This window comes from Delftia sp. PX-1 (genome assembly GCF_055797465.1).
Window position 1 is genome coordinate 2,174,101 of record NZ_CP184763.1, and the last position, 54,823, is coordinate 2,228,923.

Here is a 54,823-nt window from a genome sequence, read left to right on the forward strand (position 1 = left end):
GAGGAAACTTCGATGACTGATCTTCACAAACGCTCCCTGATCAAGGTGGCAGCGCTGTCGGCCGTGGCCGCCGCCGCGCTGGCCGGCTGTGGCAAGAAGGAGGAGGCCGCGCCTGCGCCCGCTCCCGTTGCCGAGGCCCCTGCTGCCGCTGCAACCGAGCCTTTGAAGATCGCCTTCGCCTACGTGGGCCCCGTCGGTGACGGCGGCTACACCTTTGCCCACGACCAGGGCCGCCTGGCGCTGGAGAAGGAATTCGGCGACAAGATCAAGACCTCCTATGTGGAGAGCGTGCCCGAGGGCGCCGACGCCGAGCGCGTGCTGCGCGACATGGCCGCCAACGGCAACAAGCTGGTCTTCGGCACCACCTTCGGCTACATGGAGCCCATCCAGAAGATCGCTCCCGACTTCCCCGATGTGAAGTTCGAGCACGCCACCGGCTACAAGACCGCCGCCAACGTCAGCACCTACGACAGCCGCACCTACGAAGGCGCTTATCTGGCCGGCATCATCGCGGGCTCCATGACCAAGTCCAACGTGCTGGGCGTGGTCGGCTCCGTGCCGATTCCCGAAGTGCTGCGCAACATCAACAGCTTCACGCTGGGCGCGCAGTCCATGAACCCCAAGATCAAGACCAAGGTGGTCTGGGTCAACGAGTGGTTCGCCCCCCCGAAGGAAACCGAGGCTGCGACTTCGCTGATCAACGGCGGCGCCGACATCCTGTTCCAGAACACCGACTCCGCCGCCGTGCTCAAGACGGCCGAGGAAAAGGGCAAGCGCGCCTTCGGCTGGGACTCCGACATGACGGCCTACGGCCCCAAGGCCCACCTGGGCTCGGCCATCATCAACTGGACTCCCTACTACACCAAGACCGTGCGCGAGATGCTGGACGGCAAGTGGAGCAGCCAGCAGACCTGGTGGGGCGTGAAGGAAGGCGCGATCGACATCGTCTCGCTGGCCGACGACGTGCCCGCCGAGGCCAAGGCCAGGATCGAAGAGGTCAAGAAGGGTCTGAAGGACGGCACCTTCCACATCTGGAAGGGGCCGATCACAGGCCAGGACGGCAAGGAACTGCTGGCCGCCGACGCCGTGGCCGAAGACAAGTTCCTCACGGGCATCAACTTCTACGTCAAGGGCGTGGAAGGCAAGGTGCCGGGCCAGGACAGCAAGTAAGACAGACGCCATGCCACCCGGCGCAGGCCGGGTTGCCTGTTGCCGCCAGGGCCGCCTTCGGGCGGCCTTGGCGTTCATGCGCAGCACAGGTGTACCTGTACCGTACCTGTGCTGCGCATCGAGCGGGTTTATGCTCGCTCCCAGCCGCGGCCTGCCCGCCGCCGCGGCACAGACAGACAGCAAGAGATTCCCCCATGATCGAAAACTCCCTCTGGCATCCCGTGGCCCAGGCCCACGAAGTTGTCGATGCGCCGCTGGGCGTGCAACTGCTGGACCAGCCCCTGGTGCTGTGGCGCGATCCGCAAGGCCAGGTCCGCGTCTTCGTGGACCGCTGCCCGCACCGTGGCGCACGCCTGTCCATGGGCCGTGTCGAGAACGGCCACCTTGAATGCCCCTACCACGGCTGGCAGTTCGCCGACAGCGGCCAGTGCGTCAAGGTGCCGGCCCTGCCCAGCTTCACGCCCCCGCCCTCGCAGTGCGTGAAGGCCTTCGAGGCACAGGAAGCCTACGGCCTGGTCTGGGTGCGGCTGGCCACGGGCGAGGAGCTCTCGGCTGTTCCGGCCCTGGCGGCCCTGGCGGCACTGCCAGCCTTTGAAGCCGAGGCGGACGCGCACCTGCGCAAGCTCAACTGCGGCCCCTACGACGTGGCCGCCAGCGCGCCGCGCATCATCGAGAACTTCCTGGACATGTCGCACTTCGGCTTTGTCCACGAAGGCTGGCTGGGCAGCCGCGACGCCACGGCCATCGAAGCCTATGCCGTGGAGACCACGGCCACGGGCGTGCTGGCCACGGGCTGCAAGGCCGTGCAGCCGCAGTCCAACCTGCACTCCACCAGCGCGGCCGAGGTCGAGTACACCTACGAAGTCACGGCGCCCTATGCCGCCGTGCTGACCAAGCTGCCCGAATCCGGCACCACCCGGGCCGGATGGCGCGAGTCCATCGCCCTGTTCATCTGCCCCGTCACGCCCGAGACCAGCCGCGTCTGGTTCCGGCTGGCCGTGGCAGACTTCGACTCGCCCGACGCACAGCTGCAGGAATTCCAGCACACCATCTTCTGCCAGGACCAGCCCGTGCTGGAGTCGCAGCAGCCCAAGTGCCTGCCGCTGGACCCGCGCGCCGAAATGCACTCTGCGGCCGACCGCATGTCGTCCGCCTACCGCCGCTACCTCCGGGCCAGCGGCATCACCTTCGGAGTCTGCTGATGCACACCGTACCCGCCGTGGATGCCGCGCATCTGCCCCAGTTGCTCAAGGCCATGCCCAAGGCCGAGCTGCACATGCACATCGAAGGCTCGCTGGAGCCCGAGCTGATCTTCGCGCTGGCCCAGCGCAACGGCGTGAAGCTGCCCTATGCCAGCGTGGAAGACCTGCGCCGCGCCTATGCCTTCACCGATCTGCAAAGCTTTCTGGACATCTACTACGCCGGCGCCAGCGTGCTGCTGTACGAGCAGGATTTCTACGACATGGGCCGCGCCTACCTGGCGCGCGCCGCGCAAGACAACGTGGTCCATGCCGAGATCTTCTTCGACCCCCAGACCCACACCCAGCGCGGCGTGGGCATGGAGACCGTGATCAACGGCCTGTACCGCGCCTGCCGCGATGCGGAGATAGAGCAGGGCATCTCGTCGGCGCTGATCCTGAGCTTTCTGCGCCACCTCAGCGAGGAGGACGCCTTCGCCACGCTGGAGGCCGCGCTGCCGCTGCGCGACCGCTTCATCGGCGTGGGGCTGGACAGCAGCGAGGTCGGCAACCCGCCCGAGAAGTTCGCCCGCGTGTTCGCGCGCTGCCGCGAGCTGGGCCTGCACCTGGTCGCGCATGCGGGCGAGGAGGGGCCTCCCGCCTATATCTGGGGCGCGCTGGACGTGCTGCATTCCGAGCGCATAGACCACGGCGTGCAGGCCGCGCGAGACGAGGCCCTGATGCAGCGCCTTGTGCGCGACGGCGTGCCGCTGACCGTGTGCCCGCTGTCCAACCTCAAGCTGTGCGTGGTGCCCGACCTGGCGCAGCACAACCTGCCGCAGCTGCTGGAGGCGGGTCTCAAGGTCACGGTCAATTCCGATGATCCGGCCTACTTCGGCGGCTACGTGAACGAGAACTACCTGCAGCTGTTCGCCGCCACGGGCATGAACTCGCAGCAGGCCTGGCAGCTGGCGGTCAACAGCTTTGACGCCAGCTTCGTCACGCCCCAGCAGCGCGCCCACTGGATGCGCCAGCTGGAGGCCGTGTTCGCCAAGTACGCAGCCCTGGCCTGAGTCCGCTCAGGCCAGCGCCTTCCTGAGGCGCTCGGCATGCTCTTGCAGCGCCTGCATGCCGGGCTCCTTGCGCGGCCAGCCCAGGCCCACGCCGTCGCCCTCGTGGCGCGGCAGCACATGCAGGTGGAAGTGGAAGACGGTCTGCCCGCCCGCTGCGCCGTTGGCCTGGAACAGGCTGATGCCTTCGGGGTCGAACGCTGACTGCACGGCCTGCGCCACGCGCTGGGCCGTGCGCATCACGGCGCCGGCCTCGTCGGGCGTGAGGTCCAGCAGGGTCACGGCATGGCGCTTGCTGGCCACCAGCACATGGCCGGGATTGACCTGGCCGATGTCCATGAAGGCGATGGTCTGCTCGTCCTCGAACACCTTGGCGGACGGGATCTCGCCCGCCACGAGGCGGCAGAAGATGCACTGGCCCGGGGGCGAGGTATCGACGAACATCGGCATGGTCTTGTACTCCTTGGTGGTTGCTGGGGGTTGGAATTTGCCGACGATCTTAGTGGACGGTATCTGCCGCCCCTTATGGCGGCCATAAGCGCAGGCCCAGGCAGCCCCCGGGGCCGCTGCCTATAATCGCGCCCCGCACCGGCCGCTGCCCACGGCAGGTGCGTTTTCATTTCCGGGCCATGTAGAGGAACACCATGTACAAAAACCTCGCAGCCGCAGTCGCGGCCGCAAGTCTTGTATCCACGGCCTTGTCCCAAGGCCATCCCGCCCCTTCATCCCCCGCAGGTTCCACGCCCCTCAAGGCCGCCTTCGTCTATCTGACGCCCGTGCTCGACGCCGGCTGGACGCGCCAGCACGACGAGGGCCGGCGCGCATTGCAGGCGGCCCTGGGCCCGCGCGTGCAGACCCGCGCCGTGGACAGCGTGCCCGAGGGCCCCGACGCCGAGCGCGTGCTGCGCGACCTGGCCGCCAGCGGCAATCAGCTGATCTTCACCACCAGCTTCGGCTACACCGAGTCCGTGATGCGCGTGGCGCGCGACTTCCCGCAGGTGAAGTTCGAGTCGGTCACGGGCTTCAAGCGCGCCGACAACGTGGCCACCTCGAATGCGCGCTACTACGAGGGCCGCTATCTGTCGGGCATTGCCGCAGGCCGTGCCAGCAAGACGGGCGTTGCCGGCTTCGTGGTCGGCTTTCCGATTCCCGAGGTGCTGCAGGGCATCAACGCCTTCACGCTGGGCATGCGCTCGGTCAATCCCAAGGCCACGGTCAAGGTGGTCTGGCTGGATACCTGGTTCGACCCGCCGCGCGAGCGCGATGCGGCCATGGCGCTGTTCAACGGCGGCGTGGACGTGGTGTCCTTCCAGGTCGCATCCACCGCCGTGATGCAGGCCGCCCAGGAGCGCGGCCGCATGGCGATTGCCTACCACTCCGACATGCGCAAGGACGGGCCCGACGCCCAGTTGCTGGCCGTCACCCACCAGTGGGGCGACTACTACACGGCGCGCGCCAAAGCGGTGCTGGACGGCAGCTGGAAGAGCCAGGACACCTGGGGCGGCGTGCGCGAGGGCATGATCCGCGTGGAGGGCTTCGGCCCCAAGCTGCCGACCGCCGTGCGCGAGGAAGTGCTGCAGCGCCAAAAGGACATGGCCCAGGGCCGCCTGCAGCCCTTCAAGGCCGGCGACCAGCCGGTGCGCGACAACCAGGGCCAGGTGCGCATTCCTGCCGGCAAGCAGCTGGACGATGCACAGATCCTGCAGATGAACTGGCTGGTGGAAGGCGTGCAGGCCACCCTGCCCAAGTGATGCGGCCTGCGGGGCGTCCGGTCCTGGCGTAAACCCTAGGATGGCGCCTGCCGATGGCGCCTATAGCGCTGCGGATATGGCATCTGCCTGTCCGCCCGCTAAGCTTGGCGGCATGCAAATCTACCGTTCCTCATTGCTGCGTTTTGCCGACGATGGCCAGGCGCTCTACGACGAAGACGGCCTGCTGGCCGTCGCCCCGGATGACAGGGGGCAGCAGCGCGTCGTCGCCGCCGGCAGCTGGCAGGCGCTGCAGGCGCAGTTCACCGGACAGCCGGGCGCCGAAGTCACCCATCTGCCGGGCCGCATCCTGGCGCCAGGCTTCATCGACCTGCACATCCACTATCCGCAGACCGATGTGATCGGCGCGCCCGCCGCCGGCCTGCTGCCCTGGCTGGAGAAATACACCTTTCCGCACGAGTCTGCCTTTTGCGAACGCGCCCATGCCGACAGCGTGGCCGAGTTCTTCCTGGACGAGCTGCAGCGCAACGGCGTGACCACGGCGCTGGCCTTTGCCACCTCGCACCCGGGTTCGGTCGATGCGCTCATGGGCGCGTCGCAGGCGCGCGGCATGCGCATGATCACGGGCAAGGTCCTGCAGGACCGCCACAGCCCCGACGGCGTGCGCGACCAGACCGAGCAAAGCCTGATCGACACCGAAACCCTGATCCAGCGCTGGCATGGCGTGGACCGCCTGGGCTACGCGATCACGCCGCGCTTTGCGCCCACCAGCACGCATGAGCAGCTGCGCGGCGCGGGCGAGCTGGCCGCACGCTACGCCGATGTCTGGATCCAGTCGCACGTGGCCGAGAACCTGGACGAAGTGCGCTGGGTGGCCGAGCTCTTTCCGAAGGCCCGCAGCTACCTGTCGGTCTACGACGACTTCGGCCTGATGCGCGAGCGCGCCGTCTACGCGCACTGCATCCACCTGGACGATGAAGACCGCGCACTGATGCGTGAACGCAGCACCGCCGCCGCCGTCAGCCCCACCAGCAACCTGTTCCTGGGCAGCGGCTTCTTCGACTTTGCGCGGGCCGATGCCGCGCAGTTCCTCTACGGCCTGGCCAGCGACGTGGGCGGCGGCATGAGCTTCAGCCCCTTCCGCACCATGCAGGCCGCCTATGTGGCGGGCCGCGAGGGCCAGACCAAGCAGGGCCTGAGCCTGTCGCCCGGCAACCTGTGGTGGCAGCACACGGCGGGCGCGGCGCGCGCCCTGGGCCTGGCGGGGCAGGTGGGCAACCTGCAGCCGGGCTGCGAGGCCGACTTCGTGGTCATCAACCCGGCCTGCACGCCGCTGCTCGAGCGCAAGACCCGCCAGGCCGAGAGCCTGGACGAGCTGCTGTTCGCCATGATCATCCTGGGTGATGACCGCCTGATCGAGCGCACCGTCGTTTCTCAAGCAAAATAGCGCCTTTGCGCCAGTGCCCGGCCGGGTGCTGGCGCTTGACAAGTGCAGCTAGGGAACGAGGAATTGCCATGAGCATCAAGAGCGACAAGTGGATCCGTCGCATGGCCGAGGATCACGGCATGATCGAGCCTTTCGAGCCGGCCCAGGTTCGCAACGTCGATGGCCGCAAGATCATCAGCTACGGCACCAGCAGCTATGGCTACGACATCCGCTGCGCACCCGAATTCAAGGTGTTCACCAACATCCACAGCACCGTGGTGGACCCCAAGAACTTCGATGAGAAAAGCTTCGTCGACTTCGAGGGTGACAGCTGCATCATCCCGCCCAACAGCTTCGCGCTGGCGCGCACGGTCGAGTACTTCCGCATCCCGCGCAACGTGCTGACCATCTGCCTGGGCAAGAGCACCTACGCGCGCTGCGGCATCATCGTCAACGTCACGCCCTTCGAGCCCGAATGGGAAGGCTATGTGACGCTGGAGTTCTCCAACACCACGCCGCTGCCCGCCCGCATCTACGCCGGTGAAGGCTGCGCCCAGGTGCTGTTCTTCGAGAGCGATCCCGACGATGTCTGCGAGGTCAGCTACCGCGACCGTGGCGGCAAGTACCAGGGCCAGGTGGGCGTGACGCTTCCCAAGGCCTGACGGCTTTGGCCCGGAAGACAAGGCCCGCAGCGAAAGCTGCGGGCCTTTTTCATCGCCGGGCCGCCCCAAGATGAAAAGCGGCCCCCTTGGGGAGCGTGGGGGTCATTCTTCATTCCACCAGCGCCGGTGTGGCGTCGATGCGCGAATGCGCGCCGCAGCTCTCGCGCCGTGCGGCGGCAGCCGTGGCCATGAGCCAGCAGACATCGAGCTGGTTGCGCAGCGCATGGCCTGCGGCAGGTGCCAGCCTTTCCCGCCATGCCGCAATGCGCTGCACGGCCTGCGCCAAGCCCTGGTCGCTGCGCTGTATGCCCACGCAGTCCTGCATGAGCTGGCGCAACTCCTGTGCGATGGCGGCCGTGTCCTGCTCCTGTGCGCCGGCCTGCAGGGTTTCGGTCGGCCGGGCCAGCGCCGGGGCGGCTGCTGGCTGCTGCGCGATGGCCCGGGCGGCCGCGCGGCCCATCACCACGCATTCGAGCAGCGAATTGCTGGCCAGCCGGTTGGCGCCGTGCAGTCCGGTGCGCGCCACCTCGCCGATGGCGCGCAGGCCATCGACATCCGTGCGCCCGTCGATATCGGCCAGCACGCCGCCGCAGGCGTAGTGGGCGCAGGGGGCCACGGCAATCGGCTGCGTCGCAATGTCGATGCCATGGCTGGCGCACAGGGCCATCACACCGGGGAAATGCGACTGCAGCCAGGCGCGGGGCCTGTGGCTGATGTCCAGGTGCACGAAGGCCAGGCCATGGCGGTCCATCTCGTGCCGGATGGCCCGGGCCACGATGTCGCGCGGCGCCAGTTCGGCCCGCTCGTCATGGGCAGGCATGAAGCGCGTGCCGTCCGGCAGGCGCAGCAGGGCGCCTTCTCCGCGCAATGCCTCGGAGACCAGGCCGGCCGCACGGCCGCCCACCTGCAGGGCCGTGGGATGGAACTGCATGAACTCCAGGTCGCCCACGCGGCAGCCCGCGCGCCAGGCCATGGCCACGCCGTCGCCCGTGGCGGTGGCCGGGTTGGTGGTGGCGGGATAGACCTGCCCCAGCCCGCCCGTGGCCAGCACGGTATGCGCGGCATGCCAGCGCTGCAGGCGGCCATCGGGCAGGCGCACCAGCGCACCTGTGCAGTGCGCAGGCTGTCCTTCGGTCAGCAGGTCCAGCGCGCTGGTGTGCTCATGCAAATCGATGTTCGCGCGCTCCCGGCAGGCGCGCAGCAGGGCGGCGTGCACGGCCTGGCCGGTGCAGTCTGCGGCATGCACGATGCGGCGGCGGCCGTGGCCGCCCTCGCGCGTGAGGTGCAAGCCACCGCTGTCGTCACGCGTGAAAGGCACGCCGTGGGCCACCAGCCAATCGATGGCGTCGGGCGCCTGCTCAAGGATGGCGCGCACGGCCTGTGCATCGCACTGGCCTGCGCCCGCGACCAGGGTGTCTGCCACGTGGTCGTCGATGCTGTCCTGTGCATCCAGCACGGCGGCAATGCCGCCCTGGGCCCAGGCGCTGGCGCATTCCTCGGCCGCGCCCTTGCTGAGCAGGGCCACGCGCAGATGCGGCGGCAGCGACAGGGCGGCGGCCATGCCGGCCAGGCCGGCGCCGATGATGAGTACGTCTGTGCAAGGCTGTGTCATGGCGCTGTCCTCAGGCGGGACCGAAGTGCTGGAAGAGCGCCGCATCGCGCGCAAGGTCGCCGCTGGCGCGCACGGGCTGGCGGTGGCCGGCCGCGAAAGCCAGCATGCGTTCGATGGGCCGGCGCGCGGCCTGGGCGATGGCGGGGTCCACCTCGATGGCGCACAGGCCCTGCTCCAGGGCCAGCTCCACGCCCTGCAGGCTGTTCATCGCCATCCACGGGCACATGGCGCAGCTCTTGCAGGTGGCGCCCTGGCCGGCCGTGGGCGCGGGCAGGAAGGTCTTGCCCGGGTGGCGCATGCGCATGTCGTGCAGGATGCCCTGGTCGGTGGCGACGATGAAGGTGTCGGTGGGCAGCCGGCCAGCCGCGTTGATGAGCTGGGTGGTGGAGCCCACCACGTCCGCCTGGGCGGCCACGGCGGCCGGCGACTCGGGGTGCACGAGGATGGCGGCCTGCGGGTGCTCCAGCGCCATGGCGGCCAGTTCGTCGGCCTTGAACTCGTCATGGACCAGGCAGGAGCCATGCCACAGCAGCATGTCGGCGCCGGTCTGGCGCTGGATGTGGGCGCCCAGGTGGCGGTCGGGCGCCCAGAGGATTTTCTCGCCGCAGGCGTGCAGGTGGGCCACGATGTCCTGTCCCACCGACGATGTGACCACCCAGTCGGCGCGCGCCTTCACCGCCGCGCTGGTATTGGCGTAGACCACGACCGTGCGGTCCGGGTGGGCGTCGCAAAAGGCGCTGAACTCGTCTGCCGGGCAGCCCAGGTCCAGCGAGCAGCTCGCGTCGTCGTCTGGCATGAGCACGCGCTTTTCCGGGCTGAGGATCTTGGCGGTCTCTCCCATGAAGCGCACGCCGGCCACGACCAGGGTGCTGGCCTGGTGCTGGGCGCCGAAGCGCGCCATCTCCAGCGAATCGCCCACGCAGCCGCCGGTCTCGCGCGCCAGATCCTGCAGTTCGCCATCCACGTAGTAGTGGGCCACGAGCACGGCATCGCGCTCGTGCAGCAGGGCGCGTATGCGCTCGGTGGTCCGAAGGCGCTGGGCGCGGTCCAGTTCAGGGGGAATGCGGGCCCAGGCCTCGCCGATGCCGCACTGGCCGGAGTGGGAGAAATGGGGCTTGTCGTACTGCACGGATTTGAGCTGCATGGTGGCCGTCCGGGACTGTGGAAAAGGTCTGGTGATGGCTGCGAATAATATGCTCAATTTGAGTATTAGTGTGATGTTTTTTCCCGCACAGGTGTTTTGCGGCAGGCGGCAAGCCGAGGGGGCAGAAAGCGGCGCGGGGCCGTCTCAGCGCTGAAGCTGCACGTTGTTGCGGCCTGCGCCCTTGGCCTCGTACAGTGCTTCGTCGCCACGGCGCAGCATGGCGGCGGCCGTGTCCGTGGTGCCGCGCAGTGTGGCCACGCCCACGCTGGCGGTGACGGGCTCGCCGTGGGCCATGGGCGTGGAGGCCAGCAGTTCGCGCAGTTGCTCTGCAATGGCCACGGCCGCGTCGGCCGTGGTGTCGGGCAGCAGGGCCAGGAATTCCTCGCCCCCCATGCGGGCCAGCACGTCGGACTCGCGCAGCCGCATGCGGAAGGCGCGCGCCAGGGTGCGCAGCACGGCGTCGCCCATGTCATGGCCATGCTGGTCGTTGATGCGCTTGAAGTGGTCCACGTCGATGACGAGCACGCTCAAGGGGCGGCCGCTGCGGCGCGCCAGCGCCATGGCGAAGTCCAGCTGGAAATCGAAGCCCCGGCGGTTGAGCAGGCCCGTGAGCGGATCGCTGCGCGCCTGGTGCTCCAGCTCGGCATTGGCCTGCTGCAGCTGCAGGGTGCGCTCGCGCACCTGGCGCTCCATGGCCTCGTTGGCCGAGCGCAGCTGGGCAATGCTGCCGCGCAGCGCCTGCGAGAGGCGGTGCACTTCGCGGCTGCTGTGCAGCTGCGGAATGTCCGGCGCCGCGCCGCTGCCATCGATGCCGTTGGCCGCACGGGCCAGGCGCTTGAGGTCCTGGCTGAGCCTTCGTGCCACCAGCCAGGCGATGACGGCGGCCACCAGCGCCGCCGCCAGGCCGCCGGCCAGCACCTGGTGCATGGCCTGGCGCGCGGGTGCATAGGCGCTGTCGTGCGGCTGGCGGGCCACGATGTGCCAGCCCATGGCCGTCACCCGGTTGTGGGCCTGCAGCGGCACGGTGGCCGTCAGAAAGCTCTGCGGGCTGTCCTGCCAGCGCGCCACCTGCACGGGCAGCAGCGTGGCATCGGACGTATCGGCAGACACGGTATGGGCCACCGGCAGGCGCTGGTCCAGCGCCTGCAGCGGCTCCAGGCTGTCGCCCGGGGCGTGGATGATCTTGCCGTGGCGGTCAAAGATGAAGAGGCCGATCTGGCGATCCCCGCTGTCGGCCTGCTGCAAGGTCTGCATGGTCTCTCGCACCCATTCCCAGCTGCTGTGCATGCACAGCACGCCCTGCGTGAGTCCGCCCACGCGGATGGGCGCTGCAAAGTCCATGAACCGGCGCGGCGCGCCGTCGGCCGGGGGCGCAAGCAGCGCGGCCATGCGCGGCGAGGAGGCACGCACGTCGCCCACATGCACGCGCTGCAGCCCCGGCTCGAACCAGGGCCGGTCGCTGACATCGTGGCCCACCAGCAACTGGTCGGTGGCGCTGCGCACCGTGCCCTCGGCGTCGGCCACGCCTATCCAGAGGTTGGACGGCGTCAGCGAACGGGCGCGGTTGAGCAGCGCTCCCACGCCCGGGGAATCCAGCCCTTGCACCCACAGCTCCGGCGAAGCGGCCAGCACCTCCACGGTATGGGCACGGCTGAACAGCCCTTCAGACAACTGCCGCGCCGCGTTGGAGGCCATAGCATGCAGCGAGGCGCTGACCTCGCGCTCCATGCGCCAGCGCAGCAGTTCGCCGAAGGCCAGTGACATCAGCACCGTCACGCCCACCAGCAGCGAGCCGAAGACCAGGGCCAGTTGCGTGCGCAGGCCCAGGCGCTGCCAGCGGCCGGGCTCGGTGCTTGGGGGCGGGGCGGGGGAATCCGGGGGGGAAAGCTCGTTCAACGCAGAAATCCGTCGTCAACTGTTCTGAAGCGCAGCCCGGTGCATTGCCAGGCGGGTGGCCGCAAGGTCCCAGCCCCCCCATCCGCAGGATTTGAACAGCACCGGCACCTGCGGGCGCAGCCATTGCTCGCGCACCACCTGCTCCAGCGTGGGCAGGGCGGCCACGTCTATGCCCGCCTGCAGCAGATCACCCGCTTCGTGCAGCGCATCTGCGGTATCGACGACGACGCGACCCGCCTGCGCAAGGCCCAGGCACAGGCTGGGCGCCAGCTCCACCATCTGCGGCGTGAAGGCGCCCACGGCCGATACAAAGGCATCGGCGCGCGGGGCTGCATGCAGCACCACGGCGCGGGCCGGCGTGCAGGTCACGATCAGCGGGCAATGGCGCGCGGCGGCCTCCAGATCCTGCACGGCACTGGCCTGCAGGCCCATGGCATGCGCCTGGCTGACCAGTGACTGGGCGCTCTCGGCGCTGCGCGATGCCACCTGGACCTCGCGCACGCCCAGGCCTGCTGCAAAGGCCTGCATATGGGCCAGGCCCTGCACGCCGGCGCCCACGATCAGCAGCGGGCCCTGCGGATTGGGAGCCAGCCTTTGCGCGGCCAGCAGCGATACGGCGGCCGTGCGCCGCGCCGTGACCGTGGGGCCGTCCAGGATCAGGCGGCGCTCGCCCGTGGCCACATCGAAGACCACCACATCGCCCTGGATGGTGGCGCGCGGCGTGCCGGCATTGCCGGGCGTGAGGCTGATCAGCTTGGTCATGGCCACCTGCCCATCGGTGGCGGGCATGCAAAACAGGCTGCCTCCTGCGGGCAGTGGCATCACGATGCGCGGCGGCACCTGCACTGCCCGGGGCTGCAGCAGTACAGCCGCGATCTCTTCGGCCAGCTCCTTCCAGGGCAGCAGGGCGGCCGTGGCCTGCGCGTCTAGGGCGGCGGAGGAGTGCGTGCTGGAATGGCTCATGGCCGCGACTGTACACAGTAGGCGCGCGCAGGCCAATGCGCGATGTGTCCGGTGGTGCACCCAGGCCCGCGCGGGCCTGCGCAGGCACTACGATGTCGCCTATGTCACAAAAGCCTTCTTATCCGCGCGAGGAGCCCAGCTGGGACGGTTCGGCGCGGCCCGAAGCTCCCCGCAAGGAATCGACCCCGCGCTACGAGCAGCAGCGGCGCGGGCCCGCGCCCGAACCGTGGCAGCGCGAGGAGCCTCCCAGCGAACAGGCACCTGCGCCCCGCAGGCCCGGCGAGCCTGCACGCGAGCGGCGCAGGCGCGGCGGATGGGGGCTGGGCCTGGCGGTCGTCGTCGGCCTGTGCATCGTCGCCGCGCTGCTGGCCGGCATGGTGCTGGTGGCGCGCGAGCAGGTACTGCGCAGCCAGGCGCCGCCCGTCACTGCCCCCATGGCGGTGCAGCCTGTGCGCTGATACACGCCGTATCATTGCCGGGACTGCGGACGCTGCGGCCCCGCAGGTTCCGACGTAATATCGCCGCCCGATGCTGCAGGCCGCAGCACAGATCCAGGAGCGAACACCATGAGATGGGAAGGCAACCGCGAGTCGGACAATGTGGAGGACCGCCGTGATGACGGTGGTGGTGGCGGTGGTGGTCCCGTCTTTGGCGGGCGCAGCATCGGCATCGGCACCATCGTCATCGCCCTGGTCGGTGGCTGGGTGCTGGGCATCAATCCGCTGACCATCCTGGGGGCGCTCAGCGGCGGCGCGCCGGTGCAGGTGCAGCAGCCCCAGGGGCCGGCCCACAAGCCGCCGGCCGACGACCAGCTCGCCCGCTTCGTCTCCACCGTGCTGGCCGATACCGAGGATGTGTGGCGCGAGGTGTTCCGCCAGGGCGACGCTCAATATGCCGATCCCAAGCTCGTGCTGTTCCGCGGCGCCACGCCCACGGCCTGCGGCACGGGGCAGTCCGCCATGGGGCCGTTCTACTGCCCTGCCGACCAGAAGGTCTATATCGACCTGGGCTTCTACGAGACGCTCAAGAACCAGCTGGGCGCGCCCGGCGATTTCGCCCAGGCCTATGTGATTGCCCACGAGGTGGGCCACCACGTGCAGAACCTGCTGGGCATCAGCGCCCAGGTGGACCGTGCGCGGGGCCGCGTCAGCAAGGTCGAATACAACCATCTGTCGGTCAAGCTGGAGCTGCAGGCCGATTGCCTGGCCGGCGTCTGGGCGAACCGCGCGCAAAGCGCACGCCAGATCCTGGAGCAGGGCGATGTGGAGTCGGCCATGAATGCCGCTTCCAAGATCGGCGACGACGCCCTGCAGCGCGCCGGTGGCGGCGCCGTCGTGCCCGACAGTTTCACGCATGGCACCAGTGCCCAGCGCCAGCGCTGGTTCAGCACCGGTCTGCGCACCGGCAGCGTCAAGTCCTGCGACACTTTCTCGGCCGCTTCGCTTTGAAAAATGCCCCCCGAGGGGCGCTTTCCCATCTCGAGGCGGCGGCCCGGCGATGAAAAAATGCCCGCATAGCGGGCCCTCGTACCGGGTTTTTGCGGGTTGCGCTCACGCAACGCCATGCTTGTCCAGGTGCCAATTGGCGTTATTGCAACGCACAAATCGCGCTAGGTGCGACAATAGCGTCCTCAATGACAAGCTCTTTCTCCAATCTCCAACTGGCCGAGTCCCTGGCGCGCGCCGTGGCCGACATGGGCTACGAGTCCATGACGCCCATCCAGGCGCAGGCCATTCCGGTTGTTCTGACCGGCAAGGATGTCATGGGCGCAGCCCAGACCGGCACGGGCAAGACGGCAGCGTTCTCGCTGCCGTTGCTGCAGCGGCTGATGCGCCACGAAAATGCCTCCGCTTCGCCTGCACGGCACCCCGTGCGGGCGTTGGTGCTTTTGCCCACGCGCGAACTGGCGGACCAGGTGGCTCAGCAGATCGCCCAGTACGCCAAGTACACCAAGCTGCGCAGCACCGTGGTGTTCGGTGGCATGGACATGAAACCGCAGACGCTGGAACTGAAAAAGGGCGTCGAGGTGCTGGTGGCCACGCCGGGCCGGCTGCTTGACCATATCGAAGCCAAGAACGTGGTGCTCAACCAGGTCGAGTACGTGGTGCTCGACGAGGCGGACCGCATGCTGGACATCGGCTTCCTGCCCGACCTGCAGCGCATCCTGTCCCATCTGCCCAAGACACGCACCACCTTGCTGTTCAGCGCCACCTTCTCGCCCGAGATCAAGCGCCTGGCCGGCAGCTACCTGCAAGACCCCGTCACCATCGAAGTGGCCCGTCCCAACGAGACGGCGTCCACGGTGGAGCAGCGCTTCTACAGCGTCAGCGACGACGACAAGCGCTATGCGCTGCGTTCGCTGCTCAAGCAGCGCGAGATCCGCCAGGCCTTCGTCTTTTCCAACAGCAAGCTGGGCTGCGCCCGCCTGACGCGTGCCCTGGAGCGTGATGGCCTGCGCGCAACGGCGCTGCACGGCGACAAGAGCCAGGACGAGCGCCTGAAGGCGCTTGAAGCCTTCAAGCGCGGCGAGGTCGATCTGCTGGTGTGTACCGATGTCGCGGCCCGCGGCCTGGACATCAAGGACGTGCCGGCCGTCTTCAACTACGACGTGCCCTTCAACGCCGAAGACTATGTGCACCGCATCGGCCGCACGGGCCGCGCAGGCGCCTCCGGCATTGCCGTGACCCTGGTGACCAACCACGATGCGCGCCTGGTGGGCGAGATCGAGAAGCTCATCAAGAAGAAGATCAACGTCGAAACCTGCCCCATGGAAGATTTCCGCGGCAGCGCACCGCGTGGTCACCGTTTCGACGAGCTGCCGCGCCAAGGCGCTGGCGGCGGGTACGGTCGTGAACGGGATCGCGGCGGCGAGCGTGGCGATCGCGGTGCCGATGCCGCCCGGGGCAGCACGGGCTTCGGCCATCGCGGCTCGCGCATGGCCCAGCGCCCGGCGCATTCCGACCCCTTCTTCGACAAGCCCTATGAGCCTTCGGCCAGCGCCGACGCCAACTGGGAAAGCCAGCGCGCTGCGCCCAAGGCCGGCGGCAACATCAAGCCCAAGCGCAAGCTGGCGGCGCTGTTCAAGGCACCGGTCGCGCCCGCCGCGCCCGTCGCCACCTCCGAGGTCTGAGCGCCGCACACGCGGCCTGCTTCCCGAATAACGCCTGCCTTGCAGGCGTTTTTTCATGGGTGCACGGGCTGCTCCCGATCAGCCTGGGGCCTGGGCCTGCGGGCAATCCACCTGGATCAGCTCCCTGTCCACCAGATGGTCGCCGAAGCGCATCATGCTCAGGCAGCCACCCCAGACGCAGCCCGTGTCCAGCGCCACCAGATCGGGCCGGTTGATATGGCCCAGCGTGGACCAGTGGCCAAAGGCAATGGGCACGCCCGCCGTGGCGCGGCCCGGCACATCGAACCAGGGCATGAGTCCTGGCGCCGCCTGCTCTGCCGACTCCGTGCTGTCGAAATCCATGACCCCCTGAGCGCTGCAAAAACGCAGCCGGGTCAGCGCGTTGACGATGACACGCAGCCGTTCCCAGCCCTGCAGATCCGGCGACCAGCGATCGGGCTGGTTGCCGTACATGGCTTGCAGGAAATCCGGCAATTGCGCGCTGCGAAGTACCGTGTGCACCTCGCCTGCAAGGTCCATCACTTCCTGGGCGGTCCACTGCGGCAGCACGCCTGCGTGGACCATCAGCAGCTCATCGCCATGCACCGTGCGGTGGCTGCGCGCCAGCGGCTGCTGTCGCAGCCAGTCCAGCAGCTGGTCACGATCGGGCGCTTGCAGCACCTGGGCCAAGGTGTCGCGGCGGCTGTTGCGGCGCACGCCGTGGGCGGCGGCCAGCAGGTGCAGGTCATGGTTGCCCAGCAGGGCGCGCATGGAGTCGCCGGCGGCCATGCAGGTGCGCAGTACCTTGTCCGATGCCGGGCCGCGATTCACCAGGTCGCCGAGGATGTATACGGTATCGCGGCTGGCGGAGAAATCCACGCGTTGCAGCAGGCGCTCAAAGGCGTCGTGGCATCCCTGGATATCACCGATACAGTAAAGTGCCATGGTCTTCTTTCTGATATACGAACCATGGATTTTCTGCTGATCGCGTTGCTTACGCTGCTCAATGGGGTGTTTGCAATGTCCGAATTGGCACTGGCCTCCAGCCGCAAGGCTCGGTTGGTGGCACTGGCTGAAACAGGCGACAAGGGGGCGGTGGCGGCACTGGCCTTGCTCGACAACCCCACGCAATTTCTTTCTTCGGTGCAGGTGGGCATCACCTCCATCGGCCTGCTCAACGGTATCCTGGGTGAGGCGGCCTTCAGCGACGGACTGGCCACATGGCTGCTGGGCCTGGGCGTTCCAGAGCGCGCAGCCAGCATTTCGGCAACGGCAGTCGTCGTGACCGTGATCACCTTCGTCACCATCGTTTTCGGCGAGCTGGTGCCCAAGCGCATCGGCCAGCTCTATCCCGAAACCGTGGCCATCGTGGTCTCACGGCCCATGACGTGGGTGGCGTCGGCAGCCAAGCCTTTTGTGCGGCTGCTGGCCTTCTCCACCCGCGCCATGCTGACCTTGCTGCGCATCAATGAATCGGCGGCACGCTCCGTGACCGAGGAGGAGATCGCGGCCAGCCTTGCCGAGGGCCGCGATGCCGGCGTCATCGAGGCCAGCGAACATCAGATGGTGCAGAACGTCTTCCATCTCGATGACCGCTCGCTGACGTCGATCATGGTGCCGCGCGGCGATGTGCAATGGCTGGATGCCGACATGACCGTCACCGAGGCATTGCAGGCCTCGGCCGATGACCACGCAAAGGGCGGCCATTCCTGGTATCCGGTGTGCCGCAATTCCCTTGATGACGTGGTCGGCATCATCAGCGTGGCGCGCCTGCTGGCATTGGGTCCCGATGCGGCGGGCTCCACGCTCTACGAGCATGTGCTGCCGGCCTCGTTCCTGCCCGAGACGCTCAGCGCCATGGAACTGCTGGAGCAATTGCGTGCCCGATCCGGGCGCATGGTGTTCGTGGTGGATGAATATGGCGTGGTGCAGGGCATCATGACGCCGCGCGATTTGCTGGAGGCGATTACCGGCGAGTTACAGCCTGTGACCGAAACGGAAGCATGGGCCATGCAGCGTGGGGATGGCTCCTGGTTATTGGACGGGCTGATGCCCATATCGGAGCTGAAGGCGCGCCTCGATATTCGTGACCTGCCCGATGAGCACCGTGGCCGATACAACACCGTTGCCGGCCTTCTCATGGCGGAAAGCGGTCATTTGCCGGTTCTGGGAGAGCGGATCAGCTGCGCGGGCTGGATCTTCGAGGTGATTGATCTCGATGGCAAACGCATTGACAAGGTGCTTGCCATTTCGGAATTATCCGAAGGCTCCTCGCTGCAATAGGCAACTGCGATATTGTGGATTTTGCTTACATGCGTCTTGCCCTGTAGGGCGATTATGTTTTTATAATGAAAGCTCTTAAACAACTTTCAAGGCGCACACCATGAGCTCTTACAAGGAATTGCTGAAGCAGCGACAGGAACTGGAGCAACAGATCCAGGAAGCGCGCAAGCGTGAACTGTCTGACGCCGTGGGCAAGGTTCGCAATTTGATTGCCGAATATGGCCTGACTGCGGATGACGTCTTTCCTTCGGCTCGTGGTCGCGGCAATGCGGGTGCAACCGGCACCAAGGTGGCGCCCAAGTACCGTGATCCCGCCACTGGCCAGACCTGGACCGGACGCGGCAAGCCGCCGAAGTGGATTCAGAATCAGGACCGCGAAAAGTTCGTCATCTGATTTTTCCATCGCGCATGTTGAAAGAGCCCGCCTTGTGCGGGCTTTTTTCATTGGCACGGCCATTTGTCAAAAATTGACTCGGTTGAGAATGACTATCATGCGCTGTGCAAAGCGTGGGCCTGTGCGCGGACATTGCGCGGCGGCGATGCCAGGGTCGATTTCTGGCGGTAACGCAAAATGCACGGTGCCAGTGATGCACCTTGCGGCAGTTTGGAGCATGCGAGGTGGGTGTTTCCGGGTCGCGGCGTCTCAACGCATGGCGGATGCATGCGTGTTTCAGACAAATCCGATGTTTTTTTGATTTTCTTCAGTGGTGGCCGACTTGAATATCCAGGCACCAGCCACCATGGGCGAAGGCAGGGGCACAATACGCGCATGAACAAGCAGGTGTTGATTGCCGGCGGCGGCATTGGTGGCCTGGCTGCCGCGATTGGTGCATCGCGGGCGGGCTGGGAAGTGCGTCTTTTCGAACAGGCACGCGTGCTCAGCGAAGTGGGGGCTGGAATCCAGCTGGGGCCGAATGTGGTGCGCCGCCTGCAGGCCTGGGGCCTGCAAAAGCCGCTGCAGCAGGTGGTGGCGCTGCCGGACAGCCTGCGGGTGCGCAGCGCCGCCACAGGGCAGGAACTGGGGCACATGCCTCTGGGCAGCGAGGCCGTGCATCGCTACGGCGCTGCTTACGCCACCATCCACCGGGCCGATCTGCAGCAGCTGCTGCGGGAAGCCGCTCAGACTTATCCGGGCATGCACCTGAACCTGGGCCAGCCCATCGAGAGCTTTTCCGAGACTGACGGCGTGGTCACCGTGCGAACCCAGGCCGGCAAGCTGATCGAAGGCGATGCCCTGGTCGCCGCCGACGGCGTGCGCAGCGTCCTGCGCCAGCAGCTGCTGGGCGACGGCCCGCCTCGTGTCACCGGGCACCTGGCCTACCGCGCCCTGGTGCACCAGGCCCAGTTGCCCAAGCGGCTGCGTGCCACCGATGTCACGGCCTGGCTGGGCTCGCGCATGCATGCCATCCAGTACCCCGTGCGCCGGGGCGAGCTGCAGAACCTGGTGGTCATCGTCCAGGGCCCGGCGCCCGAGGACCTGGCGAACTGGGACCACGCGGGCAATCTCGATGATCTGGTGCGGGTGCTGCAGGGCAGTTGCCCGCATCTGCTGGACCTGATCCAGCATGTGCCTGCCGCTGGCGGTGACTGGCGGCTGTGGCCGGTGGGCGATCGCCCGCCCGTGCAATCGGCCGCGCAGATGGCGCGCGGCGTGGTGGCCTTGCTGGGCGATGCCGCCCACCCCATGCGACCCTATCTGGCCCAGGGCGCCGGCATGGCGATTGAAGATGCAGCGGAGCTGCAGCGCGCCCTGTCCATGCATGACCTGGATGTGAACATGCGCCTGCGCCGCTACGCGCTCAATCGCTGGCAGCGCAATGCGCGCGTGCAGGCGCGCTCGCAGCGCAATGGCCGCATCTTCCATGCCACGGGTCCGGTGCGCTGGGGGCGTGACCTGTCGCTGCGCCTGCTGGGCTCCCGGCTGATGGATCTGCCCTGGCTGTACCGTGGCGATGGCTCGGCCGCCAACGCCTTGTAGAGGCACAGACTCCGGCCGCTAGGCGGATGCCTGGCGCAGCAGCGGCGAGGAGGGCAGGAAACGGAACGCGGTCGACGCGCCCACCAGCGTGGCCGCAATCGAGATCATCACGGCCTTGTAGGGCTCCACGCCCCAGGCCTCGGCCCAGGCCGCCACCCAGCCCGTGAACCATTGCACCAGGGCCACACCCAGGAACATGGCCATGGTGAACAGCGACAGTGCGCGGCCGGTCATCTCTGGGGGGTAGGAAGCGCGCACATCGGCGTACTGCAGCACCGAATAGCCGGACAGCAGGCCCATGGCGAAGATCAGCGCCACATTGGTCCAGCCATGGTGCAAAAAGGCCATGAGCATGAACAGGCTGCCCATGAGCAGCGAGTAATTGGTGAGCCAGCGCCGGCGCCGTCCTGGGCCGGGATCCATGCGCCCGAAAATCGCGGGGCTGAACAGCGAGATCATCGATACGACCAGCGCCACATTGCCGCTTTCCACCAGCGAAAAGCCATAGCGATGGATGAGCAGCGGCCCCAGCCACAGGCCGCGCAGCGCCAGAAACGATGCATAGCAGGCCATGGCCAGCAGGACGATACCCAGGGTGTGCGGCAGCGTGAACAGCTCGGCCATGCGGCGTGCCGCCACGCCCCAGCTTTCCCGTGCGGCGGTCTGTGCTCCGCGGCGGGCGGGCTCGTGCACGCGCCACCAGATCAGCAGCCACGACAGGGCCGACATCACGGCCAGCAGCGCAAAGCCCGAGCGCCAGCCGAAATGCTGGACCAGCCAGGCCAGCGGCGTGCCTGTGAACAGCAGCCCCAAGCCGCCCACGCCCATGCCCACGCCCGACAGAAAGGCGAAGCGGTCCATGGGAAAGTGGCGCGAGATGAACATGGTGCAGGCCAGAAAGGCGGGCGAGCAGCCCACGCCGATCAGCAACTGGCCCACCATCAGCCAGCCGTAGTTGGGTGCGGCGGCGGACAGTGCCGACCCCGCAATCGCCAGCGGAAACGACAGCAGCACCGTGCGCCGCAGGCCGTAGAGGTCCATGCCGATGCCCATCAGCAGCTGGGCCACGCCGAAGGACAGTCCGAACAGGCCCGCAAAGGCCCCCAGCGACTGGGCCGTAAGCCCGAAATCCTGCTGCAGGCCGGTCGCCATGACCGAGGTCGTGGTGCGAAAGGCCTGGCTCAGCGCAAAGGCCGAGAGCAGGGCCAGCAGCATGGCCCACAGCAGCTGGCTGCGTGGCGGCGGTGCTGCGGTGGAGGTCTGCGAAGCCTCTGTGTGTGTGTTGTTGTGTGGGGGCTGTTGCGGCGCTGCGGACACGGTATTTCTCCTGGCGCCGCAGCTTACCCGTTTGCGCGCATGCGCGCTGTCGCCACCGCAGCGGTCTGCCGTCGGTGGCGCCCGCCAGTTCTTACAGCTCGGTGCGCAGCGCCCAGATTTCGGGGAACAGCACCACGTCCAGCATCTTGCGCAGGTAGCTGACGCCGCCGGTGCCGCCCGTGCCGCGCTTGAAGCCGATGACGCGCTCCACCGTGGTCAGATGGCGGAAGCGCCAAAGTCGGAAGGCGTCCTCGATGTCGGCCAGCTTTTCGCCGAGCTGGTACAGGTCCCAGTGCTGGTGGGGATCGCGGTAGACCGTGATCCAGGCCTGCTTGACGCCTTCGCTGGCCTCGTAGGGCTGGGTCCAGTCGCGCTCCAGCCGGTCGGCGGGCACCTCGATGCCCTCGCGCGCCAGCAGTTGCAGGGACACGTCGTAGAGCGAGGGCGAGCGCCATGCCGCCTCCACCTGGGCCAGCAGATCGGGCCGGTGGGCATGGGGCTGGAGCATGGCGGCATTCTTGTTGCCCAGCGAAAACTCGATGCAGCGGTACTGGTAGCTCTGGAAGCCGCTGGAGCTGGCCAGATACGGGCGCATGGCCGTGTACTCGGGCGGGGTCATGGTGGACAGCACGGTCCAGGCGCTGACCAGCTGCTCCATGATGCGGCTGACGCGGGCCAGCATCTTGAAGGCGTCGGCACGCGTGCCGCCTGCGATGGCGGCCGTGGCGGCGCGGACCTCGTGCAGCATCAGCTTCATCCACAGCTCGCTGGTCTGGTGCTGGATGATGAACAGCATCTCGTCATGCGCGGGCGACAGCGGGTGCTGGGCCGTGAGGATCTGGTCCAGGTGCAGGTAGTCGCCATAGCTCATGGACTGGCTGAAGTCCAGCTGGGCGCGCTCCTCTTTGACGATGGATTCGGTGCGGCCGGGGCTGTTCATGGGACAGCCGGAGTGTTCGGTGGTCATGTGGGAGTCTCGCAAGTCTCGATGCGGAAAATGCAGGGCGCAGCGTAACCGAATCCCGCGCAGCAATCCTGCGGCTTGCAAGAAGCGGGATGCGCGCCCGCGCCGGGCTGCGTAGAGTAGGGCATCCGATGATCCTGAAAGACATGCCGTGTCCCACCAAGCCATGAATCAAGCCAGCGATGCCCCTGCCAACCCCGCTGCCCTGGTGGCCCGATGCTGCCGCTGGCTGGAGACCGAGGAGCCGCCCCCCGCCCTGGGCGCGCTGGCAGAACGCTCGGGGCTGAGCCCCTGGCAGCTGCACCGATTGTTCAAGCAGGCCACGGGCCTCACGCCCAAGGCCTATGCCAAGGCGCACCGCGCGCGTGCGCTGCGCCAGGCGCTGCAGCCAGGCCAGAGCGACTCGGTCACCGATGCCGCCTACCTCAGCGGCTATGCGGCCAGCAGCAGTTTCTACCGCGATGCAGGCGCCATGCTGGGCATGGCGCCCGGTGACTACCGGCGCGGCGGCATGCGCCAGACCATCCGCTTTGCGGTGGCCGAATGCACGCTGGGCAGCATCCTGGTGGCCAGCACCGATCGCGGCGTGTGCTGCGTGCTGCTGGGCGACGATGCCGAGGCCCTGGTCCAGGACCTGCAGCAGCGCTTTCCGCTGGCCGAACTGGTGGGCGGCGATGCCGGATTCGAGCACACCGTGGCCCAGGTCGTGGCCCTGGTCGAGCAGCCGCGCCGGGGCCTGGCACTGCCGCTGGATGTGCAGGGCACGGCCTTCCAGCAGCGCGTATGGCAGGCGCTGTGCGCCATTCCCGCCGGCCAGACCCTGAGCTATTCGGAACTGGCCCTGCGCCTGGGCATGCCCACGGGTGCCCGGGCCGTGGCCAGCGCCGTCGCGGCCAACCCCATTGCCGTGGCCGTGCCCTGCCACCGCGTGGTGCGCAACGACGGCAGCATCTCCGGCTACCGCTGGGGCGTGGAGCGCAAGCGCGCCCTGCTGCTGCGCGAGGCGCGCCAGGCGCAGGAGGCGGCTGGCAAGGACGCTGGGCACGCACCGCTGCGCCAGGCAGGAAGCGCATGAGCGGGCAAGGACAAGGGCCAGGGCAAGGGCGTGGCACCGGCCAGACCTATCAGACGCAGCAGCAACTGACGCTGCCGGTTGGCTACCGCATGACCGAGTTCTGGGGCTTTCACCGGCGCGATGCCCAGCGCCTTTCCGAATGCGATCTGCAGGATGGCGGCACCATCCGCATGCACAAGGGCCTGATGTGGAAAGGCCTTCCCACGCTGCTCACCCTGGAGCTGACGCCGCAGTGCGAAGAGGCGGCCGTGGTGCAGGCCCGATGGCGCCTGCCCGCCGGTGCAGGCGCAATCACCGGCATGGACGATGTGCTGGCCGCCATGCTGCGGCGCATGTTCGGACTGTCCCAGGATGTGGGGGAGTTCGAGCGCCGCTTTGGCCGCCATGAGCGGCTGGGACCGCTGCTGGCGCGCCAGCCTGGCCTGCATGTGCCCGCGGCCTGCACGCCCTGGGAGGCGCTGAGCTGGGCCGTCACCGGGCAGCAGATCAGCGTGGCGGCAGCCGTGTCGCTGCGCCGCCGCCTGATCGCTGCAGCCGGCCAGCCGGTGGCGCTGCACGATGGCCATGCCGACGCGCCGCAGCAGCTGTGGTGCATGCCGGAGGTCGCGCAGGTGGCGCAGCTGAGCGAGGACGACCTGCGCGCAGCCGGCTTTTCGCGGAGCAAGACGCACACGCTGCGCCTGCTGGCGCAGGCCGTGCAGTCGGGTGAATTGCCGCTGGACGACTGGGCCGCCATGCCCGAGCTGCCCGCCAGCGAGATCAGCCGGCGGCTGCTGGCCCTCAAGGGCGTCGGTCCGTGGACGGTGAACTACATGCTGCTGCGCGGCTATGGCCACCTGGACGGCCCGCTGCACGGCGATGTGGCCGTGCGCCGCGCCCTGGCGCGGCTGCTGGAGACGGAATCGGTGGACGCCGCGCAGACCGAGTTGTGGCTGCGGGACTTCGCGCCCTGGCGCGCCCTGGTCGCGGCCCATCTCTGGGCCTCGCTGTCGTCCACGGCGTTCTGAAGGGCTGGCTCCAGGCTTCAGGTCACCGCATTGACGCGGTTGAACTCCGGCTTGCGCCATTCGCCCGATTCCAGCACCTGGCGCAGGTGCTCCACGGCATGCCAGACATCTTCGAATCCCACGTACAGCGGCGTGAAGCCGAAGCGCAGGATGTCCTTGTGCAGGCCCGTGCCGTCTCCCTTGCGGAAGTCGCCGATCACGCCGCGTGCGATCAGCGCCTGCACGATGGCATAGGCGCCGCTGTCCTTGCCGTCCACGCCCAGCCCTTCCTCGCGCGTGAGGCAGACCTGGGAGCCGCGCCGGCCGTGCTCGCGCGGCGTGGCCAGGCCCAGGCCGTGGCCCTGGCAGCGTTCCTCGACCAGGGCGATGAACAGGTCGGTCAGCGCCAGCGACTTGTTGCGCAGCGCGTCCATGCCGCCCAGCGGCTCCACGGCCGTGAACACGTCCAGGCCGCACTGCAGCACGCTCAGGCTGACCATGGGCTGGGTGCCGCACAGGTAGCGCTGTATGCCCTGGGCCGGGTGGTAGTCCGGCACAAACTTGAAAGGCTCGGCATGGCCGAACCAGCCCGACAGCGGCTGCCAGAAGCGGTTGATCAGGCGCGGATGGGCCCAGACAAAGGCCGGCGCACCGGGGCCGCCGTTGAGGTACTTGTAGCTGCAGCCGATGGCGAAGTCGGCATTCGCGCCCTTGAGATCGACAGGCACGGCGCCCGCGCTGTGGCACAGGTCCCAGACGCAGAGAATGCCCTTGCCCTGCGCGGCAGCCGTCACGGCAGCCATGTCGTGCATGGCGCCCGTGCGGTAGTTCACATGGGTGAGCATGCAGATGGCGACCTCGTCGGTCAGCGCATCGGCAATCTCCTCGGGTTCGAGCAGCACCAGCTCCAGGCCGTATTCCTGGCAGACCGACTGGGCGATGTAGAGGTCGGTGGGGAAGTTGCTGCGCTCGCTGATCAGGCGCTTGCGCTGCGGCGCGTCCTCGCGCGCGATACGGGCCGCCGCCGTCAGCACCTTGTAGAGGTTGATGGAGGCCGTGTCGGTGAACACCAGCTCGCCCGCGCCCACGCCCAGCCAGGGGGCGAACTGGTCGCCCAGGCGCTGGGGCAGGCTGATCCAGCCGGCGTCGTTCCACGAGCGGATCAGGCCCTGGGCCCATTCCTGCTGCACCACCTCGGCCACGCGCGCGGCGGCGGCGCGGGGGCTGGCGCCCAGCGAATTGCCGTCAAGGTAGATCACGCCTTCGGGCAGCGTGAATTGGTCGCGCAGGGCGCGCAGCGGGTCTTGCGCATCGAGGGTGAGGCAGTCTTGCAGGCTCGTCACGGGGTCTCCTTGGGTATGGAAAAGGCGAAAGGCGAAAGGTGCGGCCCGGGAATCAGGCCAGGGCACGCAGCACGGCGCGCACGGGCGAGGCATCGGCCTCGACCAGCTTGAGCGGCAGGGCGATGAGCTCGTAGTCGCCCTCGGGCACCTCGTCCAGCACCAGGTTCTCCAGCACGCGCAGGCCGCGCCGGCGGATCACCTGGTGGCTGTCCAGGCTCTTGCTGCTGGCCGGGTCGATGCTGGCCGTGTCTATGCCGATGAGCTTCACGCCCAGGTCGGCCAGACGCTCGACCGTGGCCGGCGCATAGGCTGCCAGTTCCTGGTCCCAGGTGGCGGGGGCGCGCTCGTAGGTGCGCACCAGCACGCGTGCCGGAAGATGCTCCACGGCGTGGGCGATGTGCTCCCATTCGACCAGCGTTCCCTTGCCGATGGCGTGGATCACGCGGCAGGGGCCGAGGAAGGCGTCCAGGTCCACATGGCCGATGCTGGCGCCGTCCGCGTCATAGTGCAGCGGTGCATCGGCATGCGCTCCCACATGGGGCGACAGCGTGATGGCGCTGACATTGACCGGGCAGCCCGGCCCGATGGTGGCGCACCATTGCTGGCTGTAGGCCGTGTCGCCGGGAAAGACGGGGCTGGCGGCCTGCACGGCCGGGGAGATGTCCCAGAGTCTGCGGGTCATGGTTTCAGTCCTTCTTGCGCGCTTGTGCGCGGGGCCGGTACCACAGCGCATACACCAGGGCCAGCAGGCCCAGGAAGGGCAGGCCCGTGAGCAGCGTCATGTGGAAGACCTCGGTGAAATAGGTGGTGACGATCACGCCCAGCATCAGCGCGGCGCCGGCCAGCGTGAACAGCGGATAGCCCCACATGCGGAACTGCAGGCGCTGGCCCGGATGCTCGCGCGACCAGCGCGCGCGGAAAAACAGATGGGTCACGAAGATCATGAACCAGGTGAACATGGCGCCGAACATGGACACGGACATCATCCACAGCAGCGAGCCTTCGGGCTTCCACAGGTTCACGGCCACGGCCACGGCAATGCCCAGGCAGGAGATGGCAATCGCCGCCACGGGCACGCCGCGGCTGTTCAGCCGCCCGAACACCGAGGGCGCATAGCCGCCGCGCGACAGGCTGAACATCATGCGCGAGGTCACATACAGCTGGCTGTTCATGGCCGACAGCGCGGCCACCAGCACCACGAAGTTGATGATGCTGGCAGCGCCCGGGATGCCGATGATCTCCATCACCTTCACGAAGGGGCTCTTGTCCGTGCCGGCCTGCTGCCAGGGCACGATGGCCAGCATCAGCGCCAGCGTCAGCAGGTAGAAGATCACCAGGCGCGCCATGGTGGTGCGAAAGGCCCGGGTGATGGCGCGCTTGGGGTCCTCGGCCTCGCCGGCCGCCACGGCCACGGCCTCCAGGCTCAGGTAGCTGAAGATGGCGATGATCACGGCCACCCAGGTGCCCCACAGGCCCTTGGGGAAGAAGCCGCCATCGGCCGTGTAGTTGAAAAAGCCGATGCCCTGGGGCTGCGAGCCGAACACCACCCAGGCGCCGATCAGGATGAAGGCCACGATGGCGATGATCTTGACCATGGAAAAGCCGTACTCCACCTGGCCGAAGGCCTTGACGCTGCTGGCGTTGACGGCCACCAGCGCGCCCGAGAACACCACCACCCAGATCCAGCGCGGCACGTCGGGGAACCAGTAGCCCATGTAGATGCCTATGGCCGTCACCTCCATGCCCACGGCCAGCACCACGGCGGCCCAGTAGGCATAGCGGACCATGAAGCCGGCCATCGGGCTGATGTAGTGCTCGGCATAGGCGCCGAACGAGCCCGAGGTCGGATGGGCCACCGTCATCTCTGCCAGGCAGCCCATGAGCAGCAGCGAGATCAGCGCGCCGATGGCGTAGCTGACCAGCACGCTGGGGCCGGCGAATCCGATGGCGAAGGCGCTGCCCATGAAAAGGCCGGTGCCGATGGCGCCTCCGATGGCGATCATCACCATCTGGGCGGCGGACAGCTGCTGGCGCAGGCCGGTTTCTCGTTGCTGAATGTCTTGGAAGGCGGCCATGGTGCGCGGCGGTTGGGGGCTGAAAGCGGAAGGCGTAAGTATCTGCGCTTTCACCGCCGGCCCCGGGCTGGCCGCTGCAAAACCATGGGAGGGTCCGGCTCAGGTTCCGCGTGCGTAGCAGCCCGGCGTCAGCGCATGGTGGGCCTTGAAGGCGCGCTGCAGGTGGGCCTGGTCGGCAAAGCCCATGGCATAGGCCGCATCGGACAGCGCCGCCCCCGTGGCCAGCAGGCGGCGCGCGCCGTTGATGCGCAGGTTCAGGCGGTAGCTGCCGGGCGTCATGCCCGTGGCCGCCTTGAAGCGGCGGATGAAGCGCGTGGCGCTCATGCCGCATTCCTGGGCCAGGGACTGCACGGTCAGGCCTGCATCGGGTCCTGCATGCAGGCGCTGCAGCGCGGGGGCCAGGGCCGCCGCATCGCCGGGCAGGGGCAAGGCTGCGGGCTGGGCACAGCGGTCCAGCAGGTGCTCCAGGCCCAGGGCCAGGCGGTCGGCGGCGGCCGCGCCATCGACGGGGCGGCACAGGCCATCCACCAGGCGGGCGATGTCCGCATCCGTGAGCGTGCGCCGGGGAAAGCGCAGCGCGGCCACGCCCAGCCGCGCGTGCAGCCAGTCGGCATCGACAAACAGCATGCGGTAGGACCATGGCGCGCCGGGGTCGGGATTGCAGGCATGCCAGGCGCCGGGCTCGATCAGCACCACGCCGCCCGCCTCCACGGGCTGCGGGCCGTGGGCATGGTGGAACACGGTGCGGCCCGCGTCCACGATGCCGATCGAGTACTCGGCATGCATGTGCAGCCGAAAGCAATGCGGCGAGCGCGCGCTGTCGCGCAGCTCGGCCCAGGGAGCGGCCGGATGGCGGTGGAATCGGTGGGGAGAGGCTGAAGTCATGGCGGCCAGCCATCATGCCAGCATGGCCGCCACGCTGGCGACCAGCAGCAGGGCCAGCAGGCGGTGGAACAGGCGCTGGCGGCGTTCGGTGCGCAGCCAGCCCGAAAGCAGCTGGCCCAGCAGCGCCCAACTGCCGACCCCCACCAGGCAGGCCAGCAGCGAGATGGCGCAAAACTGCAGCAGCGCCCACGGCGCATTCGCGTGGGGCAGCACGAACAGGCCCACGCCGGCCAGCGCCACCAGCCAGGCCTTGGGGTTGAGCGTCTGCACGGCCGTGCCCTGCAACAGTGCTTGCAGCAGGGCCTGCAGCGTGCGCTGCGATCCGCCGTTTTGCTGCCTCCCGGCCTGGCCCACAGGCGCATTGGCCAGCCGCCAGGCCAGCCACAGCAGATAGGCGGCGCACAGCCACTGTGCGGCCGCAGACAGTTGCGGCAGCGTCTGCAGCAGCCACTGTGCGCCCTGGCCCATGACCCAGACCACGGCCGCATAGCTGGCGCTGGCGCCCAGCACATAGGCGGCAGAGACCAGGCGCGAGCGCGCTGCGCCGTGGCGCAGGGCCAGCACATTGACGGGGCCGGGCGTGATGGCACCCACGAGGGTGAAGACGCCCATGGCGAGCAGCGAGGAGGACATGAGATTTCGCGCGGACGCAGGACTGCACAAGGCACGCAGTCTCGTCCCGCACGCCGGCCCTGTATTGAACGCAATTGCGGGGCGCCGGCATGTCCGTCACATCCTCTAGGGGAGCATGGCGTAGGCCACGATCTCCAGCTTCATGCCCGGCACCACCAGCGCCGAAATCCCCATGCTGGAGCGGTTGGGATAGGGCGCCTCGAAGAACTCGCGGTACACGGCGTCGATGGCCGGCATGTCGGCCACGTCGGTCATGTAGATAAGCACCTGGGTCACATGCGCCAGCGTGCCGCCTGCGGCCTGCAGCGCGTTGCGCAGGTTGGTGAAGGTCAGGCGCGCCTGCTGTCCGATGGGGCCGGTGTCGATGCTGCCGTCGGGCCGCACGGGGCCGTGGGCCGTGAACAGCATCTGGCCGCTGGCCTTGACGGCCCAGGAGAAGGGCTGCTTGAGCGGCGGCAGTCCCACGTCGATGATTTGCTTCATGGTGTCTTGGTTCTTGGTGGTTGTTGTCAGGCGGAAGGCCTTACAGCGCGGTTCTCACGGACCAGATTTCGGGGAACAGCACCACGTCCAGCATCTTGCGCAGGTAGCTGACGCCGCCGGTGCCGCCCGTGCCGCGCTTGAAGCCGATGACGCGCTCCACCGTGGTCACATGGCGAAAGCGCCACAGGCGGAAGGCGTCCTCGATGTCGGCGAGCTTTTCGCCCAGTTGGTACAGGTCCCAGTGCGACTGCGGGTCGCGGTAGACCTGCGCCCAGGCGGCCTCGACCTCGGGGCTGGCCGTGTAGGGCTGGGTCCAGTCGCGCTCCAGGTGCCCGGCAGGAATGGCCAGCCCCTGGCGTGCCAGCAGGCGCAGGGCCTCGTCGTACAGGGAAGGTGCGCGCCATGCGGCATCCACCCGGGCCAGCAGGTCGGGCCGGTGGGCATGGGGCTGGAGCATGGCGGCGTTCTTGTTGCCCAGCGCGAACTCGATGCAGCGGTACTGGTAGCTCTGGAAGCCGCTGGAGCTGGCGAGATACGGGCGCATGGCCGTGTACTCGGTAGGCGTCATGGTGGCCAGCACGGACCAGGCGCCCACCAGCTGCTCCATGATGCGGCTCACGCGGGCCAGCATCTTGAAGGCATCGGCATGGCGGTCGGCCGCCACGGCGGCCGTGGCCGCGCCCAGCTCGTGCAGCATGAGCTTCATCCACAGCTCGCTGGTCTGGTGCTGGATGATGAACAGCAGCTCGTCATGCGTGGGCGACAGCAGTTGCTGTGCGCCCAGGATGGCGTCCAGCTGCAGGTAGTCGCCATAGCTCATGGACTGGCTGAAATCCAGCTGCGCCCTTTCCTCGGCGACGATGCGCTCGGTCAGGCCGCCATGGACGGGGCAGCCGCTCATTGCGGTGCCTCCAGCACCGTGGCAATGGCGTCGGCCACGTACTGCACGTTGGCGGCGGACAGGCCCGACATGCACATGCGGCCCGAGCGGATCAGGTACACGCCGTGCTCGTCGCGCAGGCGGTGGACCTGGGGCTCGGTGATGCCGGTGTAGCTGAACATGCCGCGCTGGGTCAGCAGGAAGCCGAAGTCGCGCCGCTCGCCAAAGCGTTCATGCAGCGCGCCGTGCAGCTGGGCGCGCATGTCCTTGATGCGGCCGCGCATCTGCGCCAGCTCCTGCGCCCATTGGGCGCTCAGTTCGGGCGACGCCAGCACCTGCTGCACCAGGCGTGCGCCACGGGTGGGTGGCGAGGAATAGTTGCTGCGCACCGTGGCCTTGAGCTGGCCCAGCACATTGCCGGCCGTGGACGCGTCGTTGCAGACCACGCTGAGGCCGCCCACGCGTTCGCCATACAGCGAGAAGTTCTTGGAAAACGAATTGGCCACGAAGGCCTGGGCGCCCGCGTCGGCCAGGGCGCGCACGGACCAGGCGTCTTCATCGAGCCCATCGCCAAAGCCCTGGTAGGCCATGTCCACAAAGGGGATCAGGCCGCGCTCCACGATCACCGGGATCAGTTGCTGCCACTGCTCGCGCGACAGGTCCACGCCCGTGGGGTTGTGGCAGCTGGCATGCAGCAGCACCACGCTGCCCGAGGACAGTTCTCGCAGCGTCTGCAGCATGGCGTCGAAGCGCAGGCTGCCCGTGGCCGCGTCGTAGTAGGGATAGCTGTGGGTGCGCAGTCCCGCGCCCTGGAAGATGGCCAGGTGGTTGTCCCAGGTGGGATCGCTGAGCCAGACCTCGGCATCGGGGAAATAGTGCTGGATGAAGTCCGCGCCCAGCTTGAGCGCGCCCGAGCCGCCCAGGGTCTGCACGGTGGCGATGCGCTGACTGCGCACGGCCTCATGACCAGCGCCGAACACCAGGTCCTGCACCAGCTGGCGGTAGGGAGCAATGCCTTCGATGGGCAGGTAGCCGCTGGGGCTTTGCTCGCGGGCCAGGGCATCGCCGGCCTGGCGCACGCAGTCCAGCACGGGCAGGCGGCCGGCCTCGTCGAAATACAGGCCGATGCTCAGGCTGACCTTGTCGGTGCGCGGGTCCTGCTGAAAGGCTTCCATCAGCGACAGGATGGGATCACCGGGGTAGGGCGGGACGTGGCTGAACATCGAGGCGCGGGCGGTATCGAGGGGGGCAAGAGTCGTCATGTGTCTAAGGCAGAGAGAGAAACGGGAGGCCGGATGTCACCGGGCGGGAACCTGGGCTTGGGTGGATGTTGGGGTCTGGGTTGGGGTTGGGGTTGGGGTCTGAGGGGAGGGCTGGCCGGCCGGCCGGCGATACCAGATGGCGTAGACGGCGGCCAGCAGCAGCAAAAAGGGCAGGCCCGTGAGCACGGTCAGGCGGAATACGTCGGTGAACAGCGTGGACACCAGGGCGGCCAGCATCAGCGCCGCGCCCAGCAGCGTCAGCATCGGAAAGCCCCACATGCGAAAGGCCAGCGGCTTGTTGCCCTGGCGCACCCAGTGGATGCGGAAGAACAGGTGGGTCACGAAAATCATGAACCACGTGAACATGGCGCCGAACATGGCCACGGCCATCATCAGCATGAAGGACTGCTCGGGATTGATGATGTTGAACAGCGTGGCCACGGCAATGCCCAGGCAGGACAGCAGCAGCGCCGGCAGCGGCACGCCGCGCGAGTTCACGCGGCCCAGCACGGCGGGCGCATGGCCGGCGCGCGAGAGGCTGAACATCATGCGGGTGGTGATGTACAGCTGGCTGTTCATGGCCGACAGGGCGGCCACCAGCACCACGAAATTGACCACGCTGGCCGCGCCGGGCAGGCCGATGATCTCCATCACCTTGACGAAGGGGCTGCCCTCCTTGCCGGCGGCCGACCACGGCACGATGGCCAGCATCAGCGCGATCGTGGCCAGGTAGAACACCACCAGGCGCACCATGGTGGAGCGGAAGGCGCTGGTGACGGCGCGCTGCGGGTCCTTGGCCTCGCCGGCGGCCACCGCGATCATCTCGATGCTCAGGTAGCTGAAGATGGCGATGATCACGCCCACCCAGGTTCCCCACAGGCCGTTGGGGAAGAAGCCGCCGTTGTTGACGTAGTTGGCAAAGCCCACGCCGTCCGGACGGGCGCCGAACACCACCCAGGCGCCGACCACGATAAAGGCCGCGATGGCGATGATCTTGATCATGGAGAAGCTGTACTCCACGGCGCCGAAGGCCTTGACGCTCATCATGTTCACGCCGATGAGCGCGCCCGAGAAGATCACCACCCAGGCCCAGCGCGGCACCTCGGGGAACCAGTAGCCCATGTACAGGCCCACGGCCGTCACCTCGGTGCCCACGGCCAGCACCACGCAGGCCCAGTAGGCATAGCGGACCATGAAGCCGGCCATCGGGCTGATGTAGTGCTCGGCATAGGCGCCGAACGAGCCCGAGGTCGGGTGGGCCACCGTCATCTCGGCCAGGCAGCCCATGAGCAGCAGCGAGATCACTGCGCCGATGGCATAGCTGATCAGCACGCTGGGCCCGGCAAAGCCGATGGCAAAGCCGCTGCCCAGGAACAGGCCGGTGCCGACGGCACCGCCGATGGCGATCATGGTCATCTGTCCGGCGGACAGCTGCTGTTTGAGTCCGGCTTCGCGCTGGACGATGTCTTCGAAGGCTGGCATGGGTTGTTGTCTCCGTTGCTGTGGGGGGCTTCGGAGGCGGATGCTATGGACGGCCTTCGCGGGGCGTTTAGTAGTTATCCCTAAATCGACTTGATCTTGGATAAGTTATTCTGTGAAACATGAATTCATAGGTGGTTTATGCCAATCGACATCGACAGAACGGACCGGCTGCTGATCCGCGCCCTGCAGGACAACGCGCGGCTGACCTCGGGTGAGCTGGCGCAGCGTGTGCATTTGTCGCAGTCACCGTCATGGCGGCGCATCAAGCGGCTGGAGGACGAGGGCGTGATCACCGGCTACCACGCCGCGCTGAGCCGGCGCGCCATAGGCTTTGGCGTGCTGGCCTTCGTGATGGTGGGCATAGACCACCAGAACGAGGAGTCCTCGCGCCATTTCCAGGAAGCGGTCTGCGCCATTCCCGAGGTCGTGATGTTCCATGGCATCTCGGGGCCGGAGGACTTCCTGCTGGTCGTCGTGGCGCGCGATCTCGACGCCTATTCCGATCTGCTGCTCAGCCGCCTGCACCGGCTGCCCGGCGTGCGCCAGGTGCACACGCATTTCTCGCTGCAGGAATTCAAGGGACAGCTGGCGGGGCTGCCGGTGGAATGACGGCTGGTGGCGCCTGGCAGGCTGCTAGAGCAGGCCGCTGTCCAGCGCCTGCATGCCATGGCGCACGCGCACGCGGTTGCAGGCATCGCTGCCGGCGGCGAACTCGCGGCAGGGCGAGGGGCGCCATTCATAGATGCCGCAATGGGCCTTCTCGCCCACCTTGCCGACCAGGGCCGCGCAGCGGGGACGCGCCCAGTCGGTTCCGCGCATGCGGCAGGTGTGGTCGGTGACTTCCTCGGCCAGCCCGGCTGGCACGCGGCCGCCCTGCGCCTGCGACTCGTGCACGGAAAAGTCCACGCGAAACGATGCGCAGCAGGCGCCGCAGCTCAGGCAGGGTTGGGTCATGGCGTGGGGAGGGGAGTGCGCAAAGGCCGTGTCGGCGTCGGCCGCCATTGTGCCGCGCGCCGCCCGCCTGGGCCCGCCAGGGGGCAAAGCCGGGAACGCAAAACCCTGTCCCGCACTCCGATACCATGCGCGGTCCCGCCGCCCGGGTTCGATCAAAATCAAAATGAGAATAAAAATCAATTGATACAACACGCCATGCATTCGATGAACCCCGCGACGGACGCTGCGGCTCCGTCCACGCTGTCCGCGCCTCCCATGTCCTCCTCTGCTGCCGTTGCCGCCGTTGCTGCCACCACGGCCATCACCCTTGATGCCCTGCCCCGTCAGGTATCGGCGCGCGTGGTCGAGCTCCATGCCGCACGCGATGCCAGCGAGCAGGAACTGCTGCTGCGGCTCATGGAGATCGGCTTTCTGCCCGGCGAGCCCGTGCGCATCCTGGCCGCGGGCTTTCCGGGCGACGACCCGCTGGCCGTGCGCGTGGGCCAGACCACGTTCGCTTTGCGCCGCCATGAGGCGGCCCTGGTGCGCGTGGCGCCGGAGGCGGTGGCATGAGCGCGTCGTCCTCTCCCAAACTCATTCAGCCGCTGCAGCCTGCCCAGGGCGGCGGCGGCAGCGGTGATTCCGCACTGCGCCTGGCCCTGCTGGGCAATCCCAACTGCGGCAAGACGGCGCTGTTCAACCTGCTGACCGGCGCACGCCAGAAGGTGGCCAACTACGCGGGCGTGACCGTGGAGCGCAAGGAAGGCTGGCTGAGCACGGCCAGCGGCCGGCGCGTGCGCGTGCTGGACCTGCCGGGCACCTACAGCCTGCATGCGCACAGCGAGGATGAGCGCATCACGCGCGACATCGTCTCGGGTCGCCATGCGCGCGAGGCGCCGCCCGAACTGCTGGTCTGCGTCACCGACGCCACCCATCTGCGCCTGAACCTGCGCCTGGTGCTGGAGGCCCAGCGCCTGGGCCTGCCCATGCTGCTGGTGCTCAACATGAGCGACATGGCCAGGCGCCAGGGCATCGATATCGACCGCGAGGCGCTGTCACGCGCCCTGGGCATGCCCGTGCTGTCCACGGTGGGCGTGCGCCAGGACGGCGCGCGCGAACTGCTGCAATGGCTGGACGGCCCCGAAGCCCGCGCCCTGGCGGCGCCGCAGCTGCAGGCCCCGGCCCGCCCGGGCGATGCGCGCGAGCAGGTCCTGGCCCTGCACCAGCAGGTGGCCCGCATCATGGCCGACTGCGTCAAGGAGCCCGTGGCGGACACCCGGCGCGACGACCGCATCGACGCCGTGGTGCTGCACCCGCTGTGGGGCATGCTGCTGCTGGCAGCCACGCTGTTCCTGATGTTCCAGGCTGTGTTCAGCTGGGCACAGCCGCTGATGGATGGCATCGAGGGCGGCGTTTCGGCCGTCTCGGCCCTGGTCAACGAGCACATGCCCGAAGGCGCGCTGCGCAGCCTGCTGGCCGATGGCGTGATCGCCGGCACGGGCGCCGTGCTGGTCTTCCTGCCGCAGATCCTGATCCTGTTCCTGTTCATCCTTGCACTCGAGGATTCGGGCTACCTGCCGCGTGCCGCCTTTTTGCTGGACCGCATCATGGGCAAGGTCGGCCTGTCGGGCCGCTCCTTCATTCCGCTGCTGTCCAGCTTCGCCTGCGCCGTGCCCGGCATCATGGCCACGCGCTCCATCACCAGCTGGCGCGACCGCCTGGTGACCATCATGATCGCGCCGCTGATGACCTGCTCGGCGCGCCTGCCGGTCTATGCGCTGCTGATCAGCGCCTTCATTCCCGAGCGCACGGTGGGCGGCATCTTCAATTTGCAGGGCCTGGTGCTGTTCGCGCTGTACGTGGCCGGCATCGCCAGCGCCATGGCCGTGGCCGGCGTGGCCAAGCTGGTGGGCCGCAGCGCCGGCCCCACGCCGCTGCTGATGGAGCTGCCCTCCTACCGCTGGCCCAGCCCGCGCAGCCTGGCCCTGGGCCTGTACGAGCGCGCCATGATCTTCCTGCGCCGCGTCGGCGGCATCATCCTGACCGTGAGCATCGTGCTGTGGTTTCTGGCCAGCTACCCGGCGCCGCCCGATGGCGTCACCGAAGCGGCCATCCGCTACAGCTTTGCAGGTCGCATCGGCGGCTGGCTGGAGGTGGTGCTGGCGCCGATCGGCTTCAACTGGCAGATCGCCATCGCCCTGGTGCCCGGCATGGCCGCGCGCGAAGTGGCCGTCAGTGCCATGGGCACGGTCTATGCACTGTCCGCTGCCAGCGACGAGGCCATGGCCGAGCAGCTGGGGCCGCTGATCGCCCATACCTGGTCCCTGGCCACGGCGCTGTCGCTGCTGGCCTGGTTCGTGTTCGCGCCCCAGTGCATTTCCACGCTGGCGGCCGTGCGGCGCGAGACCAATGGCTGGCGCTATCCGCTGCTGATGACGGGCTACCTGTTCGCGCTGGCCTACCTGGCCAGCTTCATCACCTACCGCGTGGCCCTCGCGCTGGGCGCGGGCTGAGGAGGGCATTGAGCATGTGGCAAAACATCATCGTGGGCGTGATCGTGGTGGTGGCGGCCGTGTCCCTGGTCTGGCGCTACCTGCCGGCGCGTTGGCGGCTGAAGGCCGGTCAGCTGCATCCGTCGCTGGCGCCCAAGGACGGGGGCGGCTGCGGCGGCTGCAGCGCCTGCGGCGGAGACAGCTGCGCACCGGACAGGCGCCAGCCATAGCGCCAGATCGGTCGACAGGCCGGTCGCCGGGCCGCCGGCCGGTTGCACGCTCAGGCAGCGGCCAGCCAGATGCGGGCGCCGTCATCCAGCGCAGGCAGGCCATGCGCCAGGCGCGCAGCGTTGCAGCGGTCCGTGCCCATCTCGAATTCCCGGCAGGTCGATGAGCGCTGCTCGTAGATGCTGCATGCCACCTGTTCGCCGCAGCGGCCCGTGAGGGCCGTGCAGCGCACGGGGCGGCGCTCGGTGCCGTTCATGCGCCAGCGGTTGCCGTGGACCTCATGGGCCAGTTCATCGGGAACGGTGCCGCCCATGGAGCGCAGTTCGTAGACGGAAAATTCGACACGGAAGTGTTCGCAGCAGACGCCGCAGTTCAGGCAGGGATGCAGGGCTTCGGACATGGAAGTTCTTCTTCGGGAGACAGCAGGGCACGCACAGGCTTGCCGCGCCCGGTGCCCGGGGCGGCGCATAAGGCTGGGAAGAGGGGGTGCGGCCCTAGGTATGGCCCTGGAGGAACTTCAGATAGAAGGTGTGGATGCGCACGAACAGCGCACGCACCCGGGCCGCGAAATGCCGGCGCGGCCCGAAGAACGAGGGCACGCGCGTATGGCGTGCAATGTGCGGATGGCGCAATGCGCAGCCGCCCAACGGAAACACCGCCTGGGGGCGCTTGGCCTGCAGGCGGTGTCTGGAGTGTTCGTGGCTCAGGTGCATGGGTGTGAGGGAATGCGCCTGGGCCAAAGGAGTGGGCGTGATCAGCCCGGCTGGCGGCCCAGCAGCAGGTACTCCATCAGTGCCTTTTGCACGTGCATCCGGTTCTCTGCCTCATCCCAGACCACGGACTGCGGCCCGTCGATGACCTCGGCCTGCACTTCCTCGCCACGGTGGGCGGGCAGGCAGTGCATGAACAGGGCGTCGGCACGCGCGGCGGCCATCATCTCGGCATCCACGCACCAGTCGGCGAAGGCCTTCTTGCGGGCCTCGTTCTCGGCCTCGTAGCCCATGCTGGTCCACACGTCGGTGGTCACCAGGTCGGCGCCCTTGCAGGCATCCAGCGGGTCCTTGAAGACCTTGTAGCAGCCCTCGCGCGGCGCCTTGCCGCCAAAGGCCAGCTTCTCGTCCACTTCGTAGCCGCCCGGCGTGCTGACGTGGACGGTGAAGCCCAGCAGGTCGGCCGCCTGCAGCCAGGTGTTGGCCATGTTGTTGCCGTCGCCGACCCAGGCGACGGTCTTGCCCTGGATGGAGCCGCGGTGCTCGATGAAGGTGAAGATGTCGGCCAGGATCTGGCAGGGGTGGAACTCGTTGGTCAGGCCGTTGATGACGGGCACGCGCGAGTACTCGGCAAAGCGCACGATCTTGTCCTGGCCGTAGGTGCGGATCATCACCAGGTCGGTCATGCGGCTGATGACGCGCGCGCTGTCCTCGATGGGCTCGGCGCGGCCCAGTTGGCTGTCGCCCGTGGTCAGGTGGACCACCGAGCCGCCGAGCTGGTACATGCCGGCCTCGAAGCTCACGCGGGTGCGCGTGCTGGCCTTCTCGAAGATCATGGCCAGCGTGCGGTCGCTGAGCGTGTGGTGCTTTTCGTAGTTCTTGAACTTCTTCTTGATCAGGGCCGCGCGCTCGAGCACATAGGCGTACTCGTCGGCCGTGAAGTCGGAAAACTGCAGATAGTGCTTGATGGCAGTCATAGGCAGGTCCTCATTCGGACAGGAATTGCACGATCAGGGGCTTGAGCTTGGCGACCACTTCGTCGGCCTCGGCCTCGGTCATGATCAGCGGCGGCACCAGGCGCACCACGGTGTCGGCGGTCACGCTGAACAGCAGGCCGGCTTCGGCGCCACGGCCCAGCAGGGCGCCGCAGGGCTTGTTCAGCTCGATGCCGATGATCAGGCCCTGGCCGCGCACATCGACCACGCCCTTGACGTCGGCCAGCTCCTTTTGCAGCGTGGACTTCAGGCGGTCTCCCACCTTGGTGGCATGGGCCAGCAGGCCGTCTTCTTCCATGATGCGGATGGTTTCGATGCCCGCACGCATGGCCAGCGGATTGCCGCCGAAGGTGGAGCCGTGGTTGCCCGGCTGCAGCACGGTGGCCGCCTTGCCATGGGCGACGACGGCGCCGATGGGCACGCCCGAGCCCAGGCCCTTGGCCAGGGTCATCACGTCGGGGACGATGCCGGCCCACTGGTGGGCGAACCACTTGCCCGTGCGGCCCATGCCCGCCTGGACTTCGTCGAACATCATCAGCCAGCCGTTGGCATCGCACAGGGCGCGCACCTGCTGCATGTACTCGATGCGCATGGGGTGCAGGCCGCCTTCGCCCTGGATGGGCTCCATCATCACGGCCACCACGTCGGGGTTGCCGGCCGTGGCCTGCTGCAGCGCCTCGAAGTCATTGACCGGCACGCGCAGGAAGCCGTCGAGCAGCGGGCCGAAGCCGTCGCGCACCTTGGGGTTGCCCGTGGCCGTCATGGTGGCGATGGAGCGGCCGTGGAAGGCATGCTCGTAGACCACGATCACCGGCTTGGCGATGCCCTTGTCCACGCCGTACTTGCGCGCGATCTTGATGGCGGCCTCGTTGGCCTCCAGGCCCGTGCTGCAGAAGAAGACATTGGTCATCTTCGCGCGCTCGGTCAGCAGCTTGGCCAGCGTTTCCTGGCCGGGCACATGGTAGTAGTTGGAGGTGTGGATGAGCTTGGCCACCTGGTCCTGCAGCGCAGGCACCAGCTTGGGGTGGTTGTGGCCCAGCGTGTTCACTGCAATGCCGCCCAGCGCATCGAGGTACTGCTTGCCGTTGACGTCCCACACGCGGCAGCCCTGGCCTCGCTCCAGAGCGATCGGTACGCGGCCATAGGTGTTCATCACGTGGGGCGAGGCAGCCTCGATGAAAGCGGTCATTGCAAAAATCTCCTGAGCTGGAAAGTAAACGGCATCCGGGCGTTGCCGCCGCAGATGCCTGAAAAACAGCGAAGCCCGATTCTAGGGGCCGCGCAATGGCCTACCGTTGCGGTTTGCGCATCACAGCCATGCAATGAACCTACGCCACACTTGGTTAGTGCGCTGCACAACGGTCCAGCTCTTATATAAGAGATAAAATGCCCGCTTGGCCTGCCGGCAGCGATCCTGTCTGCGGGCTCTGACTTTTTTGAAGGACTTGCGCAAACAGGAAGTGGCAAGGTGCTGGGCCCCTTGGCAAGCCGCCTGTTTTGCTCCTTGTTGCACAAGTCGTATTTTGGTGCGCATCCTGATGGTCTCTCCCTCCAGCAAAGAACTGTTCATCCAGGGCATCACCCACGAAGGCAAGACTTTCCGGCCCAGCGACTGGGCCGAGCGGCTGGCAGGCGTCATGAGCCAGTTCCGCCCCGGTGGTGCCCAGCGCGGCAGCCACCTGAGCTACTCGCCCTGGTGTGTTCCCACAACGCTCAACGGCGTCAAGTGCGTGGTCGTGCATCGCGACCTGCGCGACTACGAGCCCATGGCCTGGGATTTCTGCCTGAATTTCGCCAAGGACAACAACCTGCAGGTTGCCGAAGCCTGCCTGATACCGGACGAGCCGGCCCGCTGAGGCCGGCTTCTTTTTTTGCGGGGCCGGTTCCCGCCCGATGTGAAGCGCGCCTGGGGTGCGTTTTTTTTCGGCTGCGCTTTGCTGGTGGAGACGGGCTTTTCCTTCGGTGCGATGCGGACGGCGGCGCCTTTGTCCAGGCACAAAAAAACCGCCCGAAGGCGGTTTTCTCGTTCGCTGACAGCGCACCCGTTACAAACGGCAGATGGCCGGGGCCATCCGTGCGGTTGCCTAAGTGGATTAGGCGGCGGGGGCTGCCAGGGCCTTGACCTTGGCGGACAGGCGGCTCTTGTCGCGAGCGGCCTTGTTCTTGTGGAAGATGCCCTTGTCGGCGATCGTGTCCAGAACGGATTGGGCTGCGGCAAACAGTTCGGTTGCCTTGGCCTTGTCGCCAGTCAGAACGGCCTTCTCGACCTTCTTGACGGCGGTGCGGTACTTGGAACGCAGCGAAGTGTTGGCTGCGTTGAGCTTGACGTCCTGGCGGGCGCGCTTGCGGCCGGATGCCAGGCGGGGGTTCTTCTTTACGGGCTTGGATGCCATGATATGTATTCCTAGTGTCTGAGGATGTTGTCGGCGAAGCGCGGGATTATAGCATGCAGTCCCTTCAGGGCCTGTGGGCCCCAGGCCGCGCAATCGGGCCTGTTGCAACGGAGTGCAAGAGCCGTCCGGCCCGCCCTGGCACGCAACTGCGGTGGCCGTGCCAGCGCATACACTCCCCACGGTGTCACTGTTCAAAGCCGCCTCCACCGTTTCCCTGCTGACGCTGGCCTCCCGTATCACCGGGCTGGTGCGCGATCTGCTCATGGCCTCCATGTTCGGAGCCAATGCGCTGACCGATGCGTTCAATGTCGCGTTCAGGATTCCCAATCTCTTCCGGCGCCTGTTCGCCGAAGGCGCCTTCAGCCAGGCCTTCGTGCCGGTGCTGGCCGCCAGCAAGGCCAAGGAGGGGGAGGAGGCCACGCGCAGGCTGATCTCCCATGTGGCCACGCTGCTGTTCTGGGTGCTGCTCGTGACCTGCGTGCTGGGCGTGGTCGGCGCGCCACTGCTGGTCTGGCTGCTGGCCAGCGGCCTGCGCCAGTCGCCCGAAGGCTATGACGCAGCCGTGCTGATGACGCGCTGGATGTTCCCCTACATCGGCTTCATGTCGCTGGTGGCGCTGTCGTCCGGCGTGCTCAATACCTGGCGGCGCTTTGCCGTCTCGGCCGCCACGCCCGTGCTGCTGAACCTGGCCATGATTGCCGCCGCCTTCTGGGGTGCACCCTGGCTGCAGGCGCGCGGCATAGAGCCCATCTATGCCATGGCCGGCGGTGTGATGCTGGGCGGCGTGCTGCAGCTGGCGGTACAGCTGCCGGCGCTGGCAGGCCTGGGCCTGCTGCCGCGCATCGGGTTTTCTCCAGCCGCCTTGCGCCAGGCTTGGCAAGAGGCCGGCGTGCGCCGCATCCTCAGGCTGATGGCGCCGGCGCTGCTGGGCGTGGGCGTGGCCCAGGTCTCGCTGATGATCAACACCCAGATCGCCTCCTATCTGCAGCCGGGCAGCGTGACCTGGCTGTTCTATGCTGACCGGCTCATGGAGTTTCCGACGGCGCTGCTGGGCGTGGCGCTGGGCGTGGTGCTTACGCCCCAGCTGGCCGCGGCCAAGGCGGCCGACGACTCGGAGCGCTACTCGGCCATGCTGGACTGGGGGCTGCGCCTGGTGGTGCTGTTTTCCGTGCCCTGCGCGGTGGGGCTGCTCACTTTCGCCGAGCCGCTCGTGGCCACGCTGTTCCACCGTGGCGCGCTGCAGGACAGCGATGTGGGCCAGATCGCGCTGGCGCTGGTGGGCTACGGCGCCGGCCTGGTGGGCCTGGTGGCCATCAAGGTGCTGGCGCCCGGCTACTACGCAAGCCAGGACATCCGCACGCCCGTCAAGATCGCCATCGTGGTGCTGATCATCACCCAGCTGCTCAACCTGGTGCTGGTGCCCTTCATGGCGCATACGGGTCTGGCGCTGTCCATCGGCCTGGCGGCCCTGGTCAATGCGGGCTGGCTGCTGTGGGGGCTGCTGCGCCGGGGCGTCTACCGTCCCAAGCCCGGCTGGGGGCGGCTGGCCTTGCAGGTGATTGCGGCCAGCAGTCTGCTGGCCGTGCTGCTGACCTGGGGAAGCCAGCATTTCGACTGGATTGCGCTGCGTGCCAACGGATGGCAGCGCGTGGGCCTGCTTGCCGGCCTGATGGCGGCCTCGGCCCTGCTGTACTTTGGCGCGCTGTGGGCAGCCGGGCTCAAGCTGCGGGCACTGCTGCGGCGCTAGCCCGAACCCGCATAATTGCAGGCCTGGGCGCTGCAAATTCACAAGGCATCATGAGCTGGAGCTACGACGACACGCCAACGGCCCTGCAATACTTTGCAGCGCTGGTGCAAAGCGATGAACACCTGCCGCTGATGGAGGCGGCAATCAGCATCGCCCAGGATGCCGTGCCCGATCTCGACCTGCAGGCGGCCAGCGCCGAACTGGACCGGCTGCAGGTGCGCCTGGTCCAGCGCCTGGCTGGCGAAACCGATCCGCTGCAGTGCCTGCGCGGACTCAACCAGTTCTTCTACGGCGAGCTGGGCTTTGGCGGCAATCTCAACGACTACTACGACCCCGCCAACAGCTACATCCACCATGTGCTTCAGACGCGGCGCGGCATTCCCATCAGTGTGGCGCTGATCTGGCTGGAGCTGGCTGCGGCCATCGATCTGCCGGCGCAGGGCGTGAGCTTTCCCGGCCATTTCCTGGTCAAGATGCGCCTGCCCCAGGGGCAGGTGGTGATGGACCCGTTGAGTGGCGAGTCCTTTTCTGCCAACAGCCTGGCCGAGCGGCTGGAGCCCTTCTGGCAGAGCGCGGGCCTGTCGGCCGAAGAGGCCGCTCCGCTGGGCATGTACCTGCAGGGCGCCTCGCCGCGCGACGTTCTGGAGCGCATGCTGCGCAACCTGCAGGAAATCCACCATGCCCGGCGCGACTGGCCGCTGCTGGTGGCCGTGCTCAACCGGCTGGCCGTGCTGCGGCCCGACATGCCCGAGATCCTGCGGGACCGGGGGCTGGCCTATGCGCAATGGGGGGTGACCGAGCGTGCGCTTGAAGACCTGGAGCGCTTCCTGCAGTCCCAGCAGGGCGCGCAGGCCGTGGCCGTGCGCGAGGTGATCCGGCGGCTGAGAGGGCTGTAGCCGCCCGCGCGTGGGCTGATCAGACCAGCCGGACGGCTTCCAGCTCTTTCTTGAGATAGGCGTAGAACAGCGGAGCGGCCACCAGGCCTGCAGGGCCGAACACCGATTCGGCCACGAACATCACCGCCAGCAGCTCCCATACGCCCATGTGCGTGCGCTGGCCCACGACCTTGGCGTTGATCACGTACTCGGCCTTGTGGATCAGGATCAGAAAGCCCAGGCAGGCGGCGGCGGCCACAGGGGACACCGACAGGCCCACAATGGTGATCACCGCATTGCACAGCAGGTTGCCCACGATGGGCACCAGGCCTGCAATGAAGGTCAGCGTGATCAGGGCTGGCGTGTAGGGCAGGGTCAGGTTCCAGTGCGGCAGCACGCCCAGAAGGAAGATGGCCGTGAGAAAGGTATTGAAGGCCGCAATCCAGAACTGGGCCGCCACGATCTGGCGGAAGGCCAGTCCCATGAGCCGGATGCGCTCGCGCAGCGCTGCCACCAGGGGCGGGCGGCGCGTGACCATGGGCCGCACGGCGGCCAGGGCGCCGATGATCAGGCCCACGTAGGCATAGAGCAGGCCGGTGAGCCAGGCGCGGCCCGCATGGGCCAGGGCGCCGGCCTTGGCGGCCAGGTAGCTGGCCAGCAGGTGCTGGATTTCCTGTGCGCCGTCCGGCAGCTGGTCGGCCATGTCGGCCGGCAGCTTGTCACGCAGCTCCAGCACCGTGTGCGCCAGATAGTCGAGCAGCTCGCGGTACTGCTGCGGCGCGTCGGTGATGTAGGTGCGCGTGTGCGACAGCGCGCCGCTGAGCAGGGCCAGCGGCGCAAGAATGACGATGGTGGCTGCCACCAGTTGCGTCCAGCGCGGCAGCGAGCCGCGCCGGGACTTGGGCTGGGCGCGTGACAGCAGCCCGGCAAGCGCGCGCGTGACCAGAAAGCCCACGCAGACGCACAGCATGCCCGGCAGCAGCCCCTGCCACATGATCAGCAGCAGGGCGCCGGCCATCAGCACATAGCTGGACAGCGTCACGCCGCGCGTGGGCGCGGGCTGCGGGGAGATGATGGGCGAGGGCAGGTGCTGGGTCATGCGCTGCGGGCCCGTGGTCAGCGGACCTCGACAGGCTCGCCCTCGCCGCGTGCGGCGATGCGTCCGATGGTGTGGACCGTCTCGCCCAGCTTCGCGAGCGTGGCGGCCGTGGCTTCGGCAGCCTCGGCGGGCACGACAACGACCATGCCGATGCCGTTGTTGAAGGTGCGGTTCATTTCCACGGCATCGATGCCGGCCGTCTTCTGCAGCCAGGCGAACAGCTCGGTCTGGGGCCAGCTGCCGGCATCCAGGTGGGCGGCCAGGCCTTCGGGCAGCACGCGGGGGATGTTCTCCAGCAGGCCGCCGCCCGTGATGTGGGCCAGCGCCTTGATGGGGTGCTGCTCCAGCGCCGCCAGCACGTTCTTCACGTACAGGCGCGTGGGTTCCATGATGGCCTGCTTGAACGGCTTGCCGTCCAGCGTTTCGGGCAGGCTGCCCTGGCTTTCGGCGCGCTCGATGCACTTGCGCACCAGGGAGAAACCGTTGGAGTGCACGCCGGCCGAGGCCAGTCCCAGCACCACGTCGCCAGCAGCAACGCTCTGGCCCGTGAGGATCTTGGACTTTTCGACGGCGCCGACGGCAAAGCCGGCCAGATCGTATTCGCCGGCCGGGTACATGCCGGGCATTTCGGCGGTTTCACCGCCGATCAGTGCGCAGCCCGACAGCTCGCAGCCGCGCGCAATGCCGCCGACCACGGCAGCGGCCGTGTCCACGTCCAGCTTGCCGCAGGCGAAGTAGTCGAGGAAGAACAGGGGCTCGGCGCCCTGGACCAGCACGTCGTTGACGCTCATGGCCACCAGGTCGATGCCGACGGTGTCGTGCATGTTCCACTCGAAGGCCAGCTTGAGCTTGGTGCCCACGCCGTCGGTGCCCGAGACCAGCACGGGCTCCTTGTAGCGCTTGGGCACCTCGAACAGTGCGCCGAAGCCTCCGATGCCGGCCATCACGCCTTCGCGCATGGTCTTCTTGGCCAGCGGCTTGATGCGCTCGACCAGCGCGTCGCCAGCGACGATGTCGACGCCGGCGTCTTTGTAGGAGATCGGGGTAGAGGAGGGGGCAGAAGAGCTCATGGATGGGTACGGTGCGGTAGGCCCGAGGCCGGGCTGGAACCCCGGGATTCTACGGCGCCGGCCGCCGGCAGGCGCGCGCGCCAGTGGGCTTCGAGGGGGCTTTCGTTGCACAAGCGGGCCGGCTGCCGCCGTGCCGTGCGCCGCGCAGACTAAAATCCCTGTTGCGCCCGGGAACGCCCCGGCGTCGCCCGCCTTGCCGCAGCGCTGCGGCAGGGCGGGCCTGTCTTTGCTATCAACCCAATGCCGTTGCCGATTCCTTTGCCTGCTTTTGCCGCATGGACCCGCCTGGACACAGGAAAGGGGGCGCTGCGCGTATGTCGCAGATGAAGCAGCTGGCTCTGGATATCAGCATGGCGTCGAGCCCGACGCTGTCGCGCTTTTTCGTCGGCCCCAATGCCGCGGTGATCGATCATTTGCGCCATTGGGTGGGCGATGGCCGCATGCAGACGGCCCGCACGCCAGTGCCCACTTATCTTTGGGGCGAATCGGGCTCGGGCAAGACCCATCTGCTCAAGGCCGTGCGCGAGGCCCTGCGCGAGCAGGGTGCCATGGTGGGCTGGATGGATGCCTCCACCCTGTTCCCGCCGCCCTTCGACGAGCGCTGGGCGGCGGTGCTGATGGACGATGTGGACATCTACACTCCGCTGCAGCAGGCGCGGGCCTTCAACTGGTTTGTGAATGCGACGAGCCCGGCCACGGGCTCGCCGCGCTGGGTGCTGGGGGCCGGCCCGCTGCCGCCGGCAGACCTCAAGCTGCGCGAGGATCTGCGCACGCGGCTGGGCTGGGGCCATGTGTTCCAGCTGCAGCTGCTCGACGAAACCGCGCGCCGCGCGGTGCTGCGCCAGGAGGCCGATGCCCGTGGCGTTTTTCTGGGCGACGATGTGATGGACTACATGCTCAAGCGCTTCTCGCGTGACCTGGGCAGCCTGATGCAGCTGCTCGACATGCTCGACGGCTTTGCGCTGCGCAACAAGCGCGCCATCACCATTCCGTTGCTCAAGACGATGCTGGAAACCGAATGAGCCCGCATTTTCTTGTGGGCAGGGACTGCGGGAGCCGGCGGAGCCTGCGTTGCAAGGGCAGCGCGGGACCCATTTTTTTAGGATATGCATGACCTCTGATCAGAAGCAACTCCGGCCCCGGCTGGCGTTGTTCGACCTGGACCACACGCTGCTGCCGCTCGATTCGGACTATGAGTGGGGCGAGTTCACGACGCGCATCGGCTGGACCGATCCGGTCGAGTTCGGCCGCCGCAATGCCGAGTTCTTCGCGCACTACCAGGCGGGCACGCTCGACGTGCACGACTATGTGCGCTTTGCCACCGAGGCCTTCTGCGCCCGTGGCGCGCAGCAGGCCGCCGAGGCGCACGAGCGCTTCATGCGCGAGGTGATCACCCCCGCCATCCGTCCCCAGGCACTGGAGCTGCTGCGCACGCACCAGCAGGCGGGCGACCAGATCATCATCGTCACGGCCACCAACGAGTTCGTGACGCGCCCCATCGCCGCCGCCCTCGGCGTGCAGGAATTGATCGCGGTGGAACTGGAGCGCGACGCGCAGGGCTGGTTCACGGGCGAGATCCGTGGCACGCCCAGCATGCGCGGCGGCAAGGTGCAGCGCATGCAGCAGTGGCTGGATGCGCGCGGCCTGCAATGGAGCGGCGTGGAGACCTTCTTCTACAGCGACTCCTGGAACGACGTTCCCCTGCTCGAGCGCGTGGACCACCCCGTGGCCACCAACCCCGACACTCGGCTGCGCGCCCTGGCCCAGGAACGTGGCTGGCGCATTCTGGACCTGTTTGGCGAAGCACCATGATCAAGAACATCATCGACAAGCTGCTGGGCAAGGCCTCGGCCGCCCCACGGGCGCGCAAGTCGCCCTTCGGCAAGCGCCAGGAGGTGCCCGTGCAGGTGCACGGCATCGATCCCAACCTGGTGGACCGGCGTGCCCTCGACGTGGTCGAGACGCTGCAGGACGCGGGCTACGAGGCCTACATCGTCGGCGGCGCCGTGCGCGACCTGCTGCTGGGCCTGCGCCCCAAGGACTTCGACGTGGCCACCAATGCCACGCCCGAGCAGGTCAAGGGCCTGTTCCGCCGCGCCTTCATCATCGGCAAGCGCTTTCGCATCGTGCACGTGGTCTATGGTCGCGGGCGCGAGAACGAGGTCATCGAAGTCTCCACCTTCCGCGCCTTCCTGGACAACAGCGCGGCCGAGGCCGTGAGCGGCAACGAGCGCACCAGCAAGGCCCAGCTCGCCGGCATGCACCATGCGGTGGACGCCAGCGGCCGCGTGCTGCGCGACAACGTCTGGGGTCCGCAGGACCAGGATGCCACGCGCCGCGACTTCACGATCAACGCCATGTACTACGACCCGCGCACGCAGATCGTGGTCGACTATCACAAGGGCATTGACGACGCCAAGAAGCGCATGCTGCGCATGATTGGCGACCCGGCCACGCGCTACCGTGAAGATCCGGTGCGCATCATCCGCGCCGTGCGCTTCGCCGCCAAGCTGGCGGGCAAGGGCTTCAAGCTCGAGCCCAAGACGGCCAAGCCCCTGGTGGAGTGCGAGCCGCTGCTGGCCGATGTGCCGCAAAGCCGCCTGTTCGATGAAATGCTCAAGCTGCTGCAGACCGGCCATGCGCTGGCTTCGGTGGAGCAATTGCGCGGCCTGGGCCTGGCGCGCGGCATCTACTCGCTGCTGGATGTGGTGGTCGAGCGTGCCGAGCAGCCCTTCGTGCAGGCCGCTCTGACCGATACCGATCGCCGTGTCGAGGAAGGCAAGCCCGTGGCACCCAGCTTCCTGCTGGCCTGCGTGCTGTGGCATGACGTGAAGACCGGCTGGGAGCGCCGCCTGAACCAGCGTCAGCACCCGTTTCCCGCGCTGCAGGAATCCATCGACGAAGTGTTCGACCAGCGCATCGGCGATGTCTCGGGACGCGGCAAGCTGGCCGCCGACATGCGCGAGATCTGGGTCATGCAGCCGCGCTTCGACAAGCGCACGGGCGCCACGCCGTTCAGCCTGGTGGCCCAGCCGCGCTTTCGCGCGGGCTTCGATTTCATGCGGCTGCGCGCCGATATCGGCGAGGTCGAGGAAAGCCTGGCCAGCTGGTGGCAGGAGTTCCAGAATGCCGACGACGCGCGCCGCGACGACCTGATCGCCCAGGCGCGCGACGAGCAGCGCGCCCGCCAGCGCAGCGCCGAACCCAAGGTGCACCGCGTGCCCAAGGTCCGCCAGCCGCGCGATGGCGTGAACCTGGCGGAAGGCGTGCAACCTGAGGATCCCGCACCGGCACAGGCTGGCGGCGAGGAGGCTGCAGCGCCCAAGAAGCGGCGGCGCCGCCGCCGCAAGCCCCAGGGCGGGGGCGATGGCGGCATGGGCGGCGATGACTGAGCCAGGCCACTGGGTCGCCATCGGCCTGGGCGCCAACCTCGGTGACTGCGGCCAGGCCCTGGGCCAGGCCTTGAAGGCCATCGGCGGCCTGACGGGCACGCGCCTGCTGGCCGTCTCCTCGCTCTACAGCACGGCGCCCATCGATTCCAGCGGTCCCGACTATCTGAACGCCGTGGCCGCCGTGCGCACCACGCTGCAGCCGCTGGCGCTGCTCGATGCGCTGCAGGCCATCGAACTGGCGGCCGGGCGCGAGCGCCCCTACCGCAATGCGCCGCGCACGCTGGACCTGGACATCGAGCTGTGGGGCGACGAGCGCATCGCGCTGCCGCGCCTGAGCGTGCCGCACCCGCGCATGCACGAGCGCGCCTTCGTGCTCGTGCCGCTGGCCGAGATCGCGCCTGAGCGCGTCACGCCCGCGCAGCTGCAGGCCGTGGCGGGGCAGGGCATCTGCCTGGCGCACAAGCCTGGCTGGCATCTCCGGCAAGCCTGAATCCCGACAGTGGCCTGAATGAAAAAGCCGCAGCGCCCTGAGGGCGGCTGCGGCTTTTTGCCAGGCGGGACGCGATGGATCGGCTCAGTCCACCTTCGCTCCGGAGGCCTTGACGATGGCCTGGTACTTGGCGCGCTCGGCCGCCATGAACCTGTCGAACTCGGCGGGCGTGGAGGACACGGGCTCGGCCATCAGGGTCTCGAAGCGGGTCTTGGTCTCGGGCGCGGCCAGTGCGTCGGCAAAGGCCCGGCTCAGCTTGTCCAGCACGGGCTTGGGCGTGCCGGCCGGGGCCACCAGGCCCCACCAGGTGTCGATGGCAAAGCCGGGGAAGGTCTTGGACAGCGCGGGCACGCCGGGCAGCAGCGTGGTGGGGTTCAGCGAGGTCACGGCCAGCGCCTTGAGCTTGCCCGAGCGGATATTGGGCGCAGCGGCAGCCAGGTTGTCGATGTTGAAGTCCACCTCGCCCGACAGCAGGGCCAGCTGGGCCGGGTTGGCGCCACGGTAGGGCACGTGCAGGGCGAAGATGCCGGCTTTTTGCTTGAGCATTTCGCCGGCCAGGTGGCCTGCGCTGCCGTTGCCGCCGCTGCCGTAGTTGAGCTTGCCGGGGTGGGACTTGGCGTAGGCGATCAGGTCGGCCACGCTGTGGATCTTGAGCTGCTCGGCACGGGCCGCATTCATCACCAGCACGTTGGGCACGCGCACCATCTGGGTGATGCCCGCGAAGTCCTTGCCCGCGTCGTAGGGCATCTTGGTGTACAGCCAGGGATTGACGGCATGGGTGGCCGTGGCGGCCAGGCCGATGGTCATGCCGTCCGGCGTGGCGCGGGCAATGGCGTCGGCGCCGATGTTGCCGCCGGCGCCGGCCTTGTTGTCGATGATCACCACTCCCAGGGAGTCACGCACCCGCTCGGCCAGCGCGCGCGCGGTGATGTCCAGCGGACCGCCGGGCGCATAGGGCACGATCAGGCGGATGGGCTCTTGCGCCAGGGCAAGCGGGGAGGCCAGGGCAGCAGCGGCCGCCATGACCGAGAGAAGGCTGTTTCTACGGTTCATAGGGGCGCTATTGTGCAAAAAAATTGCGACACCTGGCTGCGCGCAGGTATGGGAAGCAGTTTTTCTGCGTATTGCTTGATCCGTGCCACCTTCTGCGCACTCAGGAAGCCTTGTCGGCCTCGGAGGTGAACGCGTCCGCGTAGAACTCTTCCGCCGGCAGGCCGCGTTGCTCCACATAGGCATGGCGTGCCGAATCGACCACGATGGGCGCACCGCAGGCATAGACCTGATGGCCGGACAAGTTGGCAAAGTCGTCCAGCACGGCCTGGTGCACGAAGCCCGTGCGGCCGTTCCAGCCGTCTTCCGGCAGCGCGTCGGAGACCACGGGCACATAGCACAGCTGGGGCATGGCCTCGGCCTGCTCGCGCACCCAGGCGTCGAGGTAGAGGTCCTCGGGCCGGCGTCCTCCCCAGTACAGGGTGACGGAGCGGGTGATGCCCTTGTGGCGGATGTGCTCCAGCAGTGCCTTGATGGGGGCGAAGCCCGTTCCCGAAGCCAGGAAGATGAGGGGCTTGTCGCTGTCCTCGCGCAGGAAGAAGCTGCCGAACGGGCCCTCCACGCGCAGGATTTCCTTTTCCTTCATGGCGCCGAACACGTGGTCGGTGAACTTGCCGCCCGGCATGTGGCGGATGTGCAGCTCCAGCCCCGGTGCCGTGTCCTGCACATGGGGGGCCGTGGCCATGGAGTAGGCGCGGCGGGCGCCGTCGCGCAGGATGAATTCCACGTACTGGCCTGCGTGGTAGCGGAACTTGTCTGCAGCGGGCAGCTGCAGGCGCACCTGCATCACGTCGTGCGACTTCTTCTCCAGCGTGGCCACGCGCACGGGCATCTTCTTGATCGGGAAGGCGCTGGCATCGGTCACCTGGCGCGACTCCAGCACCACCGAGGTGCTGGGCGTGGCGCAGCAGGTCAGCACATAGCCGTCGGCCTCTTCCTGGGCGGTCAACGCTTTTTCCGAGTGGGCGCCATGGGTGACCTCGCCGAGCAGCTTCTTGCACTTGCAGGAGCCGCAGGCACCGTCCTTGCAGCCATAGGGCAGGCCCACGCCGCAGCGGATGGCGGCGGCCAGGATGGTCTCGCTGCCCTGCGTGGCGAAGGCGCGGCCGCTGGGCTGTACGGTGATTTCGTGGGAAGCGTTGGCTATCTCGGTCATGTTCTCGGTATCCTCGGGGGCGCTGGCGGCGCGTGGAGCGCGCCGGCGATCTTCTTTCCCGGACGGACATGCCGCTGCCGCGACCGGCGGCGCGCGGGTGGCCGCCCTCGCAACAGGCCAGGATTTTGCCCTCAAACCAAAACCCATTGGGCGCGCTGCCGGCGCGCTTTCGACGCGAACGCGTGCTCATCGTCGGCTGCGGCGACGTGGGGCTGCGCGTGGCTGGTGCATTGGCGGGCGCGCCCGTCGCCCGTTCGGGTGCCGCACGACGGGGCCCGCGCGTGCTGGCCCTGACGCGTGGCGCCGAGCGCCTGCAGGATCTGCGCGGGCGCGGCATCACGCCGCTGCTGGGCGATCTGGACGCGCCTGCCACGCTGCGCCGTATGGCCGGCCTGGCCACGCGCGTCGTCCACCTGGCGCCGCCGCCCAATCCGCCTGCCGGCGAAGATGGCTGGTGGCTGGACCCGCGCACCACGGCTTTGCTGCGCGTGCTGCGCCTTCGCGGCCGGCCGGCCAGCCTGGTCTATGGCTCGACCTCCGGCGTCTATGGCAACTGCGAGGGCGCCTGGATCGACGAAAGCCGCCCGCCCGCACCGGCCACGGCGCGTGCCCAGCGCCGCGTGAACGCCGAGCGAGCCGTGCGCTTTGCCGGGCGCGGCGGCCTGCGCGCCAGCATTCTGCGCATCCCGGGCATCTATGCGCCGGACCGGGAAAACGGCACGCCGCGCGGGCGCCTGCTGCGAGGGACCCCCCTGCTGTGCGCCGCAGAGGATGTCTATACCAACCACATCCATGCCGACGACCTGGCCCGCGCCTGCGTGCGGGCGCTGTGGCTCGGCCGGCCGCAGCGCATCTACCACGCCAGCGACGATACGCAGCTGCGCATGGGCGACTACTTCGACCTTGCGGCCGATCTCTATGGACTGCCGCGCCCCGCACGCATCACGCGCGAGCAGGCGCAGCGCGAGCTGCCGGCCAGCCTGCTGAGCTTCATGGGGGAGTCACGCCGCCTGCGCAACCAGCGCCTGAAGGAGGAGCTGGGCCTGAGATTGCGCTACCCGACCGTGGAGCAGGGGCTGCGCGCCTGAATCAGCGCGGGTGGATGCCGCCGTTGGTGTCGTAGCAGCGGAACACGTTGCAGTGCGAGATGGGGGCCGAAGGCGGCAGCGGCTGCGGCGGCACGGGGCGTCCGACGATCCACGGCCGGTTGATGGCATTGGGCTGCAATGCGCGCGATTGCTGCAGCTGTTCATAGGCCTTGGGGCCCAGGCAGGCCATCTCCATCTGCTGCTGGGCGGCCTGGCTGCGCGGGCCCCAGGTGGCGGGATCGGGATTGGCCTCGGCCAGGATGGTGTCCAGGCGGCGGCGCGCCTGCTGGCAGGCCGGGGAGTCGCCGCCGTCGCGCTGGGCCGAGTTCTCGCGCTCGCGCCGGCTGCGTGCCTCGCGTTCCTGCTGCTGGGCACGCGTGCGGCGCTCGGCCTCTTCGCGGGCCAGTTGCTGGTTCTTGCGCTCTATGGCGGCGGCGGACTGCGCGCGCTCGCGCTCCAGCTCTTCGGGGCTGGGGGCTTCCTGCACCTGCACGCGGTTTTCGCCGTCCTTGCAACTGCTGTTGGTGTAGGTGACGCGGCCGGCCTTGGCGTCCGTGCAGCGGATGACCTGGGCCGAGGCCGGGCCTGCGGTGAGCGCCAGCACCAGCGGTACAAACATCGGTACAAACATCTGTACAAGCGCCGCCAGCGCCCAGCGCGCGGCCGCCGATGAACGGCGGCCGGTGTGGCCAAGGTCTTGGGTGCGGTGCATGGCGGTTTCCTTTCCCATCACAAGCGGCACAAGGATGTGGTGTATTGCCGATTATGGTGCGGCGCCCAGGGGCTGGAAATGCCGCCGGTCAGCCGTTCAGCGCCAGTGGCGCGGATCCTGGGTGGGGTAGGGGTTGCCGCCGCCCTGGCTTTCACGCTGCATGCGCTCGATGGCGCGTTGCTGCTGCTCGCGGTCACGTTGCTGCTGCTCCCGGTCCCGTTGCTGGCGTTCGCGCTCGCGCTGCTGCTGGCCCTGGTCGCGTTCGCGCTCTCGCTGCTGGCGCTCGGCTTCGCGGCGCTGCTGCTCCTGCATGCGCTCGCGCAACTGGCGGTCGCGGTCCTGGGCCTGGCGGTCACGGTCCCGGTCGCGCTCGCGCATTTCACGCTCGCGTTGTTGGCGGTCACGCCAGGCATCGCGGTTGCGTTCCTGCTGGATGCGCTCGCGCTCGTACTGCAGGCGCTCACGTTCGCGCTGCAGGCGCTGGCGCTCGTACCAGCCGTTGTCCGGATAGGCGGGCTGCGTGGGATACGAGGGGTAGACGACGCCGCCCGACGGATAGCTGGGATAGGACGGGTAGCTGGGATAGCTGGGGTAGCCGGAGCCCATGTCCGAATAGCCATCGGGCGGCACGGCGCAGGCGGTGACCAGGGCTGCAAGGCCAAGGCCGGCCAGCAGGCGCAGGGGGCGCAGGCCAGGCTGCGGGCGCTGCTGCGTGGGGGAGGCGTTGGTTCGGGTCATGGTGTGGTGTCCGGGCAAAGGCGTGTTTCCTGTCTGGATCTCTTCATATGACGTTTGACAGGCCTCAATG

Annotated in this window: 55 protein-coding genes; 26 read left to right on the forward strand and 29 right to left on the reverse strand. The window is 68.0% G+C overall.

Annotation, left to right across the window (positions count from 1 at the left end; translation table 11 throughout):
• The first annotated feature begins 12 nt into the window (after positions 1-12).
• The 3 genes from ACN20X_RS10060 to ACN20X_RS10070 all read left to right on the forward strand — a co-directional run bounded on the left by ACN20X_RS10060 (position 13) and on the right by ACN20X_RS10070 (position 3,421).
• Positions 13-1,170: a BMP family ABC transporter substrate-binding protein gene (locus tag ACN20X_RS10060; RefSeq protein ID WP_016449762.1), complete on the forward strand. Its 1,158-nt coding sequence runs from the start codon at positions 13-15 to the stop codon at positions 1,168-1,170.
• A gap of 194 nt (positions 1,171-1,364) precedes the next feature.
• Positions 1,365-2,372 (forward strand): aromatic ring-hydroxylating dioxygenase subunit alpha, encoded by a 1,008-nt coding sequence (locus tag ACN20X_RS10065; RefSeq protein ID WP_016449761.1) that lies wholly within the window; start codon positions 1,365-1,367, stop codon positions 2,370-2,372.
• Positions 2,372-3,421: an adenosine deaminase gene (locus ACN20X_RS10070; protein WP_016452614.1), complete on the forward strand. Its 1,050-nt coding sequence runs from the start codon at positions 2,372-2,374 to the stop codon at positions 3,419-3,421. The genes ACN20X_RS10065 and ACN20X_RS10070 overlap by 1 nt, the downstream gene beginning before the upstream one ends.
• 6 nt (positions 3,422-3,427) lie before the next feature.
• Here the strand turns inward: ACN20X_RS10070 and ACN20X_RS10075 are convergent, their stop codons facing one another.
• Positions 3,428-3,868, reverse strand: a complete 441-nt coding sequence (locus ACN20X_RS10075; protein WP_016452613.1) for an HIT family protein — start codon at positions 3,866-3,868, stop codon at positions 3,428-3,430.
• Positions 3,869-4,062: 194 nt separating this feature from the next.
• Here ACN20X_RS10075 and ACN20X_RS10080 point away from each other — a divergent pair, with 194 nt between their 5' ends.
• From ACN20X_RS10080 to dcd, 3 genes are all read left to right on the forward strand, one after another.
• Positions 4,063-5,169: a BMP family ABC transporter substrate-binding protein gene (locus ACN20X_RS10080; RefSeq protein ID WP_016452612.1), complete on the forward strand. Its 1,107-nt coding sequence runs from the start codon at positions 4,063-4,065 to the stop codon at positions 5,167-5,169.
• A gap of 112 nt (positions 5,170-5,281) precedes the next feature.
• Positions 5,282-6,574 (forward strand): guanine deaminase, encoded by a 1,293-nt coding sequence (gene guaD / locus ACN20X_RS10085; RefSeq protein WP_013803687.1) that lies wholly within the window; start codon positions 5,282-5,284, stop codon positions 6,572-6,574.
• Positions 6,575-6,642: 68 nt separating this feature from the next.
• A complete protein-coding gene (dcd, locus tag ACN20X_RS10090) occupies positions 6,643-7,215 on the forward strand; it encodes a dCTP deaminase (protein ID WP_013803686.1) in 573 nt (190 codons plus the stop codon).
• Positions 7,216-7,324: 109 nt separating this feature from the next.
• On the opposite strand, the gene nadB is transcribed toward dcd, so the two are convergent.
• From nadB to ACN20X_RS10110, 4 genes are all read right to left on the reverse strand, one after another.
• Complete coding sequence (gene nadB, locus ACN20X_RS10095; RefSeq protein ID WP_016452611.1) at positions 7,325-8,827, reverse strand: L-aspartate oxidase; 1,503 nt, start codon at positions 8,825-8,827, stop codon at positions 7,325-7,327.
• A 10-nt stretch (positions 8,828-8,837) separates the two neighbouring features.
• Complete coding sequence (nadA, locus tag ACN20X_RS10100) at positions 8,838-9,971, reverse strand: quinolinate synthase NadA (RefSeq protein WP_016452610.1); 1,134 nt, start codon at positions 9,969-9,971, stop codon at positions 8,838-8,840.
• Positions 9,972-10,115: 144 nt separating this feature from the next.
• Positions 10,116-11,867, reverse strand: a complete 1,752-nt coding sequence (locus tag ACN20X_RS10105) for a sensor domain-containing diguanylate cyclase (RefSeq protein ID WP_016449011.1) — start codon at positions 11,865-11,867, stop codon at positions 10,116-10,118.
• A gap of 15 nt (positions 11,868-11,882) precedes the next feature.
• Positions 11,883-12,830, reverse strand: a complete 948-nt coding sequence (locus ACN20X_RS10110) for a delta(1)-pyrroline-2-carboxylate reductase family protein (protein WP_016452609.1) — start codon at positions 12,828-12,830, stop codon at positions 11,883-11,885.
• Between the two features lie 101 nt (positions 12,831-12,931).
• On the opposite strand from ACN20X_RS10110, the gene ACN20X_RS10115 reads away from it, so the two are divergent.
• From ACN20X_RS10115 to ACN20X_RS10125, 3 genes are all read left to right on the forward strand, one after another.
• On the forward strand, positions 12,932-13,288 hold the full coding sequence (locus ACN20X_RS10115) for a hypothetical protein (protein WP_227469625.1): 357 nt from the start codon (positions 12,932-12,934) through the stop codon (positions 13,286-13,288).
• Between the two features lie 108 nt (positions 13,289-13,396).
• Positions 13,397-14,278 (forward strand): KPN_02809 family neutral zinc metallopeptidase, encoded by an 882-nt coding sequence (gene ypfJ, locus ACN20X_RS10120; RefSeq protein ID WP_016452607.1) that lies wholly within the window; start codon positions 13,397-13,399, stop codon positions 14,276-14,278.
• Positions 14,279-14,463: 185 nt separating this feature from the next.
• Positions 14,464-15,960 (forward strand): DEAD/DEAH box helicase, encoded by a 1,497-nt coding sequence (locus ACN20X_RS10125; RefSeq protein ID WP_016452606.1) that lies wholly within the window; start codon positions 14,464-14,466, stop codon positions 15,958-15,960.
• Positions 15,961-16,038: 78 nt separating this feature from the next.
• Here the strand turns inward: ACN20X_RS10125 and ACN20X_RS10130 are convergent, their stop codons facing one another.
• Entirely contained in the window at positions 16,039-16,884 is an 846-nt protein-coding gene (locus ACN20X_RS10130; RefSeq protein ID WP_473210557.1) for a symmetrical bis(5'-nucleosyl)-tetraphosphatase, read from the reverse strand.
• A 24-nt stretch (positions 16,885-16,908) separates the two neighbouring features.
• Here ACN20X_RS10130 and ACN20X_RS10135 point away from each other — a divergent pair, with 24 nt between their 5' ends.
• The 3 genes from ACN20X_RS10135 to ACN20X_RS10145 all read left to right on the forward strand — a co-directional run bounded on the left by ACN20X_RS10135 (position 16,909) and on the right by ACN20X_RS10145 (position 20,200).
• On the forward strand, positions 16,909-18,222 hold the full coding sequence (locus ACN20X_RS10135) for a hemolysin family protein (RefSeq protein WP_016452604.1): 1,314 nt from the start codon (positions 16,909-16,911) through the stop codon (positions 18,220-18,222).
• Between the two features lie 100 nt (positions 18,223-18,322).
• Positions 18,323-18,616, forward strand: coding sequence for an H-NS histone family protein (locus ACN20X_RS10140; protein ID WP_016449004.1), 294 nt, complete (start codon positions 18,323-18,325; stop codon positions 18,614-18,616).
• Positions 18,617-18,991: 375 nt separating this feature from the next.
• The gene (locus ACN20X_RS10145; protein WP_016452603.1) at positions 18,992-20,200 is read left to right on the forward strand and encodes an FAD-dependent monooxygenase; all 1,209 of its coding nucleotides are present in this window, start codon (positions 18,992-18,994) and stop codon (positions 20,198-20,200) included.
• 18 nt (positions 20,201-20,218) lie between these two features.
• Here ACN20X_RS10145 and ACN20X_RS10150 read toward each other — a convergent pair whose 3' ends face one another.
• Positions 20,219-21,517, reverse strand: coding sequence for an MFS transporter (locus tag ACN20X_RS10150; protein ID WP_016449002.1), 1,299 nt, complete (start codon positions 21,515-21,517; stop codon positions 20,219-20,221).
• Positions 21,518-21,608: 91 nt separating this feature from the next.
• On the reverse strand, positions 21,609-22,484 hold the full coding sequence (gene kynA, locus ACN20X_RS10155) for a tryptophan 2,3-dioxygenase (RefSeq protein WP_016452602.1): 876 nt from the start codon (positions 22,482-22,484) through the stop codon (positions 21,609-21,611).
• A 163-nt stretch (positions 22,485-22,647) separates the two neighbouring features.
• Between kynA (ACN20X_RS10155) and ada the strand changes: the two genes are divergently transcribed.
• Together ada and ACN20X_RS10165 are read left to right on the forward strand one after the other, a co-directional pair.
• Complete coding sequence (gene ada / locus ACN20X_RS10160) at positions 22,648-23,556, forward strand: bifunctional DNA-binding transcriptional regulator/O6-methylguanine-DNA methyltransferase Ada (RefSeq protein WP_017407564.1); 909 nt, start codon at positions 22,648-22,650, stop codon at positions 23,554-23,556.
• A complete protein-coding gene (locus tag ACN20X_RS10165; protein WP_016452600.1) occupies positions 23,553-24,563 on the forward strand; it encodes a DNA-3-methyladenine glycosylase family protein in 1,011 nt (336 codons plus the stop codon). Before ada ends, ACN20X_RS10165 begins: the two co-directional genes overlap by 4 nt.
• A gap of 17 nt (positions 24,564-24,580) precedes the next feature.
• On the opposite strand, the gene kynU is transcribed toward ACN20X_RS10165, so the two are convergent.
• The 9 genes from kynU to ACN20X_RS10210 all read right to left on the reverse strand — a co-directional run bounded on the left by kynU (position 24,581) and on the right by ACN20X_RS10210 (position 33,585).
• Positions 24,581-25,885 carry a kynureninase gene (gene kynU / locus ACN20X_RS10170; RefSeq protein ID WP_016452599.1) on the reverse strand — a complete coding sequence of 435 codons (1,305 nt, stop codon included), beginning with the start codon at positions 25,883-25,885 and terminating at the stop codon, positions 24,581-24,583.
• A 52-nt stretch (positions 25,886-25,937) separates the two neighbouring features.
• A complete protein-coding gene (gene kynB, locus ACN20X_RS10175) occupies positions 25,938-26,567 on the reverse strand; it encodes an arylformamidase (RefSeq protein WP_016452598.1) in 630 nt (209 codons plus the stop codon).
• 4 nt (positions 26,568-26,571) lie between these two features.
• Positions 26,572-27,960 carry an amino acid permease gene (locus tag ACN20X_RS10180; protein WP_016452597.1) on the reverse strand — a complete coding sequence of 463 codons (1,389 nt, stop codon included), beginning with the start codon at positions 27,958-27,960 and terminating at the stop codon, positions 26,572-26,574.
• 99 nt (positions 27,961-28,059) lie between these two features.
• Positions 28,060-28,845 carry a helix-turn-helix domain-containing protein gene (locus ACN20X_RS10185; protein WP_016452596.1) on the reverse strand — a complete coding sequence of 262 codons (786 nt, stop codon included), beginning with the start codon at positions 28,843-28,845 and terminating at the stop codon, positions 28,060-28,062.
• A 12-nt stretch (positions 28,846-28,857) separates the two neighbouring features.
• On the reverse strand, positions 28,858-29,478 hold the full coding sequence (locus ACN20X_RS10190; protein WP_016452595.1) for a LysE family translocator: 621 nt from the start codon (positions 29,476-29,478) through the stop codon (positions 28,858-28,860).
• A gap of 105 nt (positions 29,479-29,583) precedes the next feature.
• Positions 29,584-29,961, reverse strand: coding sequence for a RidA family protein (locus ACN20X_RS10195; protein WP_016452594.1), 378 nt, complete (start codon positions 29,959-29,961; stop codon positions 29,584-29,586).
• A 40-nt stretch (positions 29,962-30,001) separates the two neighbouring features.
• A complete protein-coding gene (gene kynA / locus ACN20X_RS10200) occupies positions 30,002-30,862 on the reverse strand; it encodes a tryptophan 2,3-dioxygenase (protein WP_016452593.1) in 861 nt (286 codons plus the stop codon).
• Entirely contained in the window at positions 30,859-32,064 is a 1,206-nt protein-coding gene (locus tag ACN20X_RS10205; protein ID WP_191625618.1) for an amino acid aminotransferase, read from the reverse strand. Before ACN20X_RS10205 ends, kynA (ACN20X_RS10200) begins: the two co-directional genes overlap by 4 nt.
• Before the next feature lie 75 nt (positions 32,065-32,139).
• A complete protein-coding gene (locus ACN20X_RS10210) occupies positions 32,140-33,585 on the reverse strand; it encodes an amino acid permease (RefSeq protein WP_016452591.1) in 1,446 nt (481 codons plus the stop codon).
• 138 nt (positions 33,586-33,723) lie between these two features.
• Between ACN20X_RS10210 and ACN20X_RS10215 the strand changes: the two genes are divergently transcribed.
• Positions 33,724-34,194, forward strand: a complete 471-nt coding sequence (locus ACN20X_RS10215) for an Lrp/AsnC family transcriptional regulator (RefSeq protein WP_016448991.1) — start codon at positions 33,724-33,726, stop codon at positions 34,192-34,194.
• A gap of 24 nt (positions 34,195-34,218) precedes the next feature.
• Here ACN20X_RS10215 and ACN20X_RS10220 read toward each other — a convergent pair whose 3' ends face one another.
• The gene (locus ACN20X_RS10220) at positions 34,219-34,539 is read right to left on the reverse strand and encodes a YkgJ family cysteine cluster protein (RefSeq protein WP_473210558.1); all 321 of its coding nucleotides are present in this window, start codon (positions 34,537-34,539) and stop codon (positions 34,219-34,221) included.
• Between the two features lie 195 nt (positions 34,540-34,734).
• Here ACN20X_RS10220 and ACN20X_RS10225 point away from each other — a divergent pair, with 195 nt between their 5' ends.
• Genes ACN20X_RS10225 through ACN20X_RS10235 form a run of 3 tightly spaced genes read left to right on the forward strand, consistent with a single transcriptional unit; the run spans position 34,735 to position 37,240 of the window.
• A complete protein-coding gene (locus tag ACN20X_RS10225) occupies positions 34,735-35,091 on the forward strand; it encodes a FeoA family protein (protein WP_016448989.1) in 357 nt (118 codons plus the stop codon).
• A complete protein-coding gene (feoB, locus tag ACN20X_RS10230; RefSeq protein ID WP_473210559.1) occupies positions 35,088-37,031 on the forward strand; it encodes a ferrous iron transporter B in 1,944 nt (647 codons plus the stop codon). Before ACN20X_RS10225 ends, feoB begins: the two co-directional genes overlap by 4 nt.
• Positions 37,032-37,045: 14 nt before the next feature.
• Positions 37,046-37,240, forward strand: coding sequence for a hypothetical protein (locus tag ACN20X_RS10235; RefSeq protein WP_016448987.1), 195 nt, complete (start codon positions 37,046-37,048; stop codon positions 37,238-37,240).
• A gap of 50 nt (positions 37,241-37,290) precedes the next feature.
• On the opposite strand, the gene ACN20X_RS10240 is transcribed toward ACN20X_RS10235, so the two are convergent.
• From ACN20X_RS10240 to ACN20X_RS10255, 4 genes are all read right to left on the reverse strand, one after another.
• Positions 37,291-37,638: a YkgJ family cysteine cluster protein gene (locus tag ACN20X_RS10240; RefSeq protein WP_016448986.1), complete on the reverse strand. Its 348-nt coding sequence runs from the start codon at positions 37,636-37,638 to the stop codon at positions 37,291-37,293.
• 94 nt (positions 37,639-37,732) lie between these two features.
• Positions 37,733-37,951, reverse strand: a complete 219-nt coding sequence (locus tag ACN20X_RS10245; protein ID WP_016448985.1) for a hypothetical protein — start codon at positions 37,949-37,951, stop codon at positions 37,733-37,735.
• A 41-nt stretch (positions 37,952-37,992) separates the two neighbouring features.
• Complete coding sequence (gene argF / locus ACN20X_RS10250; protein ID WP_016448984.1) at positions 37,993-38,925, reverse strand: ornithine carbamoyltransferase; 933 nt, start codon at positions 38,923-38,925, stop codon at positions 37,993-37,995.
• A 10-nt stretch (positions 38,926-38,935) separates the two neighbouring features.
• The gene (locus ACN20X_RS10255; RefSeq protein ID WP_016448983.1) at positions 38,936-40,132 is read right to left on the reverse strand and encodes an aspartate aminotransferase family protein; all 1,197 of its coding nucleotides are present in this window, start codon (positions 40,130-40,132) and stop codon (positions 38,936-38,938) included.
• 349 nt (positions 40,133-40,481) lie between these two features.
• Here ACN20X_RS10255 and ACN20X_RS10260 point away from each other — a divergent pair, with 349 nt between their 5' ends.
• Positions 40,482-40,799, forward strand: coding sequence for a DUF3579 domain-containing protein (locus tag ACN20X_RS10260; RefSeq protein ID WP_012204103.1), 318 nt, complete (start codon positions 40,482-40,484; stop codon positions 40,797-40,799).
• 237 nt (positions 40,800-41,036) lie between these two features.
• Here the strand turns inward: ACN20X_RS10260 and rpsT are convergent, their stop codons facing one another.
• Entirely contained in the window at positions 41,037-41,336 is a 300-nt protein-coding gene (rpsT, locus tag ACN20X_RS10265; RefSeq protein ID WP_016448982.1) for a 30S ribosomal protein S20, read from the reverse strand.
• Positions 41,337-41,517: 181 nt separating this feature from the next.
• Here rpsT and murJ point away from each other — a divergent pair, with 181 nt between their 5' ends.
• Together murJ and ACN20X_RS10275 are read left to right on the forward strand one after the other, a co-directional pair.
• On the forward strand, positions 41,518-43,083 hold the full coding sequence (murJ, locus tag ACN20X_RS10270; RefSeq protein ID WP_016452589.1) for a murein biosynthesis integral membrane protein MurJ: 1,566 nt from the start codon (positions 41,518-41,520) through the stop codon (positions 43,081-43,083).
• 50 nt (positions 43,084-43,133) lie between these two features.
• Positions 43,134-43,979, forward strand: a complete 846-nt coding sequence (locus ACN20X_RS10275) for a SirB1 family protein (protein ID WP_016448980.1) — start codon at positions 43,134-43,136, stop codon at positions 43,977-43,979.
• Between the two features lie 19 nt (positions 43,980-43,998).
• Here ACN20X_RS10275 and ACN20X_RS10280 read toward each other — a convergent pair whose 3' ends face one another.
• Positions 43,999-45,057, reverse strand: coding sequence for an AI-2E family transporter (locus tag ACN20X_RS10280; RefSeq protein ID WP_016448979.1), 1,059 nt, complete (start codon positions 45,055-45,057; stop codon positions 43,999-44,001).
• Positions 45,058-45,074: 17 nt separating this feature from the next.
• Entirely contained in the window at positions 45,075-46,127 is a 1,053-nt protein-coding gene (gene purM / locus ACN20X_RS10285; RefSeq protein ID WP_016452588.1) for a phosphoribosylformylglycinamidine cyclo-ligase, read from the reverse strand.
• Positions 46,128-46,450: 323 nt separating this feature from the next.
• On the opposite strand from purM, the gene hda reads away from it, so the two are divergent.
• The 4 genes from hda to folK all read left to right on the forward strand — a co-directional run bounded on the left by hda (position 46,451) and on the right by folK (position 50,009).
• Positions 46,451-47,149, forward strand: coding sequence for a DnaA regulatory inactivator Hda (hda, locus tag ACN20X_RS10290; RefSeq protein WP_026062235.1), 699 nt, complete (start codon positions 46,451-46,453; stop codon positions 47,147-47,149).
• Positions 47,150-47,237: 88 nt separating this feature from the next.
• Positions 47,238-47,939, forward strand: coding sequence for a histidinol-phosphatase (locus tag ACN20X_RS10295; RefSeq protein WP_016448977.1), 702 nt, complete (start codon positions 47,238-47,240; stop codon positions 47,937-47,939).
• Positions 47,936-49,519 carry a polynucleotide adenylyltransferase PcnB gene (pcnB, locus tag ACN20X_RS10300; RefSeq protein ID WP_016452587.1) on the forward strand — a complete coding sequence of 528 codons (1,584 nt, stop codon included), beginning with the start codon at positions 47,936-47,938 and terminating at the stop codon, positions 49,517-49,519. The genes ACN20X_RS10295 and pcnB overlap by 4 nt, the downstream gene beginning before the upstream one ends.
• Complete coding sequence (gene folK, locus ACN20X_RS10305) at positions 49,494-50,009, forward strand: 2-amino-4-hydroxy-6-hydroxymethyldihydropteridine diphosphokinase (protein ID WP_016452586.1); 516 nt, start codon at positions 49,494-49,496, stop codon at positions 50,007-50,009. Before pcnB ends, folK begins: the two co-directional genes overlap by 26 nt.
• Positions 50,010-50,093: 84 nt before the next feature.
• Here folK and ACN20X_RS10310 read toward each other — a convergent pair whose 3' ends face one another.
• Entirely contained in the window at positions 50,094-51,062 is a 969-nt protein-coding gene (locus tag ACN20X_RS10310; protein ID WP_026062233.1) for a Bug family tripartite tricarboxylate transporter substrate binding protein, read from the reverse strand.
• A gap of 100 nt (positions 51,063-51,162) precedes the next feature.
• Positions 51,163-52,215 carry a CDP-6-deoxy-delta-3,4-glucoseen reductase gene (locus ACN20X_RS10315; protein ID WP_016452585.1) on the reverse strand — a complete coding sequence of 351 codons (1,053 nt, stop codon included), beginning with the start codon at positions 52,213-52,215 and terminating at the stop codon, positions 51,163-51,165.
• Between the two features lie 68 nt (positions 52,216-52,283).
• Between ACN20X_RS10315 and ACN20X_RS10320 the strand changes: the two genes are divergently transcribed.
• The gene (locus ACN20X_RS10320; protein WP_016452584.1) at positions 52,284-53,303 is read left to right on the forward strand and encodes an SDR family oxidoreductase; all 1,020 of its coding nucleotides are present in this window, start codon (positions 52,284-52,286) and stop codon (positions 53,301-53,303) included.
• 1 nt (position 53,304) lies between these two features.
• On the opposite strand, the gene ACN20X_RS10325 is transcribed toward ACN20X_RS10320, so the two are convergent.
• The gene (locus ACN20X_RS10325) at positions 53,305-54,015 is read right to left on the reverse strand and encodes a DUF4124 domain-containing protein (protein ID WP_016452583.1); all 711 of its coding nucleotides are present in this window, start codon (positions 54,013-54,015) and stop codon (positions 53,305-53,307) included.
• Positions 54,016-54,111: 96 nt separating this feature from the next.
• Positions 54,112-54,753, reverse strand: a complete 642-nt coding sequence (locus ACN20X_RS10330) for a hypothetical protein (RefSeq protein ID WP_016448970.1) — start codon at positions 54,751-54,753, stop codon at positions 54,112-54,114.
• Positions 54,754-54,823 lie beyond the last annotated feature (70 nt).

Bases quoted from the DNA above. Each gene is read 5' to 3' on its own strand.
- ACN20X_RS10295 (WP_016448977.1), top strand. From the start codon at position 47,238: ATGACCTCTGATCAGAAGCAACTCCGGCCCCGGCTGGCGTTGTTCGAC.
- ACN20X_RS10165 (WP_016452600.1), top strand. From the start codon at position 23,553: ATGAGCGGGCAAGGACAAGGGCCAGGGCAAGGGCGTGGCACCGGCCAG.
- ACN20X_RS10060 (WP_016449762.1), top strand. From the start codon at position 13: ATGACTGATCTTCACAAACGCTCCCTGATCAAGGTGGCAGCGCTGTCG.
- ACN20X_RS10210 (WP_016452591.1), bottom strand. From the start codon at position 33,585: ATGCCAGCCTTCGAAGACATCGTCCAGCGCGAAGCCGGACTCAAACAG.
- ACN20X_RS10080 (WP_016452612.1), top strand. From the start codon at position 4,063: ATGTACAAAAACCTCGCAGCCGCAGTCGCGGCCGCAAGTCTTGTATCC.
- kynA (WP_016452602.1), bottom strand. From the start codon at position 22,484: ATGACCACCGAACACTCCGGCTGTCCCATGAACAGCCCCGGCCGCACC.
- hda (WP_026062235.1), top strand. From the start codon at position 46,451: ATGAAGCAGCTGGCTCTGGATATCAGCATGGCGTCGAGCCCGACGCTG.
- ACN20X_RS10065 (WP_016449761.1), top strand. From the start codon at position 1,365: ATGATCGAAAACTCCCTCTGGCATCCCGTGGCCCAGGCCCACGAAGTT.
- ACN20X_RS10190 (WP_016452595.1), bottom strand. From the start codon at position 29,478: ATGTCCTCCTCGCTGCTCGCCATGGGCGTCTTCACCCTCGTGGGTGCC.
- ypfJ (WP_016452607.1), top strand. From the start codon at position 13,397: ATGAGATGGGAAGGCAACCGCGAGTCGGACAATGTGGAGGACCGCCGT.
- ACN20X_RS10125 (WP_016452606.1), top strand. From the start codon at position 14,464: ATGACAAGCTCTTTCTCCAATCTCCAACTGGCCGAGTCCCTGGCGCGC.
- ACN20X_RS10275 (WP_016448980.1), top strand. From the start codon at position 43,134: ATGAGCTGGAGCTACGACGACACGCCAACGGCCCTGCAATACTTTGCA.
- guaD (WP_013803687.1), top strand. From the start codon at position 5,282: ATGCAAATCTACCGTTCCTCATTGCTGCGTTTTGCCGACGATGGCCAG.
- ACN20X_RS10255 (WP_016448983.1), bottom strand. From the start codon at position 40,132: ATGACCGCTTTCATCGAGGCTGCCTCGCCCCACGTGATGAACACCTAT.
- ACN20X_RS10215 (WP_016448991.1), top strand. From the start codon at position 33,724: ATGCCAATCGACATCGACAGAACGGACCGGCTGCTGATCCGCGCCCTG.
- ACN20X_RS10075 (WP_016452613.1), bottom strand. From the start codon at position 3,868: ATGCCGATGTTCGTCGATACCTCGCCCCCGGGCCAGTGCATCTTCTGC.
- ACN20X_RS10240 (WP_016448986.1), bottom strand. From the start codon at position 37,638: ATGTCCGAAGCCCTGCATCCCTGCCTGAACTGCGGCGTCTGCTGCGAA.
- ACN20X_RS10225 (WP_016448989.1), top strand. From the start codon at position 34,735: ATGCATTCGATGAACCCCGCGACGGACGCTGCGGCTCCGTCCACGCTG.
- ACN20X_RS10330 (WP_016448970.1), bottom strand. From the start codon at position 54,753: ATGACCCGAACCAACGCCTCCCCCACGCAGCAGCGCCCGCAGCCTGGC.
- ACN20X_RS10195 (WP_016452594.1), bottom strand. From the start codon at position 29,961: ATGAAGCAAATCATCGACGTGGGACTGCCGCCGCTCAAGCAGCCCTTC.
- ACN20X_RS10310 (WP_026062233.1), bottom strand. From the start codon at position 51,062: ATGAACCGTAGAAACAGCCTTCTCTCGGTCATGGCGGCCGCTGCTGCC.
- feoB (WP_473210559.1), top strand. From the start codon at position 35,088: ATGAGCGCGTCGTCCTCTCCCAAACTCATTCAGCCGCTGCAGCCTGCC.
- ACN20X_RS10110 (WP_016452609.1), bottom strand. From the start codon at position 12,830: ATGAGCCATTCCAGCACGCACTCCTCCGCCGCCCTAGACGCGCAGGCC.
- ACN20X_RS10140 (WP_016449004.1), top strand. From the start codon at position 18,323: ATGAGCTCTTACAAGGAATTGCTGAAGCAGCGACAGGAACTGGAGCAA.
- ACN20X_RS10320 (WP_016452584.1), top strand. From the start codon at position 52,284: ATGCCGCTGCCGCGACCGGCGGCGCGCGGGTGGCCGCCCTCGCAACAG.
- kynA (WP_016452593.1), bottom strand. From the start codon at position 30,862: ATGAGCGGCTGCCCCGTCCATGGCGGCCTGACCGAGCGCATCGTCGCC.
- ACN20X_RS10145 (WP_016452603.1), top strand. From the start codon at position 18,992: ATGAACAAGCAGGTGTTGATTGCCGGCGGCGGCATTGGTGGCCTGGCT.
- ACN20X_RS10130 (WP_473210557.1), bottom strand. From the start codon at position 16,884: ATGGCACTTTACTGTATCGGTGATATCCAGGGATGCCACGACGCCTTT.
- pcnB (WP_016452587.1), top strand. From the start codon at position 47,936: ATGATCAAGAACATCATCGACAAGCTGCTGGGCAAGGCCTCGGCCGCC.
- purM (WP_016452588.1), bottom strand. From the start codon at position 46,127: ATGAGCTCTTCTGCCCCCTCCTCTACCCCGATCTCCTACAAAGACGCC.
- nadB (WP_016452611.1), bottom strand. From the start codon at position 8,827: ATGACACAGCCTTGCACAGACGTACTCATCATCGGCGCCGGCCTGGCC.
- ACN20X_RS10205 (WP_191625618.1), bottom strand. From the start codon at position 32,064: ATGTTCAGCCACGTCCCGCCCTACCCCGGTGATCCCATCCTGTCGCTG.
- ACN20X_RS10315 (WP_016452585.1), bottom strand. From the start codon at position 52,215: ATGACCGAGATAGCCAACGCTTCCCACGAAATCACCGTACAGCCCAGC.
- ACN20X_RS10115 (WP_227469625.1), top strand. From the start codon at position 12,932: ATGTCACAAAAGCCTTCTTATCCGCGCGAGGAGCCCAGCTGGGACGGT.
- ACN20X_RS10070 (WP_016452614.1), top strand. From the start codon at position 2,372: ATGCACACCGTACCCGCCGTGGATGCCGCGCATCTGCCCCAGTTGCTC.
- ACN20X_RS10280 (WP_016448979.1), bottom strand. From the start codon at position 45,057: ATGACCCAGCACCTGCCCTCGCCCATCATCTCCCCGCAGCCCGCGCCC.
- ACN20X_RS10135 (WP_016452604.1), top strand. From the start codon at position 16,909: ATGGATTTTCTGCTGATCGCGTTGCTTACGCTGCTCAATGGGGTGTTT.
- ada (WP_017407564.1), top strand. From the start codon at position 22,648: ATGAATCAAGCCAGCGATGCCCCTGCCAACCCCGCTGCCCTGGTGGCC.
- ACN20X_RS10260 (WP_012204103.1), top strand. From the start codon at position 40,482: ATGGTCTCTCCCTCCAGCAAAGAACTGTTCATCCAGGGCATCACCCAC.
- rpsT (WP_016448982.1), bottom strand. From the start codon at position 41,336: ATGGCATCCAAGCCCGTAAAGAAGAACCCCCGCCTGGCATCCGGCCGC.
- ACN20X_RS10180 (WP_016452597.1), bottom strand. From the start codon at position 27,960: ATGGCCGCCTTCCAAGACATTCAGCAACGAGAAACCGGCCTGCGCCAG.
- ACN20X_RS10220 (WP_473210558.1), bottom strand. From the start codon at position 34,539: ATGACCCAACCCTGCCTGAGCTGCGGCGCCTGCTGCGCATCGTTTCGC.
- ACN20X_RS10245 (WP_016448985.1), bottom strand. From the start codon at position 37,951: ATGCACCTGAGCCACGAACACTCCAGACACCGCCTGCAGGCCAAGCGC.
- argF (WP_016448984.1), bottom strand. From the start codon at position 38,925: ATGACTGCCATCAAGCACTATCTGCAGTTTTCCGACTTCACGGCCGAC.
- dcd (WP_013803686.1), top strand. From the start codon at position 6,643: ATGAGCATCAAGAGCGACAAGTGGATCCGTCGCATGGCCGAGGATCAC.
- ACN20X_RS10325 (WP_016452583.1), bottom strand. From the start codon at position 54,015: ATGCACCGCACCCAAGACCTTGGCCACACCGGCCGCCGTTCATCGGCG.
- nadA (WP_016452610.1), bottom strand. From the start codon at position 9,971: ATGCAGCTCAAATCCGTGCAGTACGACAAGCCCCATTTCTCCCACTCC.
- ACN20X_RS10185 (WP_016452596.1), bottom strand. From the start codon at position 28,845: ATGACTTCAGCCTCTCCCCACCGATTCCACCGCCATCCGGCCGCTCCC.
- folK (WP_016452586.1), top strand. From the start codon at position 49,494: ATGGCGGCATGGGCGGCGATGACTGAGCCAGGCCACTGGGTCGCCATC.
- ACN20X_RS10235 (WP_016448987.1), top strand. From the start codon at position 37,046: ATGTGGCAAAACATCATCGTGGGCGTGATCGTGGTGGTGGCGGCCGTG.
- kynB (WP_016452598.1), bottom strand. From the start codon at position 26,567: ATGACCCGCAGACTCTGGGACATCTCCCCGGCCGTGCAGGCCGCCAGC.